The 44670-nt window shown below is 34.5% G+C and carries 30 protein-coding genes and 6 pseudogenes; 28 read left to right on the top strand and 8 right to left on the bottom strand.

Going from position 1 to position 44670, the window contains the following annotated elements:
* The 3 genes and pseudogenes from BCR26_RS18045 to BCR26_RS10215 all read left to right on the top strand — a co-directional run.
* Positions 1-105 (top strand): annotated as a pseudogene (locus BCR26_RS18045) (IS30 family transposase); the annotation flags it as partial.
* A gap of 272 nt (positions 106-377) precedes the next feature.
* Complete coding sequence (locus tag BCR26_RS10220; RefSeq protein ID WP_069698889.1) at positions 378-749, top strand: VOC family protein; 372 nt, start codon at positions 378-380, stop codon at positions 747-749.
* Between the two features lie 183 nt (positions 750-932).
* A pseudogene (locus BCR26_RS10215) lies at positions 933-2243 on the top strand (ISL3 family transposase).
* 33 nt (positions 2244-2276) lie between these two features.
* On the opposite strand, the gene BCR26_RS10210 reads toward BCR26_RS10215, so the two are convergent.
* Positions 2277-3164, bottom strand: coding sequence for a glycosyltransferase (locus BCR26_RS10210; protein WP_069698888.1), 888 nt, complete (start codon positions 3162-3164; stop codon positions 2277-2279).
* 203 nt (positions 3165-3367) lie between these two features.
* Here BCR26_RS10210 and BCR26_RS18765 point away from each other — a divergent pair, with 203 nt between their 5' ends.
* Both BCR26_RS18765 and BCR26_RS19140 read left to right on the top strand, forming a co-directional pair.
* A complete protein-coding gene (locus BCR26_RS18765) occupies positions 3368-3523 on the top strand; it encodes a hypothetical protein (RefSeq protein WP_211272300.1) in 156 nt (51 codons plus the stop codon).
* 260 nt (positions 3524-3783) lie between these two features.
* Positions 3784-3906, top strand: coding sequence for a hypothetical protein (locus tag BCR26_RS19140; RefSeq protein ID WP_275950783.1), 123 nt, complete (start codon positions 3784-3786; stop codon positions 3904-3906).
* Positions 3907-4534: 628 nt separating this feature from the next.
* On the opposite strand, the gene BCR26_RS10205 is transcribed toward BCR26_RS19140, so the two are convergent.
* Entirely contained in the window at positions 4535-5215 is a 681-nt protein-coding gene (locus tag BCR26_RS10205; RefSeq protein WP_069698887.1) for a Crp/Fnr family transcriptional regulator, read from the bottom strand.
* Positions 5216-7503: 2288 nt separating this feature from the next.
* Complete coding sequence (locus BCR26_RS10200; protein WP_069698886.1) at positions 7504-7707, bottom strand: hypothetical protein; 204 nt, start codon at positions 7705-7707, stop codon at positions 7504-7506.
* 677 nt (positions 7708-8384) lie between these two features.
* On the opposite strand from BCR26_RS10200, the gene BCR26_RS19135 reads away from it, so the two are divergent.
* The 13 genes and pseudogenes from BCR26_RS19135 to BCR26_RS18310 all read left to right on the top strand — a co-directional run.
* On the top strand, positions 8385-8510 hold the full coding sequence (locus BCR26_RS19135) for a hypothetical protein (RefSeq protein ID WP_281186490.1): 126 nt from the start codon (positions 8385-8387) through the stop codon (positions 8508-8510).
* Between the two features lie 137 nt (positions 8511-8647).
* Complete coding sequence (locus BCR26_RS10195) at positions 8648-8926, top strand: zinc ribbon domain-containing protein (protein ID WP_069698885.1); 279 nt, start codon at positions 8648-8650, stop codon at positions 8924-8926.
* Positions 8927-9240: 314 nt separating this feature from the next.
* Entirely contained in the window at positions 9241-10095 is an 855-nt protein-coding gene (gene bla / locus BCR26_RS10190) for a subclass B1 metallo-beta-lactamase (RefSeq protein ID WP_069698884.1), read from the top strand.
* Between the two features lie 177 nt (positions 10096-10272).
* On the top strand, positions 10273-10428 hold the full coding sequence (locus tag BCR26_RS18540) for a hypothetical protein (RefSeq protein WP_169818884.1): 156 nt from the start codon (positions 10273-10275) through the stop codon (positions 10426-10428).
* Between the two features lie 81 nt (positions 10429-10509).
* Complete coding sequence (locus BCR26_RS10185; RefSeq protein ID WP_069698883.1) at positions 10510-10842, top strand: hypothetical protein; 333 nt, start codon at positions 10510-10512, stop codon at positions 10840-10842.
* 3 nt (positions 10843-10845) lie between these two features.
* On the top strand, positions 10846-12021 hold the full coding sequence (locus BCR26_RS10180; protein ID WP_069698882.1) for an InlB B-repeat-containing protein: 1176 nt from the start codon (positions 10846-10848) through the stop codon (positions 12019-12021).
* Positions 12022-12976: 955 nt separating this feature from the next.
* Complete coding sequence (locus BCR26_RS10175) at positions 12977-20548, top strand: leucine-rich repeat protein (protein ID WP_069698881.1); 7572 nt, start codon at positions 12977-12979, stop codon at positions 20546-20548.
* A 1137-nt stretch (positions 20549-21685) separates the two neighbouring features.
* Positions 21686-22336 carry a RibD family protein gene (locus BCR26_RS10170; RefSeq protein WP_069698880.1) on the top strand — a complete coding sequence of 217 codons (651 nt, stop codon included), beginning with the start codon at positions 21686-21688 and terminating at the stop codon, positions 22334-22336.
* Positions 22337-22352: 16 nt separating this feature from the next.
* Positions 22353-23330 (top strand): zinc-dependent alcohol dehydrogenase, encoded by a 978-nt coding sequence (locus BCR26_RS10165; RefSeq protein ID WP_069698879.1) that lies wholly within the window; start codon positions 22353-22355, stop codon positions 23328-23330.
* A gap of 30 nt (positions 23331-23360) precedes the next feature.
* Positions 23361-24503, top strand: a complete 1143-nt coding sequence (locus BCR26_RS10160) for an MFS transporter (RefSeq protein WP_169818881.1) — start codon at positions 23361-23363, stop codon at positions 24501-24503.
* Positions 24504-24507: 4 nt separating this feature from the next.
* On the top strand, positions 24508-25110 hold the full coding sequence (locus BCR26_RS10155; protein ID WP_069698877.1) for a DUF1349 domain-containing protein: 603 nt from the start codon (positions 24508-24510) through the stop codon (positions 25108-25110).
* A 32-nt stretch (positions 25111-25142) separates the two neighbouring features.
* Positions 25143-26552, top strand: a complete 1410-nt coding sequence (gene purF, locus BCR26_RS10150; protein WP_069698876.1) for an amidophosphoribosyltransferase — start codon at positions 25143-25145, stop codon at positions 26550-26552.
* 321 nt (positions 26553-26873) lie between these two features.
* A pseudogene (locus tag BCR26_RS18310) lies at positions 26874-27056 on the top strand (transposase); the annotation flags it as partial.
* 85 nt (positions 27057-27141) lie between these two features.
* Here the strand turns inward: BCR26_RS18310 and BCR26_RS10140 are convergent.
* On the bottom strand, positions 27142-28437 hold the full coding sequence (locus BCR26_RS10140) for an ISL3 family transposase (protein WP_069698874.1): 1296 nt from the start codon (positions 28435-28437) through the stop codon (positions 27142-27144).
* Positions 28438-28574: 137 nt separating this feature from the next.
* On the opposite strand from BCR26_RS10140, the pseudogene BCR26_RS18980 reads away from it, so the two are divergent.
* A pseudogene (locus BCR26_RS18980) lies at positions 28575-29548 on the top strand (IS3 family transposase); the annotation flags it as partial.
* Positions 29549-29685: 137 nt separating this feature from the next.
* On the opposite strand, the gene BCR26_RS10125 reads toward BCR26_RS18980, so the two are convergent.
* The gene (locus tag BCR26_RS10125; protein ID WP_211272299.1) at positions 29686-30336 is read right to left on the bottom strand and encodes an NAD(P)H-dependent oxidoreductase; all 651 of its coding nucleotides are present in this window, start codon (positions 30334-30336) and stop codon (positions 29686-29688) included.
* 938 nt (positions 30337-31274) lie between these two features.
* Here BCR26_RS10125 and BCR26_RS10120 point away from each other — a divergent pair.
* The 7 genes and pseudogenes from BCR26_RS10120 to BCR26_RS10105 all read left to right on the top strand — a co-directional run bounded on the left by BCR26_RS10120 (position 31275) and on the right by BCR26_RS10105 (position 37907).
* Positions 31275-33797, top strand: coding sequence for an immunoglobulin-like domain-containing protein (locus BCR26_RS10120; protein ID WP_069698872.1), 2523 nt, complete (start codon positions 31275-31277; stop codon positions 33795-33797).
* A gap of 8 nt (positions 33798-33805) precedes the next feature.
* Positions 33806-34036: pseudogene (locus BCR26_RS19130) on the top strand (transposase); the annotation flags it as partial.
* Between the two features lie 551 nt (positions 34037-34587).
* Positions 34588-34842 (top strand): Txe/YoeB family addiction module toxin, encoded by a 255-nt coding sequence (locus tag BCR26_RS18025; RefSeq protein ID WP_084387105.1) that lies wholly within the window; start codon positions 34588-34590, stop codon positions 34840-34842.
* 77 nt (positions 34843-34919) lie between these two features.
* Positions 34920-35825, top strand: coding sequence for a hypothetical protein (locus BCR26_RS10115; RefSeq protein ID WP_069698871.1), 906 nt, complete (start codon positions 34920-34922; stop codon positions 35823-35825).
* Between the two features lie 22 nt (positions 35826-35847).
* Positions 35848-35970 carry a hypothetical protein gene (locus BCR26_RS19125; RefSeq protein WP_281186482.1) on the top strand — a complete coding sequence of 41 codons (123 nt, stop codon included), beginning with the start codon at positions 35848-35850 and terminating at the stop codon, positions 35968-35970.
* Positions 35971-37092: 1122 nt separating this feature from the next.
* Positions 37093-37266 (top strand): hypothetical protein, encoded by a 174-nt coding sequence (locus tag BCR26_RS18760; protein WP_209591859.1) that lies wholly within the window; start codon positions 37093-37095, stop codon positions 37264-37266.
* Between the two features lie 449 nt (positions 37267-37715).
* Positions 37716-37907 carry a hypothetical protein gene (locus BCR26_RS10105; protein WP_069698869.1) on the top strand — a complete coding sequence of 64 codons (192 nt, stop codon included), beginning with the start codon at positions 37716-37718 and terminating at the stop codon, positions 37905-37907.
* Between the two features lie 222 nt (positions 37908-38129).
* On the opposite strand, the gene BCR26_RS10100 is transcribed toward BCR26_RS10105, so the two are convergent.
* The gene (locus tag BCR26_RS10100; RefSeq protein WP_069698868.1) at positions 38130-39449 is read right to left on the bottom strand and encodes an ISL3 family transposase; all 1320 of its coding nucleotides are present in this window, start codon (positions 39447-39449) and stop codon (positions 38130-38132) included.
* Between the two features lie 483 nt (positions 39450-39932).
* On the opposite strand from BCR26_RS10100, the gene BCR26_RS18970 reads away from it, so the two are divergent.
* Complete coding sequence (locus BCR26_RS18970) at positions 39933-40154, top strand: hypothetical protein (protein WP_245341976.1); 222 nt, start codon at positions 39933-39935, stop codon at positions 40152-40154.
* Positions 40155-40307: 153 nt separating this feature from the next.
* On the opposite strand, the gene BCR26_RS18525 is transcribed toward BCR26_RS18970, so the two are convergent.
* Both BCR26_RS18525 and BCR26_RS10090 read right to left on the bottom strand, forming a co-directional pair.
* Positions 40308-40454: a hypothetical protein gene (locus BCR26_RS18525; RefSeq protein ID WP_169818876.1), complete on the bottom strand. Its 147-nt coding sequence runs from the start codon at positions 40452-40454 to the stop codon at positions 40308-40310.
* Between the two features lie 239 nt (positions 40455-40693).
* The gene (locus BCR26_RS10090) at positions 40694-43753 is read right to left on the bottom strand and encodes a putative mucin/carbohydrate-binding domain-containing protein (RefSeq protein ID WP_069698867.1); all 3060 of its coding nucleotides are present in this window, start codon (positions 43751-43753) and stop codon (positions 40694-40696) included.
* A gap of 634 nt (positions 43754-44387) precedes the next feature.
* Here BCR26_RS10090 and BCR26_RS10085 point away from each other — a divergent pair.
* Positions 44388-44670: pseudogene (locus BCR26_RS10085) on the top strand (transposase); the annotation flags it as partial.

The raw sequence follows: 44670 nt of genomic DNA, 5'->3' as shown, positions 1-44670 counted from the left end.
GTGGATCAAGCGTTTGTGTCCGCTGTTGCTTCTAAAAGAAACCATATTCCCAGAAAATCACTAAACTACAAAACACCCTTGGAAGTATTTATGAAATTGTTAAACGCAACTGAAAAAGGGGCCATCGGATGGTTCAAAAAGGGGCCAAAAAATTATTTTAGCCAATTCAGAGTTACTTCATATGAAGTAATAATTTGTTGAATTCTTAGGAAATCTGCGATTCTAAAGGCGTCATTTCGTTCGGTTTTATCTTCGTCATACATACAATTAGACTGGTTGGTCCGAAAAATTTTGTAGTATTTAAAAATTTTTATTACAATAACTTAGAACGAGTATATTAATCGTTTTGAAATATATTTTACAAGGAGAGAGAGAATATGAATTTAGGGAACTTTTCAGTTAGTTTTCCTGTAAATGATTTACATGCTTCTATGAAGTTTTATGAGACATTAGGCTTTAAACAAGTAAGTGGAGATGTGCAACAAAATTGGTGTGTCCTGCAAAATGGAGAAGCTAGAATTGGATTGTTCCAAGGAATGTTCGAAGAGGGTTTTCTTACTTTTAACCCCAAATGGAATACTAATAAAGAAACAGAGGAAGGAATGGAAGATATTCGAGAAATTGCGAAGAAGATTGAAAAAGAAGGATACTCATTGGAAGAAGGAGCATCATTGGATGGAGAGAACGCAGGCTATTTCTTTATTAAAGATCCCGATGGACACAAGTTATTATTCGATCAACATGTGTAATTAAAAATTGATTATCTAATGTACTCAGTAAAGTCATACTGCGACTTAATCGACAAAAAAAGGCTCTATAATATCTAGTGTTGGTGGCAGATGTCGCCAGCACTTTTTTGCAAAAAAAAAGACAGACACCTTCAAATCCTGTAGAATAAAGTCGACCAAAACCACTCTAAAGGAGAAATGAAGATGTCTCTCTCAAATCTTATCAAAGAAACGCTCGATATTCTAGACCTAAACCTTATTTTTACCGAAAATTGTTTGACTCATGAAAAAATAGGGGAAGATATTTGTAAAGTTTATAGTGGTAGTCTGACTTATTTTCCTGAAAAATGTCTGCATTGCCAACAAGAAAATAACCAAACGATTATCAAATATGGGTGGAAAAAGGTGATGGTTTTGATCAATGATGTCAGTGAATATAAGACCTATGACCGCATTAAGAAACAAAAATTCCTATGTAAAAGCTGTAATAGAAGCTTCCTTGCGGAATCGACTTTGACCGAACGCCATTGCACCATTGCGCGTCGGGTCAAACTCTCCATTGCAGAGAAACTGAAAGAAAATACTTCTATGACAGGGATTGCTCGTGCCAAACATGTCTCTACAACCACTATCTATCGAGTACTAAAAGACTTTTATACGCCTCTTTCTTAGAAGAAAAAAACACTACCAACCGTTCTTTGTTTTGATGAGTTGAAATCTGTTCGAGCAAGTGCCGGTGCGATGAGTTTTATTTTAATGGACGGGCAAACCAAAGAATTACTTGACATTGTAGAAGATCGAAAACTGAACTCTTTAAAAAAATACTTTAATTCCTATGAGTATGAAGCAAGAGCAGCGGTTCAGTTAATTGTCATTGATATGTACAAGCCTCTTGTAAAGGAGCTCTTTCCCAATGCAAAATTGATCATTGATCGTTTCCATATTGTGCAACATATTGGACGTACCTTTCTGACGCACCGAATTCAACAGATGAATCAGCTGAATCGAAAAAATTATCAAGAAGAACAACACTACAAGCATTTAAAGAAGTATTGGAAATTACTTCAGAAAAATGCTTGGCATTTAGAGCATAAAAAACAGGTTTGGCATCCTAGTTTTAGGGTGCATTTGACCGAATCAGAAGTCGTTGACCGCTTGCTTTCTTATAGCCCAGAACTCAAGCAAGGATATGGTGTCTACCAAGATTTTCTAGCGGCGGTTCGGACGAAAGATTCTCACTGGTTTCAAGAGCTTTTAAAACAAAACTATTCTCACCTACCAGAGAAATATGCGACAACCATTAAGACGTTTAGACAATATCAAGAGGGCATTTTAAACGCACTTGAACAGCCATATTCTAACGGTTCCTTAGAGTGTTTGAACAATCATATTAAAGTATTGAAACGAAATGCGTATGGCTTTAGAAGCTTCTATAACTTCAAGCTAAGAATTCTATTAACCCTAGGAACCACCCTTTTCAATCCCATGAAAAAGAAAAAGCCTTTAGAGAAATGATCCCTCTACAAACTTTTTCTAACTCACACTATTCTATTGGTCTCTCTTCACCAATTTTACAAAGAGCTTTTTTATCTTGTAACAAATTGCAGTAAAACCATGTTTCTTAATGTGTCTAATTAATCCCATAGAAACAGAATACAAAGTAATCAAATAATAATTACTTTCAGAACGCTTTTGAATACTTATATCCAAAGAAAAATCATTTATTAAACTGTTTCTTTCAACGATGTCTTTTCGTCTAAATTTCATTCGATTACTTATGTTATCCTTGTGAACAACCTCTAACCACATTGGTTTATCTAGGATAATGGAGTCTACTGATACTTGACTGGATAAAGTCATATGATTATAATTATTTATGGTATCTAGAATATCTTCCCCGTTGTATTTTGAAAATAACGTTGTAAAATGATTATGTTCAAATATGTATTTTGATAGAATTTGATGATTCTCTGAATATTGCATACCGTAAGGAAAAGATATTGCTTTTTTTTGAGTTGAATTACTTAATATTTTTTGAACAACTTCTATGTATTCTTTGTGTAGACTATCATCATTGTCAATTCTTGAAGTTAAATAAGCCTCAGATTTATTTGATAGGAGATACTCGTTTAGAATCCGTTCTATATTTTCATTATCATCAATAAATATAGGGTGAAAAAAAGACATTTCTTGCTTCATTTCAAAGATTTGATTTAGAAATTTTTTTGGTGTTTTTTTATGGAACATTACTACCCATATGAAATTTTTAGTTGTCTGCCCTTTTATGGAAGGAATAGTATATTTTCTAAACAATTCAAATCTCTTTTCTAAATAATTTTCATTTAAATTTACATTGATTTTTTTTGTTTTCATCTCATCCAAACTGAGATTAAATCTAGTTAGGACGTAATGCGTATAACTGCTAGTTTTCCTCACGATTTTTCTCCTTCTATTTAATCAAACTTAAACGTAGTATTAGCAGCAACACCAATCCCCATAAAGAGCTTAGATTTATAATTATTTTAATAAATACCAAGAAAGAACTGAAATTAATAGTATACCGTTTGCATGCTTATAAATAGATTATATCAACTATTATTCCGATAGGAAGTTCCTGAGGAACGAAAAAATATTTGACTTTGGAATTATACGAAAAAATAGGCGAACACATTCGTAAAGTGTCTATTGGTACTTTGACTTATTTTTCTGAAAAATGCTTGCATCCACAACAAGAAAAACAGAAACTATTATCAACTATGAGTGGAAAATGGTCGTGGCTCTGGTTAATTATGTGAGTGAACACAAGACCTATGTCCGATTCAAAAAATAAAAATTCCTATGTAAAAGCTGTCATAGAAGCTTCCCAGTGGAACCTACCTTGATTGAGCTCCATTGGATCATTGTAGATCAGATCAAATTCTACGTTGCAGAGAAACTAAGAGAAAACACTTTTTTGAAGGGGATTGTGTGATGTGAACATGTTTCTAGCTCCACTACTTATCGGATGTTCCCTTTGCTTTGTTGAATTTAAATCTGCTGGAGCAAGGCGGATGCGATGAATTTTATTGTAATGGACGAACAAACTATGCAATTACTAGATAGTGTAGAGGATCAAGAGCTAAGCACACTGAAAAATAGTTTTATTTCTAAGCTAACCCAATGGTTTCAAGAGCTTTAGAATAAAACTATTTTCACTTGTCGGAGAAATACACAACAATCGTCAAGACATTTAAACACTATCGAGAGGATAATTTGAAAGTCCATGCTCTAATGGTGCTAAATTATTGAAACGAAGTGCATATGGCTTTGGAAGCTTCTATAACTTTAAACTGAGGATTCTATTAACCTTAGGAATCACCCTGTCCAATCCCATGAAAAAGAAATAAACTGCAGAGAAATAATCCCACTGCCTATTTTTTTCTTCCTTGACACGATTCTACTGATTTTTCTTCTACCAACACTAGTTGACAATGAGCTGAAATTTAAACATATGTCCGGAATTAGCATTGGCAAGAAAAAAGGCTGATGGGAGTACTCAAATGAATCTTATTCAATCAAAAAAACACTATCAAATTATTGAACAACGTACTTGCTTAATGATTTTTTCTTATACTTTGGATTTAAAAAGGAAAAGTCCCTATATTAATGCGTACTTGCGCAATTCAATTTGTTATAAATTAGACTAGGATATAAATATCTAAAAGTTCTGAAACAATACTTGTAAAAGAAGAATCATAAACAAGGCTAATTAATTACAGGGATCAGATGCTCTTTTAAATATAAACAAGTGACTTTTTGAATCTATATCAAAAAGACTGATAGTTTGGTGTGTTTTTTATTAATGTATCCATATCTTTTATTTTCATTTTTTTAGCTTGATTTACTAAAATATCATCGTCTGCCAGCTTAGAAACATGCCTTGAAACGTAGGAGCGTGTTACCGAGGCGAAGCTCGCAATTACATCATGTGTAATATACGGGGGGAAAAAAAATTCTCCATCCTTCTCAGTTCCAACGTAGTAGGCCAATGCTATCAATGCATAGTTAATCCTCTCAGAACCAAATGATAACATCGCTTGCCAATGCAAATACATAATTGACATTGTATATTGAAAATTAGAACACAGAAAATGATATGCATCTTGTAGGTTAGCAAGAATCAATTTTTCTGGAATAATAAGGATTGTCACTTCTTCTAACGCCTTAATTTCAAGCTGAACCCCAACTCTGCCTATAAGAGAACGCAAACCCATAACTTCCTGTGCACACAAAATATCAATAGCTTTTATATTCCCGGCAGCATCTACAAAAGAGCGCAAAACGACTCCCGTTTCTATGTAGTAGATGAATCCAGGCTGGATGAGGCTATCTATATAAACATTCTTTTTAATCTTAATACGTTTTAAATTTTCTCCCACATCTGTTTTTTTAACTTTTTCAACAAAATCAGAGTTGTACTTTTTGTTTGCTTCATCCAGTTCCTTCATAGTAAGCATCCTCATAATTCTTACCCCTATTCAAAATATTTATTTTATAATTAAGCATCAAAAAAACGTTTGGTTTTATTCATGTATCAATTATAATATATTTAGATTAATTTACAAATAAAACACTTTTGTGAAAATTAGATATTTGTATCTCCTGATATAATTTCAGGGAACAGTACAATCTTTTTAATCCTTAAGTATACTTGTATGAAAAAATATTCTTTATTCTAGTGCGTTTCCCCATATTAAAATTATAGCAGACAATCACTGACTATTGAAATGAGATTCAAAATTTTTTATTCTAAAATGCACAACATTTAATACTTCAAAATAAAACACAGTCACCTTGTATGATGAATTTATTAATTATATTCTATTTTAAGAATAACTTTATTATTTTAATTTTTTCTCAAATATATTTCACTCTCATATTAATAAATATATTTATTAATATGGCCTTTAGATACTTCGGCTTGATTGATAATGTGCAGAAATATTGTTTACATTTTTGCAAATCACTTCTAAAAACCAGATCCTCTATTTGTGGTAGCTAGATTGTCCCTCCAATTTTACTATTTGAAATTATACATTAGCTCCACGTTTAAACGATGCAATACTGATTATAACTTTTTTTACGATAAATAACGTTCCTGGGTAACACTTCGATATTTATTCAAAATTAAAAAATCAAAATAAAGATCAACAACTTTCTGGGTTCTTTGTCAGCAAGTGTTGATAGCTAGATTAAGTTGAATATTAAGAGGGAGAGAACATAATTTTATAGAGACATTGCTAGCTTCTTCTTTTCGAGGGAATCCCAAATAACTGTTTCTTTACTATTTTAGTAATATTCTTAGTTTAAAATAATAAAAGTTTCTAAACTCATACGTGCTCCGCTTCAAATTCTTGAATAGGTGTGTTCAAACATTTTAATGTTCCGTTTAGGTAAGAGTGTTTAAGCGCATTCAAAATTCTTTCTGGATACGCTTTGAAGGTCTGAATGATTTCTATAGCTACAGTCTTGAGTTAAAAGAGTGGTAGAATACTCTACATCCTTCATGCGCATAGCAGATAAAAAAATCTTGATAAAGATTTTAGCTTAATAATTAACCTGCCACTTCGGATTCGGTTAAACGCGCCCTAAAACTATTATCCCAAACCTGCTTTTGGACCTCTAAGTGCCAGGCGTTTTTCTAAGGTAATTTCTAATCTTTTTTAAGTGTTAGTATTGTTTTATTTCGTGATAGTCTTTTTGACTTAATCTTTTCATCACTTGAATACAATGATTAAAAAAACACGATTAATATGTTAAACGATGTGGAATAGCCCAATGATTAGCTGGGTATTAAGAAAAAGCTTTTTCGCTACTAACAAATACGGTGTATACTTACCAATGACAATCAATTGGATAACTTCTCTCATTAGACGATCGTAGGAATAAAAATATTTTTCAATAAATCTAGTTGGAATAAAGGTATTTTTCAGGGGATAGTTCAAGGCTTATCCACACGCTTTGCAAAAGACTTTACTATTCATTTTCTATGAGATAAATAAATTTTACCAAAAGTAAGATTTAGGTCTAGAATATCTAGGTTTTATTTGATAAAATATATAGTATTTTCTTCTGAATTGTTTTTTATCGGCTTAATTGTAAAAGAATTCAAGATGTCTTTTCTATTCTTTCTCTTTAAAAGATGTCGGTGAATTTTTACTAACACCAGATATTATAAAACTGTTCGATTGAACTCATCAGTACGTATTGGCAAAGTAAAAAACACCCAAAGTTATAATTGGATGTAAAAGGAATCTCTAGAACCAAGAGTTTTTTTTGTACTAACGGAATTTTGTTATAACGTACTTCGCTAGTGACATAAGATCGTGAAGAACATTATGACTAGTTTATGGGTTGTTGCTGTTCTCAAATTATGAGCAATTATGTTTACTATCTAAAAAAAAACATTAGAATATCTAACAAAACTTTTTGTCAAATCTGTACTAGCTATGTTGATAAAATAATAGTGTATAGTTCTCTGGATTTTTAATGAAAAAACATCATGTTTCTCTCCAATCAGTAGATACACTAGTTTCCAAAGAATGTCCTTCTTTTTCTATTTGATTGTCGGTGTCGTTTATATTATCTTCATTTTCAGTTTTTTTATGGGTATCATTTCGAATTAAAAGTGAAAATACCCCTTGGAACAATCAAATTCTTGCTACCTTTTTTTAGTATATTTGTAAACTGGTAAAAAAATTTCAACATAAAACAAACTTTCTTTTTTACTTTTATATTAGTTGTTTAATGTTATTCGATGTTTTTTCTCCCATATTGGGAAAGAGTAACCTTGTGTGGTTAAATATTTTTTTGTTGTTAAATGACTTCCAAATTCATTCGTAACCACTAACGTATATTTGTAAATCGCTGTGATTCTTCCTGTTATTTCTTCTCCATGAATAGAAAATGTCGTTATCTGATCGTCTAGTTGCAATTTCATCTTACTATCCTCCAATTACCTTTGCTCTAAAATATCCCCCAGAGGAGACATAATTTAGGAATGTACCATTGCTATTTACTTTATGAGTATAGTTGATTGATTTTGAAATGAAAGTTCGTGGGGAACTCTCTTTTTTGATTATAAACTGTTATACTCTGTTTTGTAATTGCTATGAAAGACCCTAACCACGCTAGTATCTTCCCAAGTGATTAGGGCTTTTTTTTTTCTTGTTATCTTTTTTGAACCTGTAGCATGCAAAACGCTGGCACAGAAAACAGCCTTTTCTGTTCCTGAAGGACTTAAAAAATTAACATAAAACCAATTACACTTCTTTTACAAAATATGTATAGTTTTAATATTTGATCGTTGCTTTTTTTCTAGCTGAAAAGTTATTTTTGGTATTTCCCAAAAATCATTAACATCTACTGTTTTTGAGATTCGATAGAAAAGAGAATCTTTATTTTCAACAATGCGAGTTTTTCGATTTGATGGATAATATATTAAAAACCAAGGCTTCTTCAAGAACTTTTTATTATTAGAAAATTTGGTAAACTAACCGTAATGAATCTACCTTCAAAAATATTTATTTTAGCGTGACACTCGTTTGAATATTTTTTATTTGTAGGTAAAAAGATCTGAGCAACGAGCAAAACAAGGGGAGCAGCATTGTCAAAATTATGGGTTGTTTTATTGTGTTCTCTGTTTTTGAAGAAGGACTCGTAGCGCTTGCAGAGAAATGCTTGATTGATGAAGAAGGAACGCAATCAACAATTCAAAGGCTGATTATAGTTGAAACACTTTGAAAAATAAAATTTTTTCTAAAGGTGTCCAAATAGTCTCAAGTTTTTATGAATCTTTAAATTGAGTTAATTGTTGGATAGGGTAGCTGATAGCTCGCTATAACTATTCTAGCATTATTTTCCGAAAGGTTGTGAGTAAGATGGGTAAACAAAAAATGGTCTATTGCGGTTCTTGTGGAAAACCTATGAAAAAAACAGACGATTTTGGTAGCGAGCGGGATGGAACACTGTCTGATAAATATTGTGAATTATGCTATCAAAATGGTTCATGGACAGAACCGGATATTATTTTTGATGATTTCTATGAAAAATCCTACCGAGGGTTTTTAAATTCAGATAGAAGCCGAATTGAAAAATTTTTTTTGAAGAAAATGTACACAAAAAAATTTGTTAGAAAGTTGGAACGTTGGAGTAAATAGATTTTTGATAATTCAGCTAAATTAATTTTTAATCATAGAAAACATTTTTAAACACATAAAGAGATATGTTAAGCCCTTAACAGTGAGAAGGAAATAAAGCATTGGAATTTTTGACAATAGAAAAGTAAAATTTTTCTAAATGTTTAGTCATGAGTTTTTTCAAAAAAATGTGTTTGATGAAGGAAAATATTCAAGTTTTGGTATTCTGATATAAATGAGGATTTTTCGAGAAAACAGATCAATACATTTTATTTATATTTATAGGTGAGCGATACAAAAAGTTACTTAGAAACCAATAGAAATGGGAGCAATCTATGATAAGAAGAATGGCATTAGTAATTATTGTTTCTTTAGTATTTATAATAGGAATATTCTCAATTTGTAAAATGAGATTGGCAGATGCAAATAAAGAAGCAGCAGAAAAGAATCAACAGATGGAATCTGAATTGGATGATTTCAAAAATAAGAATATAGAAAATATATTATATACAGACGATGTTTTTTCGATTAGGAAACTCACAAAAGATACATATGTGTATACTGCGTATGGTGAATTTAATGGGCAAAAATATCCGGCAAATGGGCTAATTTTAGTGGGTAACAGTGGATTAATATTAATAGATACTCCTTGGGACGATAAAAAAACACGCGACTTATTAGCTATTTTAAAAAACACGTTTCATAAAAATGTGAGTGATGCGATTGTAACGCATTTCCATAATGATCGAGTTGGCGGGATAAAAGCGTTACAAGAGGAGGATATTTCTGTCCATTCAACACCATTAACAGACATGTTAGCTGTTAGTGATGGATATGCTCATTCTCTAGGAGATTTAAGCAATAATGATTTTTTAACAATAGATGGGAGGACACTTGAAATATATTACCCTGGTAAAGGTCATACGGAAGACAATATCACAATATATGATAAGAAAGATAAACTTCTTTTTGCAGGCTGCTTTTCAAAAAATAATTCTGATAAAACGTTAGGTAATATAGCAGATGCTGATATTCCAGAATGGCTAAAATCCATAAATAAATTGCAAGAAAAATATACAGAGGAACAGATAAATTGGGTAATACCTGGACATGGTAATCTAGGAGGGTATGATTTATTAGATCATACAAAAAGCCTTGTTGAGGAACAACTTAAAGAACATTCTAAATAATAATAGAACTAAGGATTTGTAAACGGAGGTAGTTTCTAATAGATTTTTTATTCTGAACAGAGCGTATCTAAAAATTGGTTAAGTAAACGATATCACGATAAGAAGTTATCATCAATATACGAAGTTATAATGAGTGGAAAACAATTATAGTTGCTAGTATGCTAAATTAACCTGTGTGTGACTAACCAAGAGCAATTTCTAACGTATCAAGGAACAAAAGATGAGTTACAGATAAAAGATACGGTAATTTCAGGTGCAACATTTACAATGAAAGCTAATGAGGTAGAAGTTGTAGGTTCTGCAGCTATAAATGAAAGAGGGTTAGTTTTCTGAGTATTTTATTTGTACTTTTATTTATTACGCACTATATTTTATTGATAAACATATTTATTTTTTTAGAAAAGAGGAGATATAATGAAAAAAGTATGGCAAATTTGTACTAGTATGTTGTTATTACAGATAGTAAGTTTACCTTTTGCTATAAGCGTTCGTGCCCAAGAAGTAGACACAGAAAATAAAATACTTTCAACTGAGGACTCGGTATTTTTTTTAGAAGGAGAGGGAAGTTCTGAACAAACGAACTCTTTGTCTTCGAGTGGTTCAATAAATGCTAAACAAAATATCCCTGACACATCTAAAAGCAATAGTAACGGAGAAACAATAGCAAGCATTTTTCCCGATACAATGTTTGCTCAAGTTATTGCTGATGAATTGGCAAATGGAGACAGCAATGCGCCATTAACATAAGAAATGGTTGATAACCTCACTACAATAGATGCATCTAATAAAGGAATTCAAGACATAACAGGAATTGGTGTGTTGACTAATCTGGAACTTGTACGCTTAGATGACAACCAATTGACAAGTTTGCCAGAGAGTATCGGAAATTTAGTTGGTCTAGAATATTTGTACTTGCGAAATAATAATTTTAGTAATTTGTCAGAAACTATCGGGAGTTTAGTTAGTTTGAGGGAATTGTATTTGGATAACAACCAGTTGGCTAGCTTACCAGAAAGTATTGGAAATCTAACAGAATTGTCTGAATTATATTTGGATAACAATCAATTGACGAGTTTACCCGGAAACATTGGAGAATTGAAAAATTTGTCTTACCTGTATCTAAGTAGCAACTTATTACCAACTAATTATGAAGACGAGCTAACAAAATTGGGATTAAGTGTTGAACCTCCGTTTACTCAAAGAAAACTACAGTTGAAACCAGATGTTGGTCCTTATACCATAACAAATGAGAATGACTTAAAAGATATTGATTTATTTTCTGTTCTAACGCTTAGTGATGACAGTTCGCTTTCCTTAGCACATCAAATGATTTTAGTTAATTATGTAGATGCAAATAACAATTCTGTCGATATCACCGAATATATTCAATCAGGCAAGATAATAAAATCAGGAACTATTTTTGCACAAGTTAGAGCTACAGGAACAGGGATATTTCCTAATAGTAGTGACAATGCAGTAACTACTGATAAAGTTCAATTAAATATGGAAAAAGATGAAGTGATCTACCATAAGTTGTTTTTTGACTTAAATGGAGGAATAGGATCTGCTCCTTTGATACAGACTCTGGAAGCTGGAGAACATGCGACCCAACCAGAAAACCCAGTTCGAGAGGGGCATGAATTTTTAGGATGGAATACTGTTCAAGATGGAAGCGGAATAAATTGGTCGTTTGAGGTAGATACAATGCCTACAAGTGATATTACATTATATGCTCAATGGAAAGAAAATGGTTCGAATGTTACCCCAACAAGCGGGGATTCATCCGGTAATAATAATACGTCTGAAGAGCTTCCAGATATGGGAGAATCGAAAATAACCGTATTTGAGGGAATTGGAAGCTTAATAGTTTTAGTTAGTCTATTATTTTGGTATAAAAAAAGAAAAATAGTTAGAGAGAAAAAATAATTATATATATTGGCTCTATAATTTAACAAAGGTTCTTCATTTTTGAAATATGCCTCTATCATCACGACTTCATTTGGTGTAAGTCATTTGTCTTCACTCCTTATAATTCTTTCGTCGGAACTATTTTGAGTGTAACACAAATGACTTTTTTAGTTGTCTAGCTTAATTTTACTATCGGCGATAATATTAAATTATTCCATTACAATAAAGTTCTTGAGTAACTTGAAAATCTTAATTTTATTGTGAAAATCGAATTCAACTTGCTAAATTTCACAATAGTATCAATTCGTTTAAGAAAAATGAGAATTAAAATGAACGCAAAGAAGTTAATGAGGAATCCTTAGATTATATTTTTAAGCAAGGTAGAAAATAAACTGGGCAGAAATTTAAGAGCAGGTTAGAAGCCTGGTTATGATAAGATATTCATTTGATAAATGATTGTTGTAGAGACATTTCAATCGCTGGCGTAAACGTTTTTCTTCAATTTTCTGTATATTTATAGTCTAACTCGAGGTGTAATGGCAATCGGTCAACGTTGATTTGTCAGGAAAGTTCCTAGTATAGCTTTTACAGAGAGATTTTTGTTTTTGGATTCGGACACAGTTTTGTATTTACTTACATCATTGACTAAAATCAGCATCTTTTCCATTTTAATTTGATAATGGTTCGGTTGTTTTCTTGTTAACAATGAAGACATTATTCAGGGGAAAAAGTGTTAATGGCATCTGTTATCAACACTAGATATCCTAGGACCACGTGGTGACACTACTTCTTTTTTTGTGGTTTTTGTTCATAGAGAACTTTATTTCCTTTTAAGGTAAGATTATTCTTTTTTATAGACCAAAAATTTTGAGAAAGGAAAGTAGTAAACTAGTGATAACTATAGAATAAAAAATTGTACACAGGATGGAGTAAATAAACGAAAAAAAGAAGTTATATCTGTTTTATATTCTATATGATTCTGTTTTTAATCATGATTACAACAAACGTTCAAGATATTGAAGCGTCTGAAAAAGGGGATAAGTTTTTAACAGATACGAGTACAAGGTTGTCAATAAGCAATCTTCTGGATACGTCCGGTGAGGAAAATGTATTGGACTTTGCTAATAAACCTAAAGAGGCATTGGATTGGAGTAACCGAAACTTTCCCACAACTGTTGATGTTATGAACACAAAAGAGAATCGGCGGAATCTACTGGAAATTAATAATCTATTGCGTCGTAAATATTTGAATACCGCTGAAGAGATGTATGATAATCCAGAGGAATTGAAGAATCTAGATAAACAATTTATCACTGAAACGTCAGAAAGTATAATGCTATACGCAAATTTTTCAGCAAAAGATTTTAGAATAGCGAATAAGTATTTTGCGAAGGAACCAGCACAATTTTACAATTTGATGCTAAAAGACACTCCTTTTGGGATTGACCATGGATATTTTGTAGGGAGCTTACAACCTGAAGAATTAGATGAAACTAAAGGAGAAGTAATAATCTTAGCGCTAAAAGTACCAGCTCATACGAAATTAATCCGTATAAGCCCTCTATCCGCCCCCAACCCTGTATTCATGTTACAACGAAACACAGCGATTCAGTACACTCGGAAAGGGTTATATGACAATGATACTAAAGTTGGCATGGCGGGTAAATTAATGGATCCGGCGGATATAGATAAAGCATCAAAGCAATTGTCAAAAGAGCTGGGAGCCAAAATAAATGGGGTAGATGAGGTGCGCCTGAAAAAGTTTGATTTAGTCCCCTATGGGTTGAATGCAGGAATGGTTGTTTCGAATGCGCCGATCGTAGTGGATCATCTTATTGAGAGTATTAAGGGGGTTCCTGTTGTGGCAAGAGATGCAACGGAAGGCTGGGAATTAATCTTATCCAGTGGGCCAGGAGTGAATACGCGTATGATAGATGAATATAGAGAAGTGTACCCTGATCCGGCTGATTTAAGAGAATATTTTGATGACAGAACTAATATCAGCGGGGCAGAACGTGGTACTTCGATTCATACGGCAAAAATTGGTGGTGGTGAAGATACTCGTAGCATTAGTAATGTCAATTTTAATTACGAGGCAGGAGCACTATCCGATACATTAACTACAGTAGTAAAAAATAAAATCAATGAAGAATTTACAGAGGTTATTTTACATGAATATTTTCATCACCTAATCAAGTATAGCGCTTATTTCAGAGACAGTAAAATGATGAGGATAGATGGAACCCCAGAAAAAACATTTACTAAAACTATAGACGGGCTGATGCTCAAAGAAAAAGACAAACTTATTGAATCGTTTCAAGGTCCTGATGTGATACGTGATAGCTCAGAAGAATTTATGTGTGAGGCATTTGCACACAAATTCTATCCTGATCCGGCTGTGAGGGAAACCTTTAAAAAGAATGTTCCTGAAACGAACCGCTTTCTAGAGAATTTGTTTGACCGTACTCCTCCAACCGTTCCACAAAAGCTAACAGAACTTGAGACGACAGGAACGAGCGTCACCTTTACCTTTGAGCCATCGACAGACGATATAGGGGTAGATAAATACATTATTTATGAGTTGGGAGAATATGATCCTATCAAAACAATAGAACAACCAACAGAACCCAATGGACCAATAAAAGTGGTGGTTGACGGGTTGAAACCATTTACAGAGTATAGGTTTCAAGTGACGAGTATAGACGAGGCGTTGAACGAATCTTCACAAAGCAAATCTCTTATTGTAAAAACGAAGGATACCGAGCCTCCTCAATTACAGGGGGATCTGAAAGGTAAAAGAACGTATGCTTCTGTCGTAAAAATGTCGTGGCCACAACCAACTGACAATGATGAAGTAGCCAAGGTCCAACTAAAAAGAGAAGATACCTCCTCTAAGGCGACGAAACTTTTTACCATTACAGATGGGAGTACCTTCTTTTATGATTCTACACTGGAAGAAGGGAAGACGTATACGTATACGATGACGGCATTCGATCCTTCAGGGAATGAGTCGGTGGCCAGCAATAAAGTAGTGCTCAAACGATCGGATGAAGAAGACGAAAAGGATAAAGACAAAAATAAGGATCAAGTCCAAAATATAACGTCGACACATGCTACGATTCACTTTGGTAATTTGTTTTCAGGATTATCCCCCTCAGGATTCCATATTTCTGGTCTTTTCAGTGGACTCTCTGGCGGTGTTTTCGGCTGGATTCCGGGTATAAATAGTCATAAAGATAAAGAGACGACATCGATTGACGTTGAGTTGACGCCAGGGGAAGAACATATTTTTACTATTGTGCCTCTTGATGAGGATGGGAATCCTTTAAATGAGGGGATAACCTTTATTATTACCGCGCCACCAAATGATAGTAAAGAGATAAAAATTATCGACACCAAACAATCGTTAGTGTCCATTCAATGGACAAATACCAATGATTTAGAACGCTTAAAAGGTCGGTTGGTACATGATATTTATCGTGGAGGGCAATTAATTGCGACGGTAGATGGTGAAGCAACGACGTTTTCTGATCAAGCCTTGAAACCAGCTACTAGCTATGACTATGAAGTGTTTCCAAGGGTAGGGAAAGAGAATCGAGCGTTGAAGAGCCCGAAAGTTCAAGGCACCACTTTAGCTCCATATCATAATCAACTTCTCTGTTTCAATTCAGTGAAGTATCCAGAGGAAGTACTAAGGATTGGGGATATGTTAGGCACTGAAGTGTACTTACAACCATTTACCAATGATGTGGGAGACTTTATAGAAATAAGTTATGATGCGAAGAAACAAGCGTATCAATTTGTTAATAGGCGAGATCGTTCCGTTATGAGTGTCGATGAAAAAAATCCGATGAGAATCATTTCGTCAGAAAATAAACAACTAGACCATCAATTTTGGCGAATAATAGATGCTGTAGAAGGTGGTGTAAGGATTGAAAGCTATAGTAGCTCTGGGAAAGTAATGGAGGTAGGCACTGAAAAGAACGACAATAAGAGGACGCTTACCCTCCAAAATAAAGACACCAATCAACCTGCTCAACGATTCAAAGAAGCTGTGACAGATACTGTTGAATATGAATTTCGAGGAGGAGGGACACTAGGGAGCGCTAAGATGTTTGCGAATATTCGTATAATGGGGAATAAAAAAGAACTTCGTGTTACTCAATTAGGAGAATCAACGACTGTCCCACCTAGTCATGATTTTGAGAACCAGACCTATGCAGCGATTTTAATCCAAGATAAAGATAAAAACGTAAAATATTGGAAAGATTTTATTGGAGATACATCGATTGTGCCTGGAAAAGAGACGGTCAAATTAGAAGAAGGCGATTATATCACAACGTTTCATCAGGAAGCCTCTCATCTAAGTATTATGGATAGAAAGAACAATGAATCTCTGAGCAAGGAGCAGCAAAGTATCACCTATCAACTCACTAAAGACACGTTAACCTATGTTGATCCAACCAATAGTCCAACGGTTGTGAAGGCAACGACAAGTAACCCGGTGACTACGGAGGACTCTCAAGTTTCTGGAACAGCAGTTGCAGGGTCAACGATAGTCGTAAGAACAGAGAGTGGGAAAGAACTAGGACGGAGTGTGACAGATCAGACGGGCCGTTATGAAGTGAGATTGTCAGAAAAACCGGTACATGGTTCTAAGTTATCTGTCTCTGTAAGCCTTAAAGAATCCACGTCGGTTATTACGATACTCGTTGGATATCAGCTTTTGAATGGAGAGTTAACCATTCATGCAACAGGGGAGAAATGGATAGATATCCTAAATGGGTTGACGAAGGAAGAACGACAAGCTAATAAGGTGATAGTGAATGGCGTTTTATCGGATGATGGGAGTGTCATATCAAAAGAACAGAGCCTAATGGCAAAAGAATTAACAGGCAATTTGCCTCAACTACCGTCAAATTTTGCGAAGGACTTTACACACTTGGAAAAGGTGAATTTTCCGAATGCAACAAAAATAGGAAACAATGCCTTTGAAGGGACAACAGGGATAAATGAAATGGCGTTTCCCCTTGTGCAGACCATAGGAACAGGTGCGTTTAAAAATATGTCTACTCTGACTCGATTCGTAGCACCAAAAGCCAAGAGTATTGGGGACAATGTGTTTGTGGATGCCGTGTTATTAACCGATCTGCAACTACCAGAAGTGACGACAATAGGAAACTATTGTTTTACCAACACACCGAAAATGGAGGTGCTAAATCTCCCGAAAGTGAGCATTTTAAGTGGACAATTTTTAGAATCCTCTCAAAAGAAAGTGGTGGTGTTTGATCCTGCTCGTCAGATTCTATTTGAATCGCGGTTGTCTAGTAGTAGAGGAACGTTAGGCGTTGGGGTTGGAAAAGAGCAACGAGTGGAACAATCGTCTCCAGAAACGGTGTCCTATAATGGATTTGTCTTCATTAACGAAGAAAGTGCTGTTGATTTTGTGTCTAACATCCATTGGACCAAAAATGAACAATTGCTTCCAAACGCCACCACAGGCTCCTTAACCATCAAGGAACCAGCGGAAGCGGATAGTGGAAAGTACCAAGCACACCTAGCGATTTCCCAAAAGGAACAAGAAGTATACACTTGTTCTTCGGGGATGTATACATTTCAGTCTGACTATGTTCCAACGGTAGTAAATGGTGTGCTAACGATTCAAGGAGCAGGAGAAAAATGGATAGATCTCGTCAGTCAATTGACACCTGGGGAAAGAAAAGCCAGTAAAGTGGTGGTGAATGGAACGTTAGCGGGTGATGGGAGTGTGATCCCTAAGGACAGACAGTTGGCCGCCAAAGAAGTAACAGGGAACCTTGTACAGTTGCCGCCAAATTTTGCGAGTGGGTTCAGTCAACTAGAAAAGGGAACTTTTCCTAATGCGACAACAATAGGAAATAGTGCTTTTTCAGGAGCGACTAGTTTAAAAGAAGTGCAGTTGCCAGAAGTGAAAACGATTGGTATAAATGCCTTTTACCAAACCAAACTGAGTGAGGTCACTCTACCGAAGGTGGAATCAATTAGTCAAGGAGCTTTCTATGAAGTAACGACGTTACGCGCAGTCAGTGCGCCAAAACTGAAAGAAATCAAAGATACTGGTGCGTTTGAAGGGACGAGTATGACAGAGTTGACGTTCCCAGAATTGGAGACGATAGGTACGCGTACGTTTAAAAATATGCCTAATCTGACTCGATTCGTAGCGCCAAAAGCCAAAAAAATAGGGGACAATGTGTTTGTGGATGCCGTATCATTAAGCGATCTACAAATCCCGGAAGTGACGACGATAGGAAACTATTGTTTTACCAACACACCAAAATTAGAGGTGTTGTCTGTCCCGAAAGTGAGCGTTTTAAGTGGGCAATTTTTAGAGTCCTCTCAAAAGAAAGTGGTTGTGTTTGATCCGTCGCAACAAGCCATGTTTGCCTCTAAATTGTCTGTAAATAAAGGGACGCTAGGTGTTGGTATAGGAGGAGACCAAAAAATCCATCAAACAACTCCTGAAACAGTGACATATCAGGGATTTACTTTCATAAATGAAGAAAGTGCTCTTGATTTTATCCCTAACGTGAATTGGACCAAAGATGGGCAATTGCTTCCAAACAACGCCACAGGTTCTTTGACACTAACGAAACCAACGGAGGCGGATAGCGGAACATACCAAGCACACCTAGTGATTTTCCGTAAGGGACAAGAAATATATGCTTGTTCTTCTGGCACCTATAAATTTCAATCTGACTATGTTCCTACTGTAGTAAACGGTGTGTTAACAATCCAAGGAACAGGTGAAAAATGGGTAGATATCGTCAGTCGATTGACAGATGAGGAAAGAAAAGCCAGTAAAGTGGTGGTGAATGGAACGTTAGCGGATGATGGGAGTGTGATCCCTAAGGACAGACAGTTGGCCGCCAAAGAAGTAACAGGGAACCTTATACAGTTGCCGCCAAATTTTGCGAGTGGGTTCAGTCAACTAGAAAAGGGAACTTTTCCTAATGCGACAACAATAGGAAATAGTGCTTTTTCAGGAGCGACTAGTTTAAAAGAAGTGCAGTTGCCAGAAGTGAAAACGATTGGTATAAATGCCTTTTACCAAACCAAACTGAGTGAGGTCACTCTACCGAAGGTGGAATCAATTAGTCAAGGAGCTTTCTATGAAGTAACGACGTTACGCGCAGTCAGTGCGCCAAAACTGAAAGAAATCAAAGATACTGGTGCGTTTGAAGGGACGAGTATGACAGAGTTGACGTTCCCAGAATTGGAGACGATAGGTACGCGTACGTTTAAAAATATGCCTAATCTGACTCGATTCGTAGCGCCAAAAGCCAAAAAAATAGGGGACAATGTGTTTGTGGATGCCGTATCATTAAGCGATCTACAAATCCCGGAAGTGACGACGATAGGAAACTATTGTTTTACCAACACACCAAAATTAGAGGTGTTGTCTGTCCCGAAAGTGAGCGTTTTAAGTGGGCAATTTTTAGAGTCCTCTCAAAAGAAAGTGGTTGTGTTTGATCCGTCGCAACAAGCCATGTTTGCCTCTAAATTGTCTGTAAATAAAGGGACGCTAGGTGTTGGTATAGGAGGAGACCAAAAAATCCATCAAACAACTCCTGAAACAGTGACATATCAGGGATTTAGTTTCATAAATGAAGAAAGTGCTCTTGACTTTATCCCTAACGTGAATTGGACCAAAGATGGGCAATTGCTTCCAAACAACGCCACAGGTTCTTTGACACTAACGAAACCAACGGAGGCGGATAGTGGAAATTATCAAGCGCATGTTACAATTATTCATAATGACGAACCCCTCTATTCGTATTCTTCGGGGATATTGAAATTTCAATATCAATTGCTTCTTACAGATTGCGAATTCGTGTTTCAAGGGTTGATGGGAAGCGGTAATCAACGAATATTTGCCAGTATGAATTTACCTGTTTTAAACGTATCACCAGGACAAAAATGGGCTCATATTAAGGAAATGAATCCAGGGCATGGCGGAACACCACATTTGTATTTTCCGAACAGAACGTATGCGGCCATATTGATTCAAAACAAAAATCAACATGTAAAATATTGGAAAGACTTTGTTGGGGATCAAGTTGTCCAAGATAAGCAGACGTATATTCAGTTAGAAGAAGGAGACTACGTCATGGTGTTTCACCAAGAACCTTTACGACTAAGCATAGTTGATACAAAGACAAATCAACCTGTGGCTAACCAAGAGCAGGTTGTCATATATCAAATAACAAAAGATGAGCTGAAATACGTTAACGAAACGGATAGTCCGAGAGTTATTAAAGCCACAAGCGTGAATCGCTTGAAAAGTGATGAGCTGCAGGTAACAGGTACGGCTATTTCAGGTGCAACAGTTACAATAAAAACGCAAGAAGGGAAAGAAGTAGGTTCTGGAGTTGTAAATGAGAAAGGTAGCTATAAAGTTACATTAACAGAGAAACAACAGCGTGGTAGTCAATTAGATGTTGTGTTCAATTTGAAGAAGGAGAATATAAGTGACTATTCTTCAGTTATTCATGTAGAAGTTGAGTAGTGTAGGAAATTAACATAGTTTCTGTATATGAGTGTTTACTGGCTCTGACCCTGTACAGAAATTTCTACTAGGAATGATAATAAGGAAGCTTGATTAGAAGAGTTGGTTTTCTGATTCCATTGTTTGTATTTTTGAGAGTATAAAATAAAAGCATTTCTATAGATTTATTTTGCTTATTGACAAACAGGATTGATTAGCCAAATTGAAGAACGGTCAGAAAAAATAATGTTTTTTCTGGCTTTTTTTCTTATCTTATCTTATCTTATCTTATCTTATCTTATCTTATCTCAATGAATTGATTGATCAGAAAAATTCATTTTTTCATGTCCTCATAGGAATTTAAAACCATAGAAAAATAAAAAGCGCGTTTAATGGTTTAATATGTGTATTTTTTGCGTCTATTTTTCCATTTGAAATAAGAATAAATCATAGCATTGCATAAATCCTCCTACTATTAGTAAATAATGATACTATCAGGGAGGGGTACTAAATTAAGTACACTCTATTTTACTACAAATCAAAGTTCGCAGGGAACTAACTTTTTTTTTAGATTACTGATACACTTTAGTTAACTGTCTATTAAATAGTTGCTAAATGGTTCTTTCTAAAGTTCGTTGCTAATCGTTCGAAAAAGCTTTCTTGGCTAATGTCTTAAAATGACCACGGCTAAAAATAATTTGCTTTATTAGTTTCAGTTTATTAACTTTTCTTTCAGCTTAGCCATTTGATAAATGGGGAAAATTCAGTGTTTTTAATTTAAATTCTTGAAACAACAGCTGGATAGCTGTCTTCTGTATATGTGAACGGGTCTGTTGATCCTTTTGACTCAAGTTTGTCAATAAAATGAGGTATTAATTAAAGTACATGTTTTAGAAAGTTTTTTTGATATGAAGCTATTTTTTAATTCAAGATTGGAGGGCAAAAAGGGTAAATCAAAGAGCTTTATTTATGATATGGACGGATTACTGCTAGGCACGAGAAGCATTTATTATTGTTCTAGTTAAGATGAAAGAATTGAAAAAACAATTAAGACAGTAAATGTTTCTCAAATAAATATATTTTTTGTGTTCATAAATTTTGTACAGCGAATCATTCAACATGTTTATACTAGGATTTAGAATTGGGGAGGATAATCAAGTGAAAATCATTCTTTTTTCGGAAATATCATTGGATGGAAAATTGACAGTAGGAAACTGTTCCAGTAAAGAACTATTAGAATCGATGTCAGAAAAAGAAATAGAACTGATCCAACAACACAGAAATAAATATGATGCAATATTGGTAGGCAGTGAAACGATTAAAATAGATAATCCTAATTTGACTTGCCGTCTAGAGCACGGTGTATCACCTATAAGGGTCATTTTGTCAAGTGGTTTAAATTTCAGTTTTAATGAGAACGTTTTTATAGATGAAAATAGAACTGTACTGGTCACTTCTTCAAATGACGAGGAAAAACTAAAAAAAATAACTGAATTAAATAAAGAGGTGCTTTTGGTATCTGCTACTGATTTGAAAGATATGAGAAAAATAGTTTGCCTTTTAGAAGATAAATTAGGAATAAAATCATTAATAGTGGAAGGTGGGGGATCAACGAACTGGTCTTTTGCTAAATACAATTTATTTGATGAGATACATCTTTTACAATTTCCAGTATTGGTTGGAGGGAAAAACACCACTTCATTGGTAGATGGTGAAGGGTTTCAAAAAATAGATTTATGTGTAAACTATCAATTTATGAAAGTTGAACAATATGGAACAAATTTATATCTAACATTTACTAAAAAGTGAAAGGAACGAATGTTGAATGGATGCATTGTACTATGATAAAAAACTATATATAAAAGAAATGCCTGAACCAGATATTGATGATTCAAATGATGTGAAAATAAAAGTGTCTTTAGCGGGAATTTGTGGGACGGATTTAACATTAGTAAATGAGGGAAATGATTTAGGACATGTGATTGGACACGAAGCTATTGGGACGATTGTTGCAATCGGAGATAGTGTAAAAACACTCAATATAGGGGACTGGGTTATAGTCAATCCTAATGAACATTGCGGCATTTGTGACAATTGTAGGAAAGGGTTGTACTATCTATGCTCTGGTAATGAAGGTGATTTGGCAATAGCAGGACTAAACAAACATGGTACCTTCAGTGAATATTTTATTACAAAAGAGAACTTTGTAGAAATTATTCCCTCTAACATATCTACTGAACAAAGGGAAACATTTCTTCTAGTTGAACCTCTTGCTTGTGTATTACAAGGTCTTGAGAAACTAGATACAAGTGAACTAAAAAAAATTTTAGTAATTGGACAAGGAACTATGGGTTATTTAGCTACAAAAACCCTATTAAAATCAGGGCATCAAGTCTATTCTGTGGATTCAAATGAAGAGAAGGTAGCAATGTTATCTAAGACTATGCCCTGTTGCTTCAATTCTTTGGAAGCCATAGAGGGAGAATTTGATATTATAATTGACACAGTGGGAAATCAATTTGAATTAGGATATCCATTTTTAAAAAGAAACGGAGAGTTCTTAATTTTGGGTTTACAACATAGACACAAAGTGACTGTAAATACGACAGCTTTGGTGCAAAAAAATCAGAAAATCTTGGGTTCTAGTGAGTACACTACTCATTTCTATGATGCAAAAAAATATCTTGAGGCGCATCTTGATATCCAAGAGGAAGTATTTTTAAAATATAATTTGATAGATTTTAATCAGGCTTTTTTTGAAAAAAGTAGCTGCATTAAAAGAGTGTTCGTGTTTAGCAATTAAGGATGAATACTTAAAATGGGGGAATTGAAATTGAAAAAAAAGATGTGGCTTTTGTTTATTATATTCATTTCTTTGGGGTTTCCAGATGGGTTATTGGGTAGTGGTTGGCCTGAAATAAGAAATACGTTTCATTTTGAAACAGAAGTGGTAGGAATCCTTACAATGGGGATTTTCATTTTTTCTTTCTTGTCTAGCCTGATGTATACAAGGCTTATTGCGAAGCTAGGACTAGAAAAAATTCTTCAGGGAAGCACACTGGTTATTATCTTAGGATTACTGTTATTTAGTGCTTTAAGAACTCCTGTGGGAATGATTTCCTCAATAATTTTTTTAGGTATTGGTGCAGGATGTATAGATGTGGCAATCAATGACTATGTGTCATTTTACTATAACGAAAAAATTATGTCTTGGGTGCATGCCTTCTGGGGGATAGGGATTAGTTTTGGATCTGGTGTTATGTCTATTGTACTGTTTAATGGGTTGGGATGGTTTTACAGTTATTATATTATTGCATTTTTAGAATTATGTATTTTAATAATTCTAATTTTTAACAGGATGGAGGCAGCACCTCAACACTCTGACAAGCAAGAGAAATCAAAAGTTAAATTAACCAAATTACATTACTTAGGCCCATTATACTATTTTTGTTATGGAATAGAATACGTAGTAGGTCTTTATTTTAGCACCTTTTTACTAGTTAACTACTCCTTAAGTTCTGGAGAAGCAGCGTTTCAAGTGTCTTTATATTGGACCTTTTTAATGGTGGGACGATTTTTTACTGGTTTTTTAATTTCGTATATGTCTGTAAAAAAAATTGTGTCTATACATTTACTAATTTCATTTTTGGGAGGGTTGTTGTTGTTAAGCCAGCAAAACAATTTCATTTTAGTGGCGTCTATTCTTATGGGCTATGGTTTTTCGGCCCTATATCCAATGATGATGAGATTGCCATACGATATTTACAATAATGAAGTGGCGTCTAAAATAGTGGCTTATCAAGTTGGATTTCAGTATTTAGGTGTTATTATATTGCCGGTAGTTTGTGGATTTATTTTTAATTATACTAGTTTAAATCTATTCCCTATTAGTATATTAACCGCTATATTGATAATGGCACTTGCGTTCAAGAGACTGTACTCTTTTAAAGACAAAAATTTTAATAAAGGTGGTTGAAAAATTGGGAAACTTTATTTTTGAAAAATTGAAATGGCTGAATAAAAAACCAGGTTGTAATGTTCTAGAAGATAAAATCATTATTAAAACAATACCAGATACAGATTTTTGGAGAGGAACTTACTACGGCTTAACCTATGATAATGCACCATTAGTATATTTTGAAGAAGAAAAAAAGACTTGGACCCTATTATGCAAGGTAGCATTCTCTTCTAAAATTTATTTTGACCAATGCGGTGTTGCTATTTATCAAGACTCTGATAACTGGATGAAATCTGGAATTGAATTTCAAGCAAACGGGTTTCAACAACTTTTTTCAGTTGTTACAAATAGAGGTTTTTCGGATTGGGCAATGGTCAATTATGATAAAAGTACACAAGAAATGTATTATCGATTAAGTAGAAGAAATGAAGATTTCTTACTAGAATACTCTGAAAATGGACAAAATTTTGAAATGATGCGCATGTTTCACTTGGATAATGCAAATGAAGCTGTGAAAGCTGGATTTTTTGCTAGCAGTCCAGGAAACTCGACATTTGAGGCGACATTTACTAGCATTCAATTAATTGAATGTGTTTGGGATGCCCATAATTCTGAGCGATTTTAAAAACAGGCGATTGAAGGGAGTTTAGAGTAACGATGACAGATTTTAAAAGTAGCTTAAATGAGGAATGTGGCATTTTTGGTGTTTATAACTACACACAAGCAGCAGAATTAACCCTTCATGGCTTACACCAGCTACAACATCGTGGTCATGATGGTGCAGGGATTGTGACCTATTCAAAAAAAAATCTACTAAATCATAGAGGAGTAGGACTTGTTTCAACCGTTTTTAATAAAGGGATTGAAGAAAATTTATTTGGAGATATCGCTATAGGGCATGTCAGATATGCGACAGCCGGTAAAAGTGAAATTAAGAATGTTCAACCGTTTATTTCACAACCTAAAAAACAAGAAGCACCATTTGCATATGCTCATAATGGACATATAGTAAACTCGGATACTTTGAAAACAGAATTGAGAAATAAAGGTATTGAATTTCAAACAGATTCTGATAGTGAAATTTTAGAACACTTAATTTATGAGGGAAAGCATGAATTGTTTGAAGATAATTTAAAAAGTGCATTAAGCAGAATAAAAGGTGCATTTGTGTATGTTGTGTTAAAAGAAAGGCAACTTTTTATCGCGCGGGATCCCAACGGTTTTAGACCTGTATCAATTGCTAGGCTGAAAGACAGTTATATCGTATCCTCTGAAACATGTACTTTTGATATGATAGGAGCTACCTTTATTCATGAACTAGAGCCTGGGGAACTTGTCAAGATTGACGATAGTGGGATTAAGAAGGAATTCTATACTAAAAATACCAACCTTTCTATTTGTAGTATGGAATTCATTTATTTTTCTAGACCAGAATCTACTATTGGTGGAGTCAATATTTATAACGCTAGGAAACGTATGGGAGAGTACTTATCAAAACAAGATAGCGTTAATGCCGATATAGTAATTGGTGTTCCTGATAGTGGAATACCAGCAGCAATTGGCTTCTCTAAAGAATCTAAGATTCCTTTCGAGCAGGCGATTATAAAAAATAAATATGTTGGGAGAACGTTTATTCAATCTTCTCAAGAGTTAAGAGAAAGTAGTGTGTCAAGTAAATTTTCCGTTATAAAGGAGGTTGTAAGAGGGAAGAAAATAATTATTGTGGACGACTCAATTGTTAGGGGAACGACAATTAAATGGCTCATTTATTTGTTAAAACATGCAGGAGCTAAGGAAGTACACGTAAGAATCGCTTCACCACCATTTAAATATCCTTGTTTTTTTGGTATTGATATTCCAAGTACAGATGAATTGATTGCTTCAAAAATGAATATAGAAGAAGTGTGTTCTGTTATTGGTGCTGATTCATTAATCTATTTGAATATAGAAAATCTTATTAAAAGTATTAATCTTCCTAAAACAACACTAACAAACAATGGTCTATGTATTGCATATTTCACTGGAAATTATCCTATAGATTTATGTGACTGTGCAATTAATCTATAGTTCTAAAAGAATATAGAATGAATGGGAATTTGAGTAAAGAGATGCTATTTGCTTCAAATACAATGAATAGCTAAAAGATGGGGAATTACGACCATTTCGTTTAGCTATTGTTGGATAAAAATTTAAAATCAGTTTTATGGCTAGGTAGACTATTCATCTTGAATTAGAGCTTGGTAAATAAATTTCAAGACAAATAAAATAGAAGACTGAAAGTCGTAAAAAAATTTGTATTGACCCCAAAAAGTTAGACTTTTTCGGAGTAGAGAATGGAACGGGTATAATAAACTGGACAGAGAGAAAAGAGAAAGCGAGGAATATTCCATGTCTAGACGTTCATTTGATAAAGCATTCAAAATAGCAGCAGTAAAATTAGTTATTGAAGAGAGTTTTTCTGTTAGAGAAGTGAGTGATCAGCTGAGCGTCTATGCCAATAGTTTGTACCGTTGGGTTCAAGAATACGAAAAATATGAGGATAATGCGTTTCCTGATAAAGGAAGCGCACTTTTTGGCTCTTTGTCAACTAGGACTGATGAGTTAAATTGAAGTGAGGTCAGAACAAAAAGTACTCTTTTTTGTTCTGACTTTTTTGTTATTTTATCTCAATTAGGTGATTCATCAGAAAAATTCTTATTTTCATGTTCTCAAATGAGTTAAAGCCATAGGAAACGCGTTTTAGGGTCTTAATATGGGTGTTTTTCGCTTCTATTTTTCCGTTTGAATAAGGATAAATCATTGCATTACGTAGACCTTCTTCATACTTTAAAAGATTTTGTAGTTTCTTCCGAAACTCTTCCTCTAATGATTCTGGTAGTTCCCTAAGTAAAGAAAGAAACAATTCAGGGTCTTTTCCTCGAAAAGCATCGACTAAGTCATGAAAGACTGCGTATGTTTGTTTTAGTGGCTCTGAATAGTTTAATAAGCGGTCAATCATCATGGCTTCTGTTAGGTAAGGGTATTTTGGAGAGCGAAAACTCCTCCAAGTTTTGTAGTTAGAATGATTAATGTTCAGTCTGTTTTTGGTAAAGAAGCGCCAATTGGCTTTGATTTTTTTGTAAGCTTCGGTTTTATTTTGTTGCTTCAAGTTTTTTATTTCTCTCACTCGAAACTCTTGAAAGGCTTGATTTAAGTGCTTCACAATGTGGAAACGGTCAATAATTAATTGAGCATTTGGAAAAACATGTTTTAACAATTGAAAATAAGCAGCGTTCATATCAGTTACTAAAAATTCAACGTTTTCTGTCGTCGAAAACTGTTTGAAGTAAGTTGTCAGTCTCTTTAATTTTCTCGAGGGGAGAATGTCTACGAGTTTTCCAGATTCGCCGTCTGCACAGATAAAGCTCATTTTATCTTCCGTACTGACATGAGAGCGAAATTCATCGACCATCAACACTTTAGGCAGAGTGGTATTTTTGGAATGGGGTAAGTATTTCCCTAACTCTTTTAAGGTACGAATGACAGTAGTGATAGATACATTAGCCATTTTAGCGATGAATGAAAGAGAAACCTTTTCTTTGAGCAACGCGATGCTCTTGACTGTCACATGAGTCGCAATGGAATGTCTCGGACGAACAAAATAGCTTTGTGCTGTCCAATGAGTCAAACAATTTTTACACGTATACCGCTGTTTCGCAAGCTTCATAATAGTTGGCATGTAGTTGTATTGATCAAACCGAACCGTGATTTCTTTTTTTCCATTCTTAACAATCACCTGTTCTCCATTTTGATCCTCCTTCATTGCCCCGCAATTTTTACAAACATCTGGGCAAGGAGATAGTATTGCATGGAGGACTAAGGTATTTTGTTTTTGGATTGTTTCGTAAGAAACACCTCTAATTTCTAAATGTTTATCTGTAATTCTTAGCATTTTTTTGATATCATTGATCATGAGCATATCGTCCTCTCTGTTTGTTTGGTTGTGGTAAATTAATCATACAAGAGAACGGTATGTTTTTTAATACCTAAAATGAAAATAGGACTGAAGAATCATTTCTGATTCATCAGTCCTTTAAATTATAGAGCCCACTTTTTGATGCGCGTTATGAAATAAAGAAACTGGAACAAGAAAATCTTTACCTAAGGGAGGAACTTGAGCTGTTAAAAAAGTTCCGGGTATTCTTGAAGTCAAGCAAGAAATTCGATTTCAGTTCTTGAAAGACCATAAAGAAACAGTGAACATCCAACGTGCTTGCCAAACACTCAATGTGTCAAAATCGGATTTTTATGAATTTCTTAAAAGAAAACCCTCGAAAAGAAAACGGGAAAATCAATTGCTCAAGAAGGAGATTGCAGCGATTTTCCATCAACATCGAACATCATGGACGATATGGAACGATTCGAATCACTAAAGTCATAAAAGAACGAGTGATTATTGTCAATAGAAAACGTGTTGGAAAGCTTCTCCATGAAATGGGATTGTATGCAAAAGGTAGTACTTATAGATAAAAGTATTACAATCGAAAACGAGCCTCTCTTTCTCACCCCAATCTTATTAATCAAACCTTTATTGTGACAGAGAAAAATAAAATCTGGCTAGGTGATATTATCTATGTCCCTCTGAAAAATGGAACCGTATATTTGGCCGTTTTTATTGATGTATATACACGGAAAATTGTTGGATGGTCCATGTCTTCAGAATGAAAGACCAGTTGGTAATCGATGCTTTTCTTCAAGCTTGTGGGCAAGAAAAACCAAAGGCAAGACTCATTATTCATACGGATCAGGGTTCACAGTACACAAGTAGTAACTTCCAAGCAGAGTTATGAAAAAGAGAAGTTGTTCTCAGTATGAGTCGCAAAGGTAACCCATATGACAATGCTCTGATGGAATTTTTTTACAAAACAATAAAAAGAGAGCTAATCAATGATGCAAATTTTACAAGCATTAATCAAGCTCAACTAGAGATATTCAAATATATTGAAACGTATTACAACACCAAACGACTTCATTCCGCACTTAGTTATCAATCTCTCAAGGATTTTGAGAAGCAACATCCCTAAATTCTCTTAACTCATTGTCTAATTTTTCTTGACAAGTCCAATCTAGAGTATTTACAATGACCCTAAAATAAGAACCCTAAAATTAAAAAATAATTAGAGATAATCTTCATATTAAGTAGCTTCAATTGATACAATACTCATTTTTTAATTTCAGATAGTTGAGTAAGGAGATGTGAATTTAAATCTTTTTCCATTTTAGAATAGTTGAAATGAGAATCAAATACATCATAGAGATGGAAGCTTTTCAAAGGATACATGCCCACCCATTTTTGAGCCAAATGAAAGTTTAAAAATACATCGTCAGCAGATTTACCATCAAAAAATGCTCCACGTTCAAATGCTTTTTCAGGAGCATTCCACGTTGTCGAAAGTATGTAGTATTTACTATGTGATAAGTATCCACTACCATACTTTCCTCCATTGGTTCGCCCGTCATCTTTGTAAAGTAACCCTTTAGCGTTAATATAAACATCATCAAAATATTTTTTTAAGTTGCTCGGTGTAGACATCCAGTAAACAGGTGTTTGAAAAATTAATAATTTAGCATTGTTGATTTTTGTTAGTTCGTCACTAATGTTCATGCCTTCTGATAGATATGTTACAGAGACATCATGGCCTAAATTTTCTAAAGTTTCTGTCATACTTTTTACCATATTTAGGCTTAACAAACCAGTCATAGATTGACCAGACTGATGTTTATCAATCTGCATATTAGGTTTTTGGTATCCATTAATAATATGAATATTCATAATTAATTCATTCCCTTCGTTTCGCTCAAGGCATAACACTACATGAATATGGTGTTGATCTCGTCATCGTTTTTCCTTTTTTAGGTTATTCTATTTATCAGAACTTCTTCCTATACTACAAATTGTATCGCTCCATAAAAGTTAGATCAAAAATCTAATTTTGTGTTGTAATTGTAATGGTTTTTACTATGGCAAAGTTTAAATACCCATTGGTTCAAGCGTACCTTTCTAAAGAAGAAAGGTCAAATTTTGAAGCTATTATAAGTAGTTTTAATTTGATTATCTTAGTTAAAGTCTAGCACTATTCTTTTCTGTATAGATGTTCCAATCCCCCTAGTCTATAGATATTGTTATGTCTTTTTGTGTTATTATTTCTATTTAATATTAATATAGGAGTATAATGAGAGGTATAACAAAGTGCAACAGGGTAATCTTGTACTTGGGGAAGTCGAGATTACAGCGTAAAAAAAACCATAATCACTTTGCTAAGAATATTTGAGGAAGATAGCGTGATTATGGCTTTCGAAGCCTACTCAATAGATAATATCATGCAGTAAATTATACCAATAATTACAAATAAAGCGAGTTCTCCAGGAACTTTTACGTAAAATGGAAATAGGGTATAATTTATTTAGTAATACCCGACAGTATGTTTTTCTATTTGGCACCTTTAGGGGTGCTTTTTTTTTGTGCACTGGACATATGGTGGCTAGCTAGGTGGTGAAAGTCCACTCTTTGGGAGTTTCCCGAACAAGAATTAGCTTGTTATATTACTAAATAGGTATAACGATCTTTTACAATATTTTTGTTTGAGCCCTGTTTTTAGTTTACAGAGGGGTGTTTTGTTGTTTCTATAGTTCCTGGAGAACTTCTTATTTTAGATTAATATATTATTATGATTATTGAATATTTCATTGGTGAACGCCTGTATAAAGCTTATTTAAGGAAAAAAATGGAGACAAAAGGAGAATGTAGAATTGAAAAGCAAAAAATTTATCCAAAAAAGTTTAATTTTAAGATCAATAATTGCATTCATGGCTAGTGGGGTATGTTTGTTAGATCAAACACTAGCAGCCGAAATTAATAAGGAGGTGTCACAAGAGGAAAATCTAAATGTGGTCGAAGGAGTAGTTGTTCCAGAAAGAATGGCAGCTAGAAGTGTGAACGCTTATCGATTAGGAGATACCCAAATTACGGGCGTGGTTGACAGTTCAGTTTTATCTGCAACTAAGTTTGTGAGATACAAATTATATGCGAGTGACACGACTACTAGTGTGTTATCAACAGCTAGTGCTCCAGTTAATGAAGATGGAACGTTCTCAATTCCGATAAACCCTACTCTTGTAACGTCTACTACTATGGCTATCTATCTTGAAGGTAATACTATAGATACATGGGTCTATTCTACTTGGAATCCTGATCGAGTTACAATTTTAAACGCAACTATGGGTACGGTTCTTCCATCCATTTATACACTTGGTCATCCAAACATAACTGGGAGCTTTACAGGTGATGTTGTATCGGTAGCGTTAAAAGTAAATGGTGTAACTCAACCTGAGATTCCTGTTACCAATGGAACATTTACTTTATACGTTCAAGGATTGATTACTTCTACGTCAGATGTTGCGGAAATCATTGCGTATGATTACCTTGGTAAAGAGTTAGCAATGGCAACAGTTGATATTAGAGAGTTAGCGTCAGCAGATCCTTATTATTTGGGTGATGCTAATTTAACAGGTCATGTAGGAAATACACGTGCAAATTTTATTCGTGTTTATGTTAATGGTCTTTTAGTAGCTACGGACGTGCCTGTGAAAGTTGACGGATCTTTCTTAGTTAACATTGCTGGAAAGGTTACTAAATTAACTGATGTTATCCAAATTACTGGTATTAAAAATTTTTTAGGGGTAGAATTATTTACTGATTTGATTGTACCAGTATTAGCTGTTCCGGCAAACATCACAAACTTAAAAGATTACGATCTTGCCAAAGATACAACAGTTACTGGACAATGGGTTGGCTCTAATGTAGCGAAATCAGGTTTGATTATTAATGGTACGCTGGTTGGAACAAATGTTACTACAAATGGTAACTTTGTATACTATGCTAAAGGGAAGTTTAAATTGACAGATGAAGTTTATGCAGCATTATATGATGCTTCCAATGTTGAGATAGCAAGAAAGAAGTTAAACGTAATAGATTCCAAATCAGGTACAATTTTCACAAGTGAATACAAATTGGGGAAGGATTCAGTAACTGGGAATTACACAGGTGGAATAACTAAAGTAGCATTGAAAGTTAACGGTGTAGAAGGACAACAAGTTGATGTAGATGTTTCCAATCAAACATTCAAAGTGCCAGTAAATAATAGAATTACTAGTGTAAATGATGCAGTGAGTATTTTGGCATATGATGACAGTGGTAATAAATTGGATGAAAAAAGAGTAGAATTGATAAAATCTTTAATTGGTACATTAACAGTCGATGATTATGGAATTGGAGAATACGCTATAGAGGGGCAATTTACAGGGGATATTAAGCGAATATCTATAAGTATCAACGGGCAAGAAGAAAATAAAATTCCTGTTGATGAAGTAAATCAAACATTTGCTTATGATGTTACCGGGTTGTATATAGATGGTACGGAAACTGTATCCATAATTGGTTACAGTGATACTGACGAGAAAATTACAGAAAATCTAGTAAATATTGTGGCACAAGCAGCAGTAATGGTTAACGATTATGAAATAGGGACACAATATGTATCAGGTAGTGTATTAAGTAAAGTAGTGACTGTTGGTCTGATGGTCAACGGAGTTGAAAAATCAAATGTATCAGTTGATAGGAACAACAAATTCAAACTTGTTGGTAGTGGTGTTATCACTAATGCAAAAGATAAAGTAGTTGTTGTTGGCTATGATAATAAAGGTAGAAAATTAGCAGAAGATGCAGTGTTTGTTACTAGTCCAGTAATTGAATCAGAAATTACTGCATTGGATGATTACGATCTAGCAAAATCATCATCAGTTACAGGAAAATGGACAGGAACGGGTGTAGCAAAATCAGGTTTGATTATTAACGACACGGTACTTGCACCAAATGGTACTTCAAATGGTAACTTTGCATACTATGCTAAAGGAAAAATCAAAATAACAGACAAAGTTTATGCAGTTTTATACGATGTTTCAGGCAAGGAACTCACAAGAGCGCGAGTGAATATCATTAATTCAGCAATACCAGTACAAACAGCAATAATTACTAAATTAGATGACTATGATTTAACAAAATCATCATCAGTTACAGGAAAATGGACAGGAACGAGTGTAGCAAAATCAGGTTTGATTATTAACGACACGGCACTTGCACCAAATGGTACTTCAAATGGTAACTTTGCATACTATGCTAAAGGAAAAATCAAAATAACAGATGAAGTTTATGCAGTTTTATACGATGATTCAGGTAAGGAACTCACAAGAGCGCGAGTGAATATCATTAACTAATCAGAAATGGTAGAGTCGAAGTTTGGAAACGAAAAATTTCACATGTTGATCAATTGTTTGATTATGGTAGTGCTATACGTAAAAACATTTACAACACAACTACCGTAGAAAGTGTGAATGCTAGTTTTAGAAAAGTCACAAAGAAAGGAGCCTTCTCTAGTGAGAATGCGCTCCTTAAATTGCTTTATTTACGAGTAAAAGAGCTTCATCTAAAGTGGTCGGGTGGACGAATCAAAAATTAGGCAATGTTATTGAACCAACTCATGATGAACGAAGAAGTTAATTTGTTGTTTAGGATGAGAATGTTGTTGCCCTGCAACAGAGCGCTCATCCATTTTTAAGACAGAATGCATCAGTTGTTAGAAGAAGACCAACAGGAATTCAAGCGAATTCTTGGGCTATATTTTACCTAGTGTACATGTTGCATAAAAGGGTAGATTAGGTTACTAGGGAACATTCATTTTGTTGTTCAAATTGGTATAATTTTAATGATTGAGCATATGGACTTCTCTAATCCTATCATTTGACGCACCTGATTAACGTACGTTGTAGTAGGAGTTAATTAGAAAGAGGTCGAACAGGATATGGAGAAAACATTAAAGAGGTTAATCAGCAAAAAGAACCAATCAATATTGTCTCTGCTAAAGCTGGGGAAGGGCGTGTGACAATCATTGCGACAGAGAAGGTATCCAACAAACATTGTATTTACAGTTAATAGGTGTGTTGGATACTGTGAAAGAATAGCTGATGACATTGGTTTTTCACTAGTTGAAGATATTTGGGATAATTTATGAATGTGCATAAGGTATATGCGAGGAATTTGGCAAAAAAAGTGAAGTATTCCTTGTTAAAGAAGCGGTTCGAACAAATCTTAAAAACGTTGCGGGAAGATCCATCTGCTTTGACTGATTCTTTTGAGAAATTACAGCCTTATGAAGACCAGAAATATTCGAGGCGGCTGAATATACATTGCAGAGTGGTGTATACAGTAGACGCCCATGGGAAAGGAGTGTATATCTGTTCTGCATGGTCACACTACGATTAATTTACGAACCAATTTCTAGGGCGAAACAATGAATGCATGTACGAATAGAATGAAAGAGACTGAGAGGGGAAACGACCATGACGAAAACACAAAAAATAGTCATGCTTGTTATCACAACAATTGTACTGGTGGTGGGTGTTTGGGGTACGATCTATGCGAGTCAAGTACATAAACAAGTTGAAGAAGCAGAAAAAACCGTAAAAGCAGAAGAACTATCGATTCAAAGGGTAACAGAAGAGTTGTCCAAATTGTTGGATCAAAAAGATCCCTCCTATTTGGCAGAAAATGTAACAGAGGAACAAGTAGCGACATTGGATCAGCAGTTGAAACAGTCTGAATTTGTTTTTCAAGACGTATCAGTAGACAAAAAATTATTAAAAGAACATGTTGATGCGTATGAGTCGGTTCAGGAAAAAGCAGACAAACTGATGGGAAGTATCTATGGGAAAATGGAGTTGCAACGAGGGATCAATGCATTGTTCCAATCAAAAGATAAAGTCGCTATGAATGGCGCAAAAGTGGAAAAAGAGTTAGCCATTATCAATGATGGGTTAACAGAAGAAAAAATCCAATCTATTCAAAAAATCATGCCTAAAGAAGAGACCGCTTTTACAAAAGATGTTAAGGGATTGATAGAGAATGCGAGCGGACAACTGAAACAAATAAGTACGGCAAAAGAAGCCGTATCTAAAATATATAAGGATAACAACGTCGTTTTAACCGATCAAAAGCTATATGATAAGGCAAAAGCAGAGACAGACAAAATCAAAAATGAGAAGACAAAAAAAGAGCTAACAGACCAACTAGGCAAAGCAAAAGCGGAGTTGTATAAAAAAGCGAAAGAAGTCGCTGTAACACAAACACAAGAAACAGCAACAAAAGATCAGACGGAACAAGCAACAACAGGGAATGCGAACGCAAGCGTTGGGTCAAACGGTGCTAATTGGACACCAGATAATGATGCAACCGATGTAGGTTCGTAGCAACAAGGTTCGACCAAAACAGGTGACACGAGCAATTGGTGGCGGAGAGGTTCAGGAAGCAATGTTGGAGGTGTTGGGACAGTACGCCCACCTCCAACGATTGCACCTACTATTGTCAGTGGCTATACCGGGAACTCAGGAATGATATTTTTTTCTGGTTTAGAAGCCAATTTGTATTGTAAAAGTGTATTAGCTTCTGATCTACCTAAAAATGGATATGTGTTAATCGATATTTTTTATGGTGATGGGTCAGAAAAATTTAGTATTGATTTTTACTAATCTTCTCTGGAATGAACTAGTGAAAATTTATATAAACCGTAGGAACTACGGGGATAGCTTGGTTAAAAAGAGAGAAAGTCTCTGTTCCCAAGAAGTATTTTCCTTACGAAAGGCATAATCATCACTAAAGGGAAGCGCAGTTCACAATTGAAGTGTTTGGAAAAGATGTTTAGTGAGACTAGGATCACTAAACATCTTTTCGATTCAACTAAAGAGGTAAAAAGATCTGTATAAGGGCTCTTTGTCAAATAGGACTGATAGGTTGATTAATTGGTTCTTTGTGAACTAGTGTTGGTAAAGAAAAAACAGTAGAATAATGTTATGGAAGAACAATTATGCAGAGGGCTTATTTCTCTGCAGGCTTAAGTTGTGTAGTTTGTAGTTTTAATAGGATTCTCAGTTTAAAGTTATAGAGCTTCTAAAAACATACGCATTTCTTTAATATGATTGTTCCAACAACCTAAAGAACCATTCGAGTAGGATTGCTTAAGTGCATTTAGAATGCCTTTTTGATACTGCTTGAATAATTATCTGAAGGCGATACATTAGTTGTCACAAAACTAGATCGTTTTGCTCGAGCAACAGTTTAAGGGCTAGAAACAGTTCAAAAATTATTTAATCAAGAGATAAAAGTAGATGTAAGGAAACAATGAAAAATGTTTCACGACAAATTGGAATTAGTGTTGCGACTTTATATGGAGAAAAACAACATAGAAGGCTGTTAAAAAAATATAGAGGGAGAAATACAAAATGCGAAAAAATGAGAAGGAACCTTAATTTTATGGCAGGTCTATTAGTACTAGCTATTTTTTGCAGCTATAATTACTCTATTAGAATATATGTTTCCAGGTTCATTAGTAACAAAATTAGTAGTAAATCTAGTGGCATATGTCTTTACTACATTTATTGGTTTTATAGTCTGTCTAATGCCAGAGGTATGGAAGCTAAACGAAAATATGACGATGGATGATTTTAGAATCTTAAATAGATGAGTTTAATATCTCTAATAGGGTTGTGGTTAGATTCTCAAAATGAATTTCAAGTTAGTAGTTTACTATTTACTGTATTTCCAAATATTGTCAGTCCATTTAATAGTCTATTTGAATGTTTTAAAATTCCATTTGAAGTGGGGGTTCAACAAGCTACTCCTAAAAAGTATTAATAGAAGAAAAAGGAAAGAATATTGATATAACATTATTCTTGTCTTATATTTGATTACCCATATCGTCATTTTTTGTACAGTTGCATGACGGATCCCCAAAATCAAAATATCTGTTGTTGAGAGACCGATTCTAAGGCGTTTCCCGACTATTCAGATGTATAATAATTACCTTAGAATGTCTTTTAAATGGGGTTGCAACCACATTTAAAAAAGAATGTAAATGTCCTACGCATACAATTCAAAAAAATCAGAAAGAAGGATAAATATGAAGAAATTTTATTGCTGAGACACCAAATCAAAAATGGACAATAAATGTAAAAGAATTAAAAAACGGTGTAAGGTGCTATTTTTTAGTAGAACACATAATATAATATGTTCTCTAGGAACTTGAAAAAAGAAACATATAGAACTAATGTTAATAAATAAAAAAATTTTAAGGAGGATATGCTGTGGAAGATGATAAACTACGTATAGAAGAATTAGAATTAGAATTAGAAATAAAGAACTTAGAAATTAAAAAAAGAGATTTATACCTTGATGAAAATGATATTACCACGGGAAAAAATATATTTAAAAAGCTCGGTATAATGCTTTTTGCTTTTGCGATAATAATTATTATGGTGTATTACTTTTATTTATAGGGTGTTAAATCTTGCTGTGAATGTCTGGATATGTCATAAATAAAAAACAATTTTTTTGAATGTTTGTAAATTTATCTAGTGAACGTTTCAAGGAAAATGTGAGCATGATTTTTGCTCACTCCTTTTTTAGAGAAATAAAGCCCCTATGGCTCATTGTCAACTAGTGTTGGTAAAGAAAAATCAATAGAATAGTGTCAAGGAAGAACAAGTCTGCAGAAGAGATTATTTTTCTGCAGGCTTGTTCTTTTTCATGGGATTGAAAAGGGTGGTTCCTAGGGTTAATAGAATTCTCAGTTTGAAGTTATAGAAGCTTCTAAAGCCATACGCATTTCGTTTTAATACTTTAATGTGATTGTTCAAACACTCTAAGGGCCCATTAGAGTAGGGCTGTTCAAGTGCGTTTAAAATACCTTTTTGATACTGTTTAAACGTCTTAATGGTTGTCGCATATTTCTCTGGTAGATGAGAATAGTTTTGTTTTAAAAGCTCTTGAAACCAGTGAGAATCTTTCGTCCGAATCGCTGCTAGAAAATCTTGGTAGACACCATATCCTTGCTTGAGTTCTGGGCTATAAGAAAGCAAGCGGTCAACGACTTCTGATTCGGTCAAATGCACCCTAAAACTAGGATGCCAAACCTGTTTTTGACCTTCTAAATGCCAGGCGTTTTTTTGAAGCAATTTCCAATACTTCTTTAAATGCTTGTATTGTTGTTCTTCTTGATAATTTTTTCGATTCAGCTGATTCATCTGTTGAATTCGGTGCGTCAGAAAGGTACGTCCACTATGTTGAACAATATGGAAACGATCAATGATCAATTTTGCATTTGGAAAAAGCTTTTTTACAAGAGTGACGTAAGGCTTGTACATGTCAATGACAATATATTGAACGGCGGCTCTTGTTTTATAAGCATAGGAATAAAAGTATTTTTTCAAAGAGTTTAGTTTTCGATTCTCTACAATGTCCAGTAATTCTTTGGTTTGCCCGTCCATTAAAATAAAACTCATCGCACCCACACTTGCTCGAACTGATTTAAACTCATCAAAACAAAGAACGGTCGGTAGTGTTTTTTTCTTCTGAGAAAGAGGCGTGTAAAAGTCTTTTAGTACTCGATAGATAGTGGTTATAGAAACATGTTTGGTTCGGGCAATTCCTGTCATAGAAGTATTTTCTTTCAGTTTCTCTGCAATGGAGAGCTTGACCCGACGCGCAATCGTACAATGACGTTCGGTCAAGGTCGATTCCGCAAGGAAGCTTCTATTACAGCTTTTACATAGGAATTTTTGTTTCTTAATGCGGACATAGGTCTTATATTCACTGACATCATTGATCAAAGCCATCACCTTTTTCCACCCATATTTGATAATCGTTTGGTTATTTTCTTGTTGGCAATGTAGGCATTCTTCGGGGAAATAAGTCAGCGTACCGCTATACACTTTACAACTATGACCGCCTATTTTCTCATGGGTCAAACAATTTTCGGTAAAAATAAGGTTTAGGTCTAGAATATCGAGGGTTTCTTTGATAAGATTTGAGAGAGACATCTTTATTCCTCCTATAGATTGGTTTTCGTCGACTTTATTCTACAGGTTTTGAAGGTGTCTGTCTTTTTATTTGACTTTGGAGAAGTGAAATGCTTGATAAATAAGCAAAACAGACATTAACTCTCGCTGTATTTTCTTGTCCTGCTTCAGGGTATCGTTGGGGAAAACTTTATGAATCTGCCAACCAGCAAGTATTTCTTGATGCTCATATCCGCTTCTTTGAACACCTTAAAGGTGTCTATTCAACGACAATATGCGAAATGTGGTCAAACGTTTCGTAGGACCACATGAGAAAGAACTAAATGATGAATTAGTGAAATTAGCTCTATACTATCGTTTTGAACCCATAGTAACCAAAATGCCTTTAGTGGCCATGAAAAAGGCCATGTAGAAAAGAGTGTTCAGGTACTACGGAGAAAAGCATTCATAAAACAATATGAATTTGAATCAATTGAACACGCTCAAAAGCATTTAGACCAGACAATGATTGAACTGAATTTAGCTTCAACAATTTCTGTGGAGCAGGTGCAACTACAAGCCTTGAGGGGATTTTATGATTATGGTGTTACAACGAAACAAACTGTAGACAAGTATAGTTTTGTCCAAGTAGGTGGGAACTACTATTCTGTTCCAGTCAAGTTATCGCTACTCATACCATTCAAAAAGGTGAAAAACAGTATTCCGTTGACATTCGTCACTATTTGACCACTTTTTTACTGAAACCTAAGTCGCTAGAACACTCACTTGTATTAAAGAAAACTCCTAAGCTTCGTCGCTGTTTTCTTCTATATTATCAAAAGACGCCACGCAGATTTCTTCAATTCATTGAGCAGCACTTGGGGGACTCTATCGATCAACTCATTTTCCAACTGGAAGAAGAAGCGATAAAAGACCAAAAATATCTTTTAGAGCCTCTTGTATGTCACCAACATTTTCAGGATTGTAGCTTTCTAGAATGGTTTTCGCTAATTCAACAGTTTTAGGATCTCTTTTCTGTCTTGCCATATTCTCGCATCCTTTCATTTATAGTTTATCTGAATTTCCTTTACAAGAAAAGAAAAACTGTATAAGCAGCTTATCTAGAATTAGCTACTTACACAGTTTATTTTACACTCTCGACGATTTTGACTATTATTATCAAAATCGTCTCTGTTCTCTATAAAAAATGGTTTTATTGTCCCACTCTCACAAATCTATTTCAAATTTTCCTTTATTCACTCCCAGATGTGTTTCATGATTCTTTCTTAATTGATTTCTTCTGATACCTTAGAAGAATGGATTAACTTTAATTTTCCCTCCTCTATCTGATATGTTGTCGTTTCTTGCTTGGTCAACTCCTCCTGTGTCTCCACATTCTGAATCATTAATCGACTACTGTTGTATTCCTTGTGCATTACAGTAATGTAATCCCCTATTGTTAAAGGAACGGTATCTTGGTCTTTTGGATAAAGCTCTCTGCCTTTAAATTCTTTGTTGTATTTTTTCAGACCCTCTTTATTCTGAATAAGAATACTCGCATAGGTGTCCATATCAAAGTACCAATGTGGTTGGCTCTGTTCCGTGTTTATGGTTGCTTGAGAATCGTTTAGTGACACCTTCATCGTTGCAAATAGCGAGTCCCCCAATCCTTTAAAGGTATAGTAAAATAGCTTGCCTTGTTCTGGTTTCGGTACTGGAATAGTTTCCGTCTCCACTAACTTTAATTTTCCCTCCTCTATCTGATATGTTGTCGTTTCTTGCTTGGTCAATTCCTCCTGTGTCTCCACATTCTGAATCACTAATCGACTACTGTTGTATTCCTTGTGCATTACAGTAATGTAATCCCCTATTGTTAAAGGAACGGTATCTTGGTCTTTTGGATAAAGCTCTCTGCCTTTAAATTCTTTGTTGTATTTCTTCAGACCCTCTTTATCTTGAATCAGAATACTCGCATAGGTGTCCATATCAAAGTACCAATGTGGTTGGCTCTGTTCCGTGTTTATGGTTGCTTGAGCATCGTTTAGTGACACCTTCATCGTTGCGAATAGCGAGTCCCCCAATCCTTTAAAGGTATAAGCAAATAGATCTTCTGGTTCAAGATTTAATGGTAAATAGAGAAGGGCATATTTTTTCTTGTACACTGTTCTATCGGGTTGATCTAATAATTCAATGGCCGTCCATAGTTGCTTTTTGGATACAGACTCATAATAGGGAATAGCCTGGCTCTCCTCTTGTTGTAATAATACCGACCCTTCTTGTTCTATTTTTGCAATTAAATCTTGTTGCGAATCATTTTGCAATACTTGATTCACTAACCCATATTTTGTTACCAACCAACGGTTGGTATTTTGTGTGCTATCTATAATTTTTTCTGCGGAAACTAGCCTAGACTTCGTTTCGGCATGATAGATTTCGATTATATCACCTTCTTGCAAAGATGTCTTATCCACTCCAACGGTTGCATTGGTTCCTTCTATGTTTTTTTCGTAGGTAATATCGCCCTTTTTGTTTTTAACAGTTATTTTAGTATATGTTTTCCCTGCAAAATAACTATGTGGAGAAGCCTTAGTAATTGAAATTACAGCTTCCTGACGATTCAAGTCAGTTGCTAAGGAGCCAAATAGAGCGTTCCCTAACCCTAGAAACTCTATTTTCTGATTGGCTAAACTGCTTTTATTTATTTTTTCGAACATAACAGTTGAACTGTTTTGAGCTTCTTTTACGTATACATAGGCAGTATCTGGAAAGTACTCTATCATCGGCTGTCCAGTAAACACCAACGAATAAACACCATTGGGAATGTTCTTAAATAGCAGTTTCTCCCCCTCAATAAGCTGAGAAGCAACCTCTTTATCTCCATCTTTTAAGATTGCTGTTGCGCCTAATAACGCCTTATTATCTGGCGCATTTAATTGAAGTGTCAAATCGCCTTTTAAGTTTAATGATGCAATCTCTTTATTCTGCACCATTTCAAAATTTGAATTGATTAGGATATCGTCATCTAGTAATTCATGGGCTCTAGACAACTCATTTTTAGGAATAATATCTGCTAAAGATGCTACTGCTGGGTATCCTAAAGTTCGGTTTTTTACTCCCTGTCCTTTATTAAGAACTACTCCCCATTTCTCTAAAGCAGCTGTAAAATCCTGTTTACTGTTCTCGCTATAAATACGGTTCATTAAATCTGGAAAAGGATAGTTATTTTTATTAAAGCCTGGTTGATTCGCTAGCTTTCGATAGTCTTGATACATTTTGGTAAAGGAGTCATTTCCAGCCTTTTGTTTTAGCATCGTTAATAAAATTAACTTCTCACGTAGATCCCCACTTTCGTAGGTTCCATTATTTAACACCATTTTGTTGTATAGATTAGTTTCCACGATTTCTTTTTTCCCACTATTAAACAAATGTCCTGTTTTATCAGCTTCCTTTCCATATTTCTCATATTGATATTGCACACCAAACAAGTTGTTTAAAACTTCTGAAGTGTTCATTCCTACTCCAGAAAAACTGGCTTCATAACCATGTGCGATTTCATGAAGTACACCCCATCTATTTTTTGTTAGCCACATCTCCGCACTATCTTTTTTACTTTGAGCTGTCCAGTACCCTCCATAATAAGCACTGCCAGCTCCATGGATGTCTGCTTTGAAAAAATAACGATTCTCACCATTATGGTTTTCTTTCGTAGAATTATCAAAACCAGCAATGTCATTATAAAAAGCAAACAAATCATTATAATTTTCAATTAATTCATCAAGAGAATGAAAATCCTTTAACTTTCTAGCCAATTCTTTATCGTTTTTAGGGAGCAATAATTGAAAGTCCTCCCCTTTTATCAATGCATAAGCTCCGTCATACTTATCCCAAGTTTCAAAAAACTCTTTTTCACTAGCTTTATAGGTATAAGTAGCTAAAGGTACTTGTTCTCCGGCATCTACCAGTTCATATTCTAATTTAGCAGGGGTATCTCCATAAGGAGTATCTACAAAAGGTACCAATGGCTGTGTCGAACTAATATTCACCCACTCTGCACCTACATTAACAGATTTTTCGATTTCCTTATCATTCCCTAATAGTCTAACGGTTACATTTTTTTTAAAGTTCGGATTAGTTTGCCTCACTTTTAATATTGTATTTTCCTTTAAGATAAATCCGAAATCTTGCCGGTCATGGTACCGCCCTTTGTTTGTGCCTGCATTGAATATCCAAATCGGTTCAGGAATACTTTCCACTTCCATTAGCCTCTTTACTTGTCCATTCGCTTGAACCGCACCAAAACTTAAAAATAATGCAACAAGAAACACTGTCAATAGTACTTTTTTCATAACACTTTCTATCTCCTTTCAAAATAGTAATCACTACAAACAATTATCAACAATAAGCACCTCAAGAGAGAGAGTTGTCAATTGTTTTTTTCCGCTATAGAATCATTTTATGACAAGTTCTTTTTAATTAAAGTTCCTGAGATGCTAGTTTCACATAGAAATATTATTTAGGGTGTTATTTTTTATGAAACCTTCAGGATTACACAGAAAATAAAAAATCTAGTTAATTTAGTATGTCGTATATCAGATACGTATCTTTTTGGATATAATGCCGAACAGCTTTCAGCTTTAGGAATTTTTACCGTTCGTATTCAGCAATTATGAATCTTACATACTTAGAAACTAGATATTACAGCTAAAAAGTGCTATAACAAAATAGAAAAGAGGATATGAGTTAACATATCCCCTAATGTATATAGGCTCTATAATATCTAGTGTTGGTGACAGATGTCGCCAGCACTTTTTTACATAAAAAAAGACAGACACCTTCAAATCCTGTAGAATAAAGTCGACCAAAACCGCTCTAAAGGAGAAATGAAGATGTTTCTCTCAAAACTTATCAAAGAAATGCTCGATATTCTAGACCTAAACCTTATTTTTACTGAAAATTGTTTGACACATGAGAAAATTGGAGAAAAAATTTGTAACAGGAAGAAGAATGGCATTTCTGTTGAAAGACAGTTATCGGATGCGGTGGTTGGCTAATCATGAACAAATCAGATACCGTACCATCAATCGTTTTCGTCGCCAGCTGATAACCAATCAGGTTATTGAAAACGAAGCGATATTTATTGATGGTACAAAAATAGAAGCAGATGCGCGTAAATTCAGCTTTGTTTGGCGGAAATCAACCAATCGGTATGAAACGATGTTGGATAAAAAATCTGAACAGTTTTATCAAAAATTGTACGAGGAAG

The sequence above is a fragment of the Enterococcus rivorum genome (assembly GCF_001742285.1).
Lineage (GTDB): Bacteria > Bacillota > Bacilli > Lactobacillales > Enterococcaceae > Enterococcus_L > Enterococcus_L rivorum.
This window is presented reverse-complemented; position numbering and strand designations above follow the sequence as displayed.

Bases quoted from the DNA above. Each gene is read 5' to 3' on its own strand.
- purF (WP_069698876.1), top strand. From the start codon at position 25,143: ATGACAGATTTTAAAAGTAGCTTAAATGAGGAATGTGGCATTTTTGGT.
- BCR26_RS18760 (WP_209591859.1), top strand. From the start codon at position 37,093: ATGAGTTTAATATCTCTAATAGGGTTGTGGTTAGATTCTCAAAATGAA.
- BCR26_RS10185 (WP_069698883.1), top strand. From the start codon at position 10,510: ATGAAAAAAGTATGGCAAATTTGTACTAGTATGTTGTTATTACAGATA.
- BCR26_RS18025 (WP_084387105.1), top strand. From the start codon at position 34,588: ATGAATGTGCATAAGGTATATGCGAGGAATTTGGCAAAAAAAGTGAAG.
- BCR26_RS10115 (WP_069698871.1), top strand. From the start codon at position 34,920: ATGACGAAAACACAAAAAATAGTCATGCTTGTTATCACAACAATTGTA.
- BCR26_RS10180 (WP_069698882.1), top strand. From the start codon at position 10,846: ATGGTTGATAACCTCACTACAATAGATGCATCTAATAAAGGAATTCAA.
- BCR26_RS19140 (WP_275950783.1), top strand. From the start codon at position 3,784: ATGAATTTTATTGTAATGGACGAACAAACTATGCAATTACTAGATAGT.
- BCR26_RS10165 (WP_069698879.1), top strand. From the start codon at position 22,353: ATGGATGCATTGTACTATGATAAAAAACTATATATAAAAGAAATGCCT.
- BCR26_RS10090 (WP_069698867.1), bottom strand. From the start codon at position 43,753: ATGAAAAAAGTACTATTGACAGTGTTTCTTGTTGCATTATTTTTAAGT.
- bla (WP_069698884.1), top strand. From the start codon at position 9,241: ATGATAAGAAGAATGGCATTAGTAATTATTGTTTCTTTAGTATTTATA.
- BCR26_RS10140 (WP_069698874.1), bottom strand. From the start codon at position 28,437: ATGATCAATGATATCAAAAAAATGCTAAGAATTACAGATAAACATTTA.
- BCR26_RS10205 (WP_069698887.1), bottom strand. From the start codon at position 5,215: ATGAAGGAACTGGATGAAGCAAACAAAAAGTACAACTCTGATTTTGTT.
- BCR26_RS10100 (WP_069698868.1), bottom strand. From the start codon at position 39,449: ATGTCTCTCTCAAATCTTATCAAAGAAACCCTCGATATTCTAGACCTA.
- BCR26_RS10195 (WP_069698885.1), top strand. From the start codon at position 8,648: ATGGGTAAACAAAAAATGGTCTATTGCGGTTCTTGTGGAAAACCTATG.
- BCR26_RS18970 (WP_245341976.1), top strand. From the start codon at position 39,933: ATGATTGAACTGAATTTAGCTTCAACAATTTCTGTGGAGCAGGTGCAA.
- BCR26_RS10220 (WP_069698889.1), top strand. From the start codon at position 378: ATGAATTTAGGGAACTTTTCAGTTAGTTTTCCTGTAAATGATTTACAT.
- BCR26_RS18525 (WP_169818876.1), bottom strand. From the start codon at position 40,454: ATGGCAAGACAGAAAAGAGATCCTAAAACTGTTGAATTAGCGAAAACC.
- BCR26_RS19135 (WP_281186490.1), top strand. From the start codon at position 8,385: ATGGGTTGTTTTATTGTGTTCTCTGTTTTTGAAGAAGGACTCGTAGCG.
- BCR26_RS10200 (WP_069698886.1), bottom strand. From the start codon at position 7,707: ATGAAATTGCAACTAGACGATCAGATAACGACATTTTCTATTCATGGA.
- BCR26_RS10175 (WP_069698881.1), top strand. From the start codon at position 12,977: ATGATTCTGTTTTTAATCATGATTACAACAAACGTTCAAGATATTGAA.